This window comes from Methylobacterium sp. DB0501 (assembly GCF_011043735.1).
GTDB classification, from domain to species: domain Bacteria; phylum Pseudomonadota; class Alphaproteobacteria; order Rhizobiales; family Beijerinckiaceae; genus Methylobacterium; species Methylobacterium alsaeris.
In genome coordinates this window covers 218,855-272,918 of the sequence record NZ_JAAKGV010000007.1, presented here as the reverse complement: position 1 = coordinate 272,918, position 54,064 = coordinate 218,855, and the positions used below count along the sequence as shown (strand labels likewise).

Annotated in this window: 55 protein-coding genes, 3 tRNA genes and 3 pseudogenes (2 of these 61 cut by a window edge); 30 read left to right on the top strand and 31 right to left on the bottom strand. The window is 69.9% G+C overall.

Going from position 1 to position 54,064, the window contains the following annotated elements; translation table 11 throughout:
* On the bottom strand, window positions 1–1,738 hold the 5' portion of the coding sequence (locus tag G4G93_RS12915) for a glycosyltransferase (RefSeq protein WP_395413538.1). The gene continues 521 nt to the left of window position 1, outside the view; 1,738 of the gene's 2,259 nt are visible here — the first part of the coding sequence; it begins with the start codon at window positions 1,736–1,738; its stop codon lies beyond the left edge, outside the window.
* A 336-nt stretch (window positions 1,739–2,074) separates the two neighbouring features.
* On the opposite strand from G4G93_RS12915, the gene G4G93_RS12910 reads away from it, so the two are divergent.
* From G4G93_RS12910 to G4G93_RS12900, 3 genes are all read left to right on the top strand, one after another.
* A tRNA-Val gene (locus tag G4G93_RS12910) sits at window positions 2,075–2,149 on the top strand.
* 135 nt (window positions 2,150–2,284) lie between these two features.
* Window positions 2,285–2,359 (top strand) — tRNA-Val (locus tag G4G93_RS12905).
* Between the two features lie 94 nt (window positions 2,360–2,453).
* Window positions 2,454–2,660: a hypothetical protein gene (locus G4G93_RS12900; protein ID WP_165084775.1), complete on the top strand. Its 207-nt coding sequence runs from the start codon at window positions 2,454–2,456 to the stop codon at window positions 2,658–2,660.
* 68 nt (window positions 2,661–2,728) lie between these two features.
* On the opposite strand, the gene G4G93_RS12895 is transcribed toward G4G93_RS12900, so the two are convergent.
* Window positions 2,729–3,013 carry a hypothetical protein gene (locus tag G4G93_RS12895; protein ID WP_165084773.1) on the bottom strand — a complete coding sequence of 95 codons (285 nt, stop codon included), beginning with the start codon at window positions 3,011–3,013 and terminating at the stop codon, window positions 2,729–2,731.
* 949 nt (window positions 3,014–3,962) lie between these two features.
* Here G4G93_RS12895 and G4G93_RS12890 point away from each other — a divergent pair.
* Complete coding sequence (locus tag G4G93_RS12890; protein ID WP_165084771.1) at window positions 3,963–4,646, top strand: sulfotransferase; 684 nt, start codon at window positions 3,963–3,965, stop codon at window positions 4,644–4,646.
* Window positions 4,647–4,817: 171 nt separating this feature from the next.
* Here the strand turns inward: G4G93_RS12890 and G4G93_RS12885 are convergent, their stop codons facing one another.
* Complete coding sequence (locus tag G4G93_RS12885) at window positions 4,818–5,132, bottom strand: phage portal protein (protein WP_165084769.1); 315 nt, start codon at window positions 5,130–5,132, stop codon at window positions 4,818–4,820.
* Window positions 5,133–5,618: 486 nt separating this feature from the next.
* Here G4G93_RS12885 and G4G93_RS12880 point away from each other — a divergent pair, with 486 nt between their 5' ends.
* Window positions 5,619–6,608, top strand: coding sequence for a helix-turn-helix domain-containing protein (locus G4G93_RS12880; protein ID WP_165084767.1), 990 nt, complete (start codon window positions 5,619–5,621; stop codon window positions 6,606–6,608).
* Between the two features lie 155 nt (window positions 6,609–6,763).
* On the opposite strand, the gene G4G93_RS35920 is transcribed toward G4G93_RS12880, so the two are convergent.
* On the bottom strand, window positions 6,764–6,973 hold the full coding sequence (locus G4G93_RS35920; RefSeq protein ID WP_246736742.1) for a hypothetical protein: 210 nt from the start codon (window positions 6,971–6,973) through the stop codon (window positions 6,764–6,766).
* On the opposite strand from G4G93_RS35920, the pseudogene G4G93_RS36580 reads away from it, so the two are divergent.
* The 3 genes and pseudogenes from G4G93_RS36580 to G4G93_RS12870 all read left to right on the top strand — a co-directional run.
* Window positions 6,875–7,129 (top strand): annotated as a pseudogene (locus G4G93_RS36580) (PAS domain S-box protein); the annotation flags it as partial. The gene G4G93_RS35920 and the pseudogene G4G93_RS36580 sit on opposite strands and share 99 nt — an antisense overlap.
* A gap of 84 nt (window positions 7,130–7,213) precedes the next feature.
* Window positions 7,214–8,290: a PAS domain-containing methyl-accepting chemotaxis protein gene (locus G4G93_RS12875; RefSeq protein ID WP_312891948.1), complete on the top strand. Its 1,077-nt coding sequence runs from the start codon at window positions 7,214–7,216 to the stop codon at window positions 8,288–8,290.
* A gap of 124 nt (window positions 8,291–8,414) precedes the next feature.
* On the top strand, window positions 8,415–8,816 hold the full coding sequence (locus G4G93_RS12870; RefSeq protein ID WP_165084763.1) for a tyrosine-type recombinase/integrase: 402 nt from the start codon (window positions 8,415–8,417) through the stop codon (window positions 8,814–8,816).
* A gap of 73 nt (window positions 8,817–8,889) precedes the next feature.
* On the opposite strand, the gene G4G93_RS12865 is transcribed toward G4G93_RS12870, so the two are convergent.
* A tRNA-Gln gene (locus tag G4G93_RS12865) sits at window positions 8,890–8,963 on the bottom strand.
* Between the two features lie 489 nt (window positions 8,964–9,452).
* On the opposite strand from G4G93_RS12865, the gene G4G93_RS12860 reads away from it, so the two are divergent.
* From G4G93_RS12860 to G4G93_RS12845, 4 genes are all read left to right on the top strand, one after another.
* On the top strand, window positions 9,453–10,019 hold the full coding sequence (locus G4G93_RS12860) for a MucR family transcriptional regulator (RefSeq protein WP_312891934.1): 567 nt from the start codon (window positions 9,453–9,455) through the stop codon (window positions 10,017–10,019).
* Between the two features lie 15 nt (window positions 10,020–10,034).
* Window positions 10,035–10,196, top strand: coding sequence for a hypothetical protein (locus G4G93_RS12855; RefSeq protein WP_165084759.1), 162 nt, complete (start codon window positions 10,035–10,037; stop codon window positions 10,194–10,196).
* 31 nt (window positions 10,197–10,227) lie between these two features.
* On the top strand, window positions 10,228–10,665 hold the full coding sequence (locus G4G93_RS12850) for a lysozyme inhibitor LprI family protein (protein ID WP_246736726.1): 438 nt from the start codon (window positions 10,228–10,230) through the stop codon (window positions 10,663–10,665).
* 132 nt (window positions 10,666–10,797) lie between these two features.
* Window positions 10,798–11,025, top strand: a complete 228-nt coding sequence (locus G4G93_RS12845) for a hypothetical protein (RefSeq protein ID WP_165084755.1) — start codon at window positions 10,798–10,800, stop codon at window positions 11,023–11,025.
* 300 nt (window positions 11,026–11,325) lie between these two features.
* Here the strand turns inward: G4G93_RS12845 and G4G93_RS12840 are convergent, their stop codons facing one another.
* The 5 genes from G4G93_RS12840 to G4G93_RS12820 all read right to left on the bottom strand — a co-directional run bounded on the left by G4G93_RS12840 (window position 11,326) and on the right by G4G93_RS12820 (window position 16,932).
* Entirely contained in the window at window positions 11,326–11,835 is a 510-nt protein-coding gene (locus tag G4G93_RS12840; RefSeq protein WP_165084753.1) for a hypothetical protein, read from the bottom strand.
* Window positions 11,836–12,011: 176 nt separating this feature from the next.
* Window positions 12,012–13,427, bottom strand: a complete 1,416-nt coding sequence (locus G4G93_RS12835) for an amidase (RefSeq protein WP_165084751.1) — start codon at window positions 13,425–13,427, stop codon at window positions 12,012–12,014.
* An 18-nt stretch (window positions 13,428–13,445) separates the two neighbouring features.
* Window positions 13,446–14,579 (bottom strand): glycosyltransferase, encoded by a 1,134-nt coding sequence (locus G4G93_RS12830; RefSeq protein ID WP_165084749.1) that lies wholly within the window; start codon window positions 14,577–14,579, stop codon window positions 13,446–13,448.
* Window positions 14,576–15,322 carry a lysophospholipid acyltransferase family protein gene (locus G4G93_RS12825; protein ID WP_165084839.1) on the bottom strand — a complete coding sequence of 249 codons (747 nt, stop codon included), beginning with the start codon at window positions 15,320–15,322 and terminating at the stop codon, window positions 14,576–14,578. The genes G4G93_RS12830 and G4G93_RS12825 overlap by 4 nt, the downstream gene beginning before the upstream one ends.
* Before the next feature lie 77 nt (window positions 15,323–15,399).
* Entirely contained in the window at window positions 15,400–16,932 is a 1,533-nt protein-coding gene (locus tag G4G93_RS12820) for a phytoene desaturase family protein (RefSeq protein WP_206289720.1), read from the bottom strand.
* Between the two features lie 184 nt (window positions 16,933–17,116).
* Here G4G93_RS12820 and G4G93_RS12815 point away from each other — a divergent pair, with 184 nt between their 5' ends.
* The 4 genes from G4G93_RS12815 to G4G93_RS12800 all read left to right on the top strand — a co-directional run bounded on the left by G4G93_RS12815 (window position 17,117) and on the right by G4G93_RS12800 (window position 19,514).
* Entirely contained in the window at window positions 17,117–17,422 is a 306-nt protein-coding gene (locus G4G93_RS12815; RefSeq protein WP_165084745.1) for a hypothetical protein, read from the top strand.
* Between the two features lie 197 nt (window positions 17,423–17,619).
* Window positions 17,620–17,745, top strand: coding sequence for a type B 50S ribosomal protein L36 (gene ykgO, locus G4G93_RS12810; RefSeq protein WP_012334921.1), 126 nt, complete (start codon window positions 17,620–17,622; stop codon window positions 17,743–17,745).
* Window positions 17,746–17,825: 80 nt separating this feature from the next.
* Window positions 17,826–18,446: a hypothetical protein gene (locus G4G93_RS12805; RefSeq protein WP_246736725.1), complete on the top strand. Its 621-nt coding sequence runs from the start codon at window positions 17,826–17,828 to the stop codon at window positions 18,444–18,446.
* A gap of 45 nt (window positions 18,447–18,491) precedes the next feature.
* Complete coding sequence (locus G4G93_RS12800; RefSeq protein ID WP_165084837.1) at window positions 18,492–19,514, top strand: alpha/beta hydrolase; 1,023 nt, start codon at window positions 18,492–18,494, stop codon at window positions 19,512–19,514.
* A gap of 7 nt (window positions 19,515–19,521) precedes the next feature.
* On the opposite strand, the gene G4G93_RS12795 is transcribed toward G4G93_RS12800, so the two are convergent.
* Both G4G93_RS12795 and pyk read right to left on the bottom strand, forming a co-directional pair.
* Window positions 19,522–19,911 (bottom strand): hypothetical protein, encoded by a 390-nt coding sequence (locus G4G93_RS12795; RefSeq protein ID WP_165084743.1) that lies wholly within the window; start codon window positions 19,909–19,911, stop codon window positions 19,522–19,524.
* A 58-nt stretch (window positions 19,912–19,969) separates the two neighbouring features.
* Entirely contained in the window at window positions 19,970–21,406 is a 1,437-nt protein-coding gene (gene pyk / locus G4G93_RS12790; protein WP_165084741.1) for a pyruvate kinase, read from the bottom strand.
* A 176-nt stretch (window positions 21,407–21,582) separates the two neighbouring features.
* On the opposite strand from pyk, the gene G4G93_RS12785 reads away from it, so the two are divergent.
* Both G4G93_RS12785 and G4G93_RS12780 read left to right on the top strand, forming a co-directional pair.
* Entirely contained in the window at window positions 21,583–21,867 is a 285-nt protein-coding gene (locus tag G4G93_RS12785) for a BrnT family toxin (protein WP_165084739.1), read from the top strand.
* Window positions 21,845–22,156 (top strand): BrnA antitoxin family protein, encoded by a 312-nt coding sequence (locus G4G93_RS12780; protein WP_165084737.1) that lies wholly within the window; start codon window positions 21,845–21,847, stop codon window positions 22,154–22,156. Before G4G93_RS12785 ends, G4G93_RS12780 begins: the two co-directional genes overlap by 23 nt.
* Before the next feature lie 267 nt (window positions 22,157–22,423).
* Here G4G93_RS12780 and G4G93_RS12775 read toward each other — a convergent pair whose 3' ends face one another.
* The 3 genes from G4G93_RS12775 to G4G93_RS12765 all read right to left on the bottom strand — a co-directional run bounded on the left by G4G93_RS12775 (window position 22,424) and on the right by G4G93_RS12765 (window position 25,193).
* Window positions 22,424–22,882 carry a DUF1036 domain-containing protein gene (locus G4G93_RS12775; protein WP_246736724.1) on the bottom strand — a complete coding sequence of 153 codons (459 nt, stop codon included), beginning with the start codon at window positions 22,880–22,882 and terminating at the stop codon, window positions 22,424–22,426.
* Window positions 22,854–24,164 (bottom strand): glycerate kinase, encoded by a 1,311-nt coding sequence (locus G4G93_RS12770; RefSeq protein ID WP_165084735.1) that lies wholly within the window; start codon window positions 24,162–24,164, stop codon window positions 22,854–22,856. The genes G4G93_RS12775 and G4G93_RS12770 overlap by 29 nt, the downstream gene beginning before the upstream one ends.
* A 72-nt stretch (window positions 24,165–24,236) precedes the next feature.
* Window positions 24,237–25,193 (bottom strand): DMT family transporter, encoded by a 957-nt coding sequence (locus G4G93_RS12765; RefSeq protein WP_165084733.1) that lies wholly within the window; start codon window positions 25,191–25,193, stop codon window positions 24,237–24,239.
* A 192-nt stretch (window positions 25,194–25,385) separates the two neighbouring features.
* Here G4G93_RS12765 and G4G93_RS12760 point away from each other — a divergent pair, with 192 nt between their 5' ends.
* From G4G93_RS12760 to G4G93_RS12740, 5 genes are all read left to right on the top strand, one after another.
* On the top strand, window positions 25,386–26,147 hold the full coding sequence (locus G4G93_RS12760; RefSeq protein WP_165084731.1) for an N-formylglutamate amidohydrolase: 762 nt from the start codon (window positions 25,386–25,388) through the stop codon (window positions 26,145–26,147).
* A gap of 55 nt (window positions 26,148–26,202) precedes the next feature.
* The gene (locus G4G93_RS12755) at window positions 26,203–26,508 is read left to right on the top strand and encodes a DUF1244 domain-containing protein (protein WP_165084729.1); all 306 of its coding nucleotides are present in this window, start codon (window positions 26,203–26,205) and stop codon (window positions 26,506–26,508) included.
* Window positions 26,509–26,759: 251 nt separating this feature from the next.
* On the top strand, window positions 26,760–27,017 hold the full coding sequence (locus G4G93_RS12750) for a DUF2312 domain-containing protein (RefSeq protein ID WP_236012505.1): 258 nt from the start codon (window positions 26,760–26,762) through the stop codon (window positions 27,015–27,017).
* Between the two features lie 234 nt (window positions 27,018–27,251).
* The gene (locus G4G93_RS12745) at window positions 27,252–28,472 is read left to right on the top strand and encodes a DUF3095 domain-containing protein (RefSeq protein WP_165084727.1); all 1,221 of its coding nucleotides are present in this window, start codon (window positions 27,252–27,254) and stop codon (window positions 28,470–28,472) included.
* A gap of 138 nt (window positions 28,473–28,610) precedes the next feature.
* Window positions 28,611–29,774, top strand: a complete 1,164-nt coding sequence (locus tag G4G93_RS12740) for a hypothetical protein (RefSeq protein ID WP_165084725.1) — start codon at window positions 28,611–28,613, stop codon at window positions 29,772–29,774.
* 55 nt (window positions 29,775–29,829) lie between these two features.
* On the opposite strand, the gene G4G93_RS12735 is transcribed toward G4G93_RS12740, so the two are convergent.
* Window positions 29,830–30,867, bottom strand: a complete 1,038-nt coding sequence (locus G4G93_RS12735) for a YncE family protein (protein ID WP_165084723.1) — start codon at window positions 30,865–30,867, stop codon at window positions 29,830–29,832.
* Between the two features lie 174 nt (window positions 30,868–31,041).
* Here G4G93_RS12735 and G4G93_RS12730 point away from each other — a divergent pair, with 174 nt between their 5' ends.
* The gene (locus G4G93_RS12730) at window positions 31,042–32,310 is read left to right on the top strand and encodes an OprO/OprP family phosphate-selective porin (protein WP_165084721.1); all 1,269 of its coding nucleotides are present in this window, start codon (window positions 31,042–31,044) and stop codon (window positions 32,308–32,310) included.
* A 76-nt stretch (window positions 32,311–32,386) separates the two neighbouring features.
* On the opposite strand, the gene G4G93_RS12725 is transcribed toward G4G93_RS12730, so the two are convergent.
* The gene (locus tag G4G93_RS12725; RefSeq protein ID WP_246736723.1) at window positions 32,387–33,607 is read right to left on the bottom strand and encodes a murein L,D-transpeptidase family protein; all 1,221 of its coding nucleotides are present in this window, start codon (window positions 33,605–33,607) and stop codon (window positions 32,387–32,389) included.
* A 222-nt stretch (window positions 33,608–33,829) separates the two neighbouring features.
* Here G4G93_RS12725 and G4G93_RS12720 point away from each other — a divergent pair, with 222 nt between their 5' ends.
* From G4G93_RS12720 to G4G93_RS12710, 3 genes are all read left to right on the top strand, one after another.
* On the top strand, window positions 33,830–34,144 hold the full coding sequence (locus tag G4G93_RS12720; protein ID WP_165084719.1) for a hypothetical protein: 315 nt from the start codon (window positions 33,830–33,832) through the stop codon (window positions 34,142–34,144).
* 34 nt (window positions 34,145–34,178) lie between these two features.
* On the top strand, window positions 34,179–34,733 hold the full coding sequence (gene speG / locus G4G93_RS12715; RefSeq protein ID WP_165084717.1) for a spermidine N1-acetyltransferase: 555 nt from the start codon (window positions 34,179–34,181) through the stop codon (window positions 34,731–34,733).
* A gap of 150 nt (window positions 34,734–34,883) precedes the next feature.
* Window positions 34,884–35,129 (top strand): hypothetical protein, encoded by a 246-nt coding sequence (locus tag G4G93_RS12710; protein WP_048445919.1) that lies wholly within the window; start codon window positions 34,884–34,886, stop codon window positions 35,127–35,129.
* 3 nt (window positions 35,130–35,132) lie between these two features.
* Here G4G93_RS12710 and G4G93_RS12705 read toward each other — a convergent pair whose 3' ends face one another.
* From G4G93_RS12705 to G4G93_RS12695, 3 genes are all read right to left on the bottom strand, one after another.
* Complete coding sequence (locus G4G93_RS12705) at window positions 35,133–37,505, bottom strand: PAS domain-containing hybrid sensor histidine kinase/response regulator (RefSeq protein WP_165084715.1); 2,373 nt, start codon at window positions 37,503–37,505, stop codon at window positions 35,133–35,135.
* Between the two features lie 145 nt (window positions 37,506–37,650).
* Window positions 37,651–38,421 (bottom strand): NAD kinase, encoded by a 771-nt coding sequence (locus tag G4G93_RS12700; RefSeq protein ID WP_165084713.1) that lies wholly within the window; start codon window positions 38,419–38,421, stop codon window positions 37,651–37,653.
* Between the two features lie 244 nt (window positions 38,422–38,665).
* A complete protein-coding gene (locus tag G4G93_RS12695; RefSeq protein ID WP_165084711.1) occupies window positions 38,666–39,643 on the bottom strand; it encodes an MBL fold metallo-hydrolase in 978 nt (325 codons plus the stop codon).
* A 209-nt stretch (window positions 39,644–39,852) separates the two neighbouring features.
* On the opposite strand from G4G93_RS12695, the gene ggt reads away from it, so the two are divergent.
* On the top strand, window positions 39,853–41,589 hold the full coding sequence (gene ggt / locus G4G93_RS12690) for a gamma-glutamyltransferase (RefSeq protein ID WP_165084709.1): 1,737 nt from the start codon (window positions 39,853–39,855) through the stop codon (window positions 41,587–41,589).
* 273 nt (window positions 41,590–41,862) lie between these two features.
* Here the strand turns inward: ggt and G4G93_RS12685 are convergent, their stop codons facing one another.
* On the bottom strand, window positions 41,863–42,069 hold the full coding sequence (locus tag G4G93_RS12685; RefSeq protein WP_165084707.1) for a hypothetical protein: 207 nt from the start codon (window positions 42,067–42,069) through the stop codon (window positions 41,863–41,865).
* 62 nt (window positions 42,070–42,131) lie between these two features.
* On the opposite strand from G4G93_RS12685, the gene G4G93_RS12680 reads away from it, so the two are divergent.
* Both G4G93_RS12680 and G4G93_RS12675 read left to right on the top strand, forming a co-directional pair.
* Window positions 42,132–42,407 carry a BrnT family toxin gene (locus G4G93_RS12680; protein WP_165084705.1) on the top strand — a complete coding sequence of 92 codons (276 nt, stop codon included), beginning with the start codon at window positions 42,132–42,134 and terminating at the stop codon, window positions 42,405–42,407.
* Entirely contained in the window at window positions 42,394–42,714 is a 321-nt protein-coding gene (locus tag G4G93_RS12675; RefSeq protein WP_281409697.1) for a BrnA antitoxin family protein, read from the top strand. Before G4G93_RS12680 ends, G4G93_RS12675 begins: the two co-directional genes overlap by 14 nt.
* A 212-nt stretch (window positions 42,715–42,926) precedes the next feature.
* Here the strand turns inward: G4G93_RS12675 and G4G93_RS36750 are convergent.
* The 10 genes and pseudogenes from G4G93_RS36750 to kdpA form a co-directional block, all read right to left on the bottom strand.
* Window positions 42,927–43,022, bottom strand: a pseudogene (locus G4G93_RS36750) (addiction module antidote protein, HigA family); the annotation flags it as partial.
* A gap of 791 nt (window positions 43,023–43,813) precedes the next feature.
* Window positions 43,814–44,518: a PA1136 family autoinducer-binding transcriptional regulator gene (locus G4G93_RS12665; protein ID WP_206289719.1), complete on the bottom strand. Its 705-nt coding sequence runs from the start codon at window positions 44,516–44,518 to the stop codon at window positions 43,814–43,816.
* Between the two features lie 112 nt (window positions 44,519–44,630).
* On the bottom strand, window positions 44,631–45,452 hold the full coding sequence (gene hchA / locus G4G93_RS12660) for a glyoxalase III HchA (protein ID WP_246736722.1): 822 nt from the start codon (window positions 45,450–45,452) through the stop codon (window positions 44,631–44,633).
* A gap of 651 nt (window positions 45,453–46,103) precedes the next feature.
* Window positions 46,104–46,388, bottom strand: a pseudogene (locus G4G93_RS36415) (undecaprenyl diphosphate synthase family protein); the annotation flags it as partial.
* A gap of 290 nt (window positions 46,389–46,678) precedes the next feature.
* Window positions 46,679–47,917, bottom strand: coding sequence for a Zn-dependent hydrolase (locus tag G4G93_RS12650; RefSeq protein ID WP_165084699.1), 1,239 nt, complete (start codon window positions 47,915–47,917; stop codon window positions 46,679–46,681).
* 277 nt (window positions 47,918–48,194) lie between these two features.
* On the bottom strand, window positions 48,195–50,960 hold the full coding sequence (locus G4G93_RS12645) for a sensor histidine kinase KdpD (RefSeq protein ID WP_165084697.1): 2,766 nt from the start codon (window positions 50,958–50,960) through the stop codon (window positions 48,195–48,197).
* Entirely contained in the window at window positions 50,957–51,565 is a 609-nt protein-coding gene (locus G4G93_RS12640) for a K(+)-transporting ATPase subunit C (protein WP_165084695.1), read from the bottom strand. The genes G4G93_RS12645 and G4G93_RS12640 overlap by 4 nt, the downstream gene beginning before the upstream one ends.
* Before the next feature lie 11 nt (window positions 51,566–51,576).
* On the bottom strand, window positions 51,577–53,706 hold the full coding sequence (gene kdpB / locus G4G93_RS12635; RefSeq protein WP_165084693.1) for a potassium-transporting ATPase subunit KdpB: 2,130 nt from the start codon (window positions 53,704–53,706) through the stop codon (window positions 51,577–51,579).
* 83 nt (window positions 53,707–53,789) lie between these two features.
* Window positions 53,790–53,978, bottom strand: a complete 189-nt coding sequence (locus G4G93_RS12630; RefSeq protein WP_165084691.1) for a hypothetical protein — start codon at window positions 53,976–53,978, stop codon at window positions 53,790–53,792.
* 4 nt (window positions 53,979–53,982) lie between these two features.
* Window positions 53,983–54,064 carry the 3' portion of a potassium-transporting ATPase subunit KdpA gene (kdpA, locus tag G4G93_RS12625; RefSeq protein ID WP_165084689.1) on the bottom strand. 1,637 nt of this gene lie beyond the right edge of the window, so only the last 82 of its 1,719 coding nucleotides appear in the window; its start codon lies beyond the right edge, outside the window; its stop codon occupies window positions 53,983–53,985.

Below are 54,064 nucleotides of genomic sequence, written 5' to 3'. Positions count from 1 at the left end.
GCCAGCCCGGCTCGACGATCTCGATGTCGTTGTTGAGGAACAGGAGCAGCGGCCCGGTCGCGGCCGCGGCGCCGTCATTCGACAACCCCGAGAAGTTGAACGGGCCGGGACGCGCCAGCACCCGCACGCGCTCGTCGGCGGCGGCCTCCTTCAGGAGCGCCAGGGCCGAGGGCTCGGTGCTGCCGTTGTCGACCACCACGACCTCGATGTCGGGATAGTCGGTGCGGTCGAGGAGGCCGTCGAGGGCAACGCGCAGGAGTTCGGCCCGATCCCTGGTCGGGATGACGACGGAGACGCGCGGGGCCGGATCGGGCAGGGCGCGCACCAGCCGGTTGAAGCCCAGCGGCCCCCGCTCGACCCGGTGCGGCCAGCCGCGCCGCGCCACCAGTTCCTCGAGCGCCCGCAGGCGCGCCGCCTCGGCCCTGGCCAGGAAGGCGTCCGAGAAGGTGCCGGAGCCGATCGCGGTGCGCCAATGGTAGAGGATCACCGGCAGGTGGCGGACACGGGCCGGATCGAGCCGGTCGCTCAGGCGCAGCAGCAGGTCGTGGTCCTGGCTGCCCTCGAAGCCGGGACGCAAACGCCCCACTGCCTCGACCAGGCTGCGGCGCACCACCGTCAGGTGGTTGAGATAGTTCTGACCGTAGAGGAGCTCGGGGTTCCAGTCGCCCTTAAAATGGGGCTCGAAGCGCCGGCCCTCGGCGTCGATCTTGTCCTCGTCGCTGTAGATCAGGTCGAGGTCCGGCTCGCGCCGGATCGCCTTCGCCACTTCATACAGGGCGTGGGCCGGCAGCACGTCGTCGTGGTCCATGAACGCGACGTAGGTGCCCTGGGCAAGGGCGAGCGCGGTGTTGGTGGCGGCGGCGATATGGCCGTTCTCGGGCCGGCGCTCGACCCGGATCCGGGAATCCTCCGCGCACGCCCGGGCGAGCAGGCGCGGCACCGCCGGATCGGTCGAGGCGTCGTCGGCGATGCACAGCTCCCAATGCGGGTAGAGCTGGTCGCGGACCGAGCGCAGGGCCTCCTCGAGTACCCTCCCGCCGGGATTGTAGACCGGCATCACCACCGAGATCAGGGGCGGGTCGCGCCACAGCGCCACCTCGGCGGCGATGCGGGTGCGGTCGGCCTCGCTCAACGTGTCGAAGTGGCGGACCCAGGTGTCGTAGGCGGTCAGCCCCGGCGGCACGAGGGCGCGGGCGAGGCGGTGCTGCGAGCGCACCCTCTTGCCGACCGCGCGCCAGAACAGGGCCTGGGCGGTGAGCACCGGCCGGCGCAGGGCCGCCCGGCCGACGAGGGCGAGGCGGCGCCTCACCGTCACGGTGAACTCGGCGATGCTCAAGGCCGGCTCGCCCAGCATCGGCGCCAGTCGCAAGGAGGTGGTGCCGGCGGGCAGCCGCCCGAGCCAGGTGAAGCGCCCGTGACCGAAGGCGCGCTCCGACAGGCTGGTGCCCTGCGGCCCCTCCGGCCCGTCCACGATCGCCGTCAGCTCCACCCGGCTGAAGGCGCCGTGATTCTCGTCCTTGAAGGCGATGGAGACCCAGCGCCCCCCGAGCCCGAGATCCGCCACATCGAGGTTCAGGGCCTCGACCCCGAATTCGAGCCGGACCCGGGCGAAGTCCCGCGCGACCGTGCGCCCGCCCGCGAGGCGGAGCGAGGCGCGCAAGGGGCTGCAGGGGGAGGGGCTGCCGGGGGCGGAACCACCGGGACGGGACGCGGCGTGGGATGGGGTCTGGGCTGTCACCGGTCCTCGCGCCTCACGATGCCGCCTGGCCGGCGACCGGCACCGACCAGGCGCCGCATCTTCAATGAAATCAATGATTTATAACGCATATCGTGGGCGGACGTGTAGCAGGGGGGCGGAGCGGCTGGCAAGGGTCGGCTGATCGGTCGGCTGATCGGTCGGCTCATCGGCCGGTCCGGTCCGTCGCCCGCAGGGCCGACGGGTGCCGGGCAGCGGGAAGGGTACCGTTCGCGGCGTGCCGCCGGCAAAACCGAGTTGGCGCAGGAACCGGCTTGTCACTCGCGGCAACTGCCTCTATACGCCCTCTCACACCGGCGCCGCGCCACGCGGCACCGAGGGCGCGTAGCTCAGCGGGAGAGCACTACGTTGACATCGTAGGGGTCACAGGTTCGATCCCTGTCGCGCCCACCATCTCCTCTCCGGATGTCAGGGGGTTTCCCCAGCGGAGCGGAACCGGATCGAAGGATCCGGAGACCATGAAGACCAGGACACCCTCCGTTTCGAGGGTTATTGACCGATATCCGCCGGCGATGCATGCGGATCGAGGGGCGCGTAGCTCAGCGGGAGAGCACTACGTTGACATCGTAGGGGTCACAGGTTCGATCCCTGTCGCGCCCACCATCGCTGCTTCCGGGTGTCAGGATGACCGGGCGGTGCCGGACCGGCTCCGGGCGACCCGTCGAGCGTCCGGCCCTCGACGACGAGGATCTCTCTCATGACCGAGCAGGATGTGGGTGTCGCCTTCGCCACCCTGGCGACCGCGCTCGCGGTGGCGCTGCACAAGCAGGGCGTCGCCGACGGCGAGGCCCTCCTGGCCGAGACCGTCGGCGCCCTCGAAGCCGTGCTGCAGGACGATTATCCGGCGGAAGCCCGGGCAATTCTCGGCGCCTGCGCCCACTCGCTGAGGGCGGCGGAAGGCTGAGCGGGAGGGGAGCGGCTGCCCATTCCACCGGTCGTCCTTTCAGACAACCTTGGCCGGCTCCTTGCCGACTACCGCGTGGCCTGGGTTGCGGCCGGGGCAGCGATGAATCCCACGCTGTCCTTCTCGGCCTCGCCCGTCGGTGCTCCCACCCGCGCCGAGGGCCGGGTGCCGCCCGTGGGCGCGGCCGGCAGGTCCGGTTCGGGCTGGGCGCAGAACAGGCCGATTGTGTCCTTCTCGGGATTTCCGGTGGTCGGGCCGATCCGCATCGGCAGATAGAGCGGACAGCGCGCGAAGGCCTGTCCCGCAGAGACAAGCATCGCCAGTGCTGCCAGCGGCACGATGAGCGGGTGCATCTTCGTCCTCCGCAATCTTCTTCTTCGATCGAGACAGGCCTGTCTTCGCGTCGATCGCCTGACTCACGCCCTGTATCGTCTCGCGCCGCTGGAAAGGCGTCGTCAGAGTGAAGGACGGCCTCTACCGGCGACGGAGAAACCGGACGCCGTGCCCAATCACGTCGCCTTCGGAAGTCGGCGGGGGTCCCCTACGCTCCAAGTTCCTGCCAGCTCGGAGCGCTCCGGCTTAGACCATCCGGACGAGAGCTGAAGCGCGATGCGCGGCCCCGTCGAAACCCGGATCCCGGTCACGTGCATCCGTCGCGCGCTGCACGGAGAGGGAACAGTCGGCGCACGACCGAATCGATGCGCGTTCCCAGTGGGGCAGGCATGCGTCAGGAGCATTCGTGCTACCGATCGGCTTATGCCGAAAGCATCGTCGTTACAAAGCAGACAAGAAAAGCGTACAGCCCTGCGTTGCGCCAGCTATCGAACTATCGGCTGACCCCCGACTGCTTCTCACTGGCAAGTGCAGAATTCCGTCGGCACCGGCGAGGCGCACGCGCCTCGGCTGAATGCAGAATCATTACACGCACAGTGCGCATCAAGGGTCTTCCGCCGGAAACTCCTCTCCACCGGATCCCCGTTGCTGCGCTCGCGTAGCGTCCTGCCGCCTCGGCTCGTCGCCGGATCCGCGACAAGGCCATTCTTTTCTCCGCTTCATCATAACTACCGGGCCTCGCCTACATCGATAATCCCGACAAATCCCGATAATATCGAACGCAAAATTTCGGTTTTGCGTCTCTTATAATTGTCAATCCAAACAATTCCGAGGTTATTCCTGCATGAAGCCCGCCCGCAAGCTTGCATCGATACGCTTTTTATCCCATAAATTTCAGGCTATGTCGCTTCATATACTGCACGCACAGCTCATCATGAGGATACAGAAGCCCATCAGGCTGGAGGAATTATGAAGTACATCATAGTTTGTACATTAGGGCGCTCTGGATCTACGCTGCTTCAGGGATTGCTCAACGGCGCCAGCGGCTGCTGCATTCGGGGCGAGAACGGCAACTTCCTGTTGGGCCTTTATCAGTCCTACCGCGCCATATGCCACGCGAAGTCCAACAGCGATGAAGCTGTGCTACCGACGCATCCCTGGTACGGCGGCTACTCTTTCAGCCCGGACCGCTTCATTGCCGACGCTCGGAAAACATTCGAGGACCAACTCGCGTTTCCCAAAGGCACGACGGTCGCCGGCTTCAAGGAAATTCGCTGGACGCCTGCAGATTTGGGAGATGTCTCCCTCGATGAGTACATGCATTTTCTGATCTTGCTACTAGGCGACGTAAAATTTGTTTTCCTCACTAGAGATATTCAGGATATTTATGAGTCGCAGAAGCGGGCATGGCTCAATGCGGACGACATGGATTTCGATACTTTTTCGGAATCTGCATCACATTTCTATAAGACCGTCAGGTCTATAGATCTGCCGATATACGAGATAGACTATAGTGAAATCACGCATATTTCAGACAAAATGATCAACATGTTCGAATTTCTAAACATCGATTTCGACGAGGAGCGCATTGCGTCAATCCTCGCGACCGAGCACAGCTATGCGAATGCCAGGCATTATGCCGCGAATCACTGAACGTTCGACTGCGATGCAGGCCAGCATGACGGGAGTGTCGTGAGACGCCGCTTCCCGCCCGCTTCGGCTCAGGAGCGGCCGGCTCGTCACAGGGCACACGCACCGCTGAGACATGAAACCCCGATTGCATCAACATCGCCGTCTGGATCGGCTGGCCCACGCCGTACCCGGTCACGGTGGTGCCGCGCAGGAGCATCTGGGCGAGCGTGGTGCGCAGCCAGAGATGCGGCTTAAGCGTGGATTGGAGCGGATGCGCAGCGGGTCGGCGGCGGGGTGGTCGAGGCTCGGCTCGCGGTCGCCGTCGTCCAGCTCGCGGTCGGTCTTGAGCGGCAGCATGGCGGCCGCGAAGGCGATGATCGAGACGCAGCGATAGACCGCAGCGTGGCGCATGGCGGGGGCGGGCGAGACCGTGCCGGCCAGCCCGCCGGGGAGAATGGCGTTCCAAGCCTCCGCGCCGGAGGAGAGGAGGGCGGTCGCGGCTGACATGGTGGGCTCCAGGCACATCCGGGCGGCCGCGCGGGATGAGGCCAAAAGGGCATGGGGGCTCCGGTCAGGAATGAGAAAAGCACCCTGTCGATTTTCCCAGAATTCGGCAAATAATTCTGCCAATATGAATACTGCTATAGCAATATAAAATTTATTTCTAATATAACATATTTTCAATTATATCTATTTTTTGCATTATATTTCTCCAGATATAATTATAACAGGCATGACGTATTAAGTTTTTACTTATACATAACGTGGTGCAATAATATTGATGTAACGGTTATATATTTATGATAGCCAAATCACACTAAATTTTATATATCAATAAATGACATTTTAGCAGAATATAGAATTATGAAAAATTCTGCGTCTCAGTAAATCAAGCTATTTCAGCAAGTTACGCTGTAATACCTTGACTCATTTCTTCACATCGTGTTAATCCCGACACCAGACGATAGCATTTCTTGTGGATGATCGATCCAGATGTCGGAAAGAACGGGCAGGTCCATCCCCTGGCGGCCCCAGTCGTTTTTTTCCCATCAAGTGCATACCGCGCGTGCTTTTGAAATACTCAATGAGCATGGCGGCATCGCGGTTGATTTCCAAGCTGTTCGCAAGACGAAGCCGCATCTCACGGTGGAGGGTGGCCAAAGTCGATCGATGAGCCTGTGGCTCACGCAATCAACGACAGGCTTTATCACCGTGCCGAAGCTGGAAGCTGATCTGTTTACGATCCGCTTTGTGACCAGCGGCAGCATGACACGCCGGAGCCAAAGCGGAGAGCATCTTGGATATCCTGGCTATGCCATGTTCGTTGCCTTCGAGGATATGCGCAACGAAGAGGCATCAGCCAATTTTGCCGCGATGAGCGGAACGATCACGCGATCCGCTCTCCTGGCCAGCCATCAGGCGCTCGACGATACGGAGGGCGGCAGCTTTCCTCAACTGGATCCCGTCGCCCCTATCGACAATCTCCCGATGCAATCATTCTTGATGTGCTTTCGTCAGATTCATAAGCGATTGCGACAGGTGGATCCGGCAAGTGATCTATTTTTTAATTTGCTAGACGAGATTGTCAGCTATCAGCTTCTATCGTGCTGGCCTCGCCGGCGATCTGCGCCGACGACTTATCGTCATGGCGCGTCGTCAGAACAGCTGCGCAGGGCCATGGAATACATCGACGCCCAAATCGCACAACCCATGCGGCTGGCCGATATTGCGGCGGCGGCAGGCGTCAGCGTGCGCGCACTCCAGAATTCCTTCAAGCGCGAACTGGGAACGACGCCTCTGAGCTTCATCGTCGAGAGACGTCTGCAGCGCGTCCATGGGGATCTGCAGTCTCAAGACAGCATGGACCTGTCGATCGCCGAGGTGGCCCGCCGCTGGGGCTTCGTGCATGTCAGCGATTTCACCCAACGGTACCGCAAGCGCTTCAACCGCACGCCGTCGGAAACGCGACGACAATGTGTCTGATCCCAGATTAAAAATCATGGGGTGAGTGCCAGAATCTCTACAGCGAGGATAGATCCTTATAATAATTGCGCAGCCCGATATCATATTTAGGTCGATAAATCTTAAATTATTTTATTACCATTAAATATGTATTATGCCATTCGATTGCAGCGAGCTCAGGCGCCGATCTCTGCTGCAACAAACACCGGGATAGAGGCGGCACGATGTTTAGATTTGGCAATTTTGCTGCGCCTGCGGCGCTCCGTGCAATCGAGATTTCTCAGGCGATCATCGAGTGTGCGATCGATGGAACGATCCTGTCCGGGAACAAAGTTTTCTTGGACATGGCAGGATATCAGTTGACGGATGTGGTGGGCATGAACCATCACATATTCGTGCCGATTGGCATGAGAGATAGTGCCGAATACCAGTCGTTATGGGATCACTTGCGAATGGGGGTCCCGCAGAGGGTGGAATTTCCACTCGCCGTCAGGGACGGTCGCGAAGTATGGCTCCAGGCGAGTTACAATCCTGTCCGAGGGCGGGGCGGGCGCATTGTCAAAATTATCGGTCTCTGGACCGATATTTCCGCCTTGAGGCAGCGCGCGCTCGATGCGGAAAGACGGTTGGACGCCCTCGATCGCTCCCAGGCCGTGATTACGTTCACGCCTGATGGTACGATCGAGCATGCGAACCGGAACTTCCTCGATGCCCTCGGCTACCAACTTGAGGACGTTCGTAGACAACATCATCGGGTATTTGTCGATCCCAGCGAGTGGGAAACAGCCGCTTATCGGGCATTTTGGGCAGCCCTGAGAGCGGGCGAGTTCCAAGCGGCCGAATATCGGCGACTCGGCAAGGATCGGCGCGAGGTCTGGATACAGGCGACCTACAACCCCATCTTCGATGAACAGGGACGGGTCGTCCGTGTCGTGAAGTTCGCCACCGACGTCACCGCCCAGGTTAGTGAGCGGCAGCGCCGCGCCGAGGCGGGCCGCGCGATTGCCGGCGACCTCACCATCATAGGCGACGCGGTGAGCGGCGTCACCGAACAGAGCGGCCAAGCCGCCAGCGCCGTCGCGCGTGTCTCAGGCGACATTCAGGCCGTGGCGGCTGGAGCCGAGGAACTAGCCGCTTCGGTCGCCGAGATCAGCCATCAAGTCACTCATGCCGCGACGATATCGCAAGCGGCCGTGACACAAGCGCAAAACACCAGCGCGATCGTCGCCGGCCTGAGTCGCCAGGCCAACGCGATTGGAGAGGTCGTCAGCTTGATCCAGACCATCGCCGAACAGACGAACCTGCTGGCGCTCAACGCGACCATCGAGGCAGCCCGGGCCGGCTCGGCGGGAAAGGGCTTCTCCGTCGTCGCCGCCGAGGTGAAGGCCCTGGCCGGCCAGACGGCACGAGCAACCGACGAGATCCGGGCCCAGATCAACAACACCCGCGCGGCAACGGGCGAAGCGGTCTCTGCGATCGGTACGATCCAGGAGACGATCAGACAGTTGAACGATGTCTCCGCGGCGATCGCGGCCGCCGTCGAGGAACAGGCTGTCGTCACGCGGGAGATGTCAGGCTCGATGCAGACGGCGTCCCGTGGGACCGAACAGATTGCCGCAGGCGTGAGCACGATTGCTGGGGCCGTTGCGCAGGTTGATCAGGCAACACGGCAATTGCGCACGGTTTCCCAGGCTATTGCATGAATATCAATGCCTGATTTCTCCAGATGGAGAAGCGCATATCCGCGAGGTTGGGCGATCAAAATTCGACGAGACCTCGTCCAATCCCGGTCTCCTCGCCCGCCATGAACCGGGAAAGGGCCATCATATGCGCCGCCAGCCCATCGATCTTGTTCTCCGGCCGCGGCTTCGTCGAATAGGCGCTGTCTGGGATTGGGATTGCCCCGGTTCTGACCTTGCCGATCGACAGCCGCGGGCAGCCCGGCCCTGGGCCGAAACCGGCCTTCGCGGCTCGTTCTTCCGGCTGAGCCGATCGCTGGAGGCCGTGGGCCGGGTGGCGGACGGGCTCACCTTCCACGGCTTGCGCCACACCGCGGCGACGCAGATGCGTCGGCTCGGCTTCGACACGTGCACGATCGCCGACATGCTCGGCCAGGAGACCGAGGTCATGGTGGAGCATGACTCGCGGGAGGCCGATCTGGAGCCGAAGCTGCGCGGCGTGGTGACCACGCTGGATAAGGAGAACGGGAAGCGCGAGGGAATTGTCTAACCGCGCGGGCAGGTTTGTGAAACCGCTCACCACGCCGATTGAAGATCTTGCGCTAAGTGCCCGAAGATTAAGGTGGCTGGGGGACGTGGATTCGAACCACGACTAACGGAGTCAGAGTCCGCTGTTCTACCGTTAAACTATCCCCCAACGAAGCGTTGCATGCGATGGAGCAGAGGAGCGATCCGTCCGCCCGGTGTGTCGCGTCACCGCCTCGGGTGCGGTGGAGATAGGCGGGTTCGCCGATCCGGTCAAGGCCTTCTTGCGAGGCCGTGTCACGCAAGCATCACGCGTCGCTGCCGCGGCGGGTCGGGCACGGGACGCCGTGGAGTCGCTCCGGCCACGGGCCGATCGCCGGAAAGATTTCGCCGGGCCGGCGGTCGGGCGAGCGCGTTTCGCCGCCCGATTGCGAAGGCTGAAGCAGGAGCCGCTGCGGTGCAGCAGGCGGAGGGCGCGGCGCGTGACCAGCGGCGCGACCGTCCGCGTGCCGGGGAAGACCGGCCGGGAAGAACCAGAGGCCGCCCGCGATACACAAGTTTTCCTTGGAGACGAGCCTGTTTCACTTGATGGAAGCGCGATCCACCCGATATGTCGGGACGACTCGGATCGTGCCGGGTTGTTCAATCGGGATGGAACCTCGTGTCGGACGTCAACCTGGAGCAGCCATCTGAGTTCGTCGGCCTCGCGGCCGACATCGTCTCGTCCTATGTCGCGAACAACAATGTTCAGGTCGCGGAGCTGCCGGCCCTGATCGCGTCGGTCCACGCCTCCCTGGCGGCGCTCGGCCAACCGGCGGCGCAGGCGGTCGAGGAGACCCGGGCGACCCCGGCGCAGATTCGAAAGTCGGTCACGTCCGACCATCTGATCAGCTTCATCGACGGCAAGCCCTATCGCTCGCTGAAGCGCCACCTGACCTCGCAGGGCCTCACGCCCGCCGAGTACCGTCAGAAGTTCGGCTTGCCGCACGATTACCCGATGGTTGCGGCGAGCTACGCCGCCCAGCGCTCGGCCTTGGCCAAGAGCCTGGGGCTCGGCCAGCGGCGGCGCGACACGGCCGCGGCCGCAGCGCAGATCGAGGAGGTCCAGGCCGCGGCGGCGGAGCCGGTGGAAGACGAGTCCTTCCAAGACAAGTCCCGGCAAGACGAGCCCGCGGCGCAGGACAAGCCGGCACCCCGTCGGCGTGCGCGCAAAGCCGCGGCCGAGTAGGCCGGGGCGCGGAGGATGGGGCTTGCCAATCCCTGGCGGCGGACGCGCGGACGGCGCCTGCCGTCGCGCGAGCAGGTGCTGCTGCTCCTGACCGGAGCAGCCATCGCGGCGGTCGGCGTGGCGCTGGCCGGCGGCGACCTGCTGGGGAACTGGCTCGCGGGGAGTTGGCTCGGATGACGCGGACCCGATGAAGCGGACCTCTTGTGCGATGGCGCTCCTCCTCGCGGCGGCGATGTCTGCAGCAGCCGGGACGCCGGACGGCAAGCCCGTCTCCGCCGCGGCGGCGATCCGCCCGTGCAGCGGCAGGGGGCTGCCGGAGTATCGAAAGGGGGCGTGCCTCGACGAGGCCGCCAAGGCGCTGCGTGCGCGGCTCGACGGGGCAGTGGAGCGCAAGCTCGCCGCCATCGCGGCGGTCGCCACCCGTGCGCCGAGTCCCGGCAGCTTGGCCGGTCGCGAGGATGCCGAGAACTGGCGCAAGGCCTTCCTCGCCGCGCAAGGAGCCTGGGAGGAGTATTTCCGGCACCACTGCGACAGCCTCTACGACTTCGACTACCATGGCGGCTCGGCGGCGGGACAGCTCGCCTCGGCGTGCAAGATTCGCCTCCTCGCAGCGCGGATCGACGAGTTGCGGGACCACCCGCGATGATCCGACATCCGGACGATTTCCTCCGGATGTCGGATCGCAAGCCCGCGCGTCGCCTGAGCGAAGCCGAAATCCGCATTGCGAGGCAATCGGTCGGGTTTCGCATGAGATGAGAGATCGGGAGGAGGACTGCCGATGAGCGCGCCGCTGACCTTCGAGGACGATGTCGAGGCGCGCCTGGGCGCCCTCGAACTGATCGTGACCGCCCTGCTGCGTGACCGAATGCAGCGGGATCCCAATGCCCGCGAGGCGGTGCTGGAGGCCGTGCGGCGCGAGGCGGCGATCCCGGCTCCGCCGACGCCCAAGACCGAGGCGGCCCTCGCCAAGGCCCTCGCGCTGGCGGAGATCATCCTGGCGCCCTGACGGGCGCAAACCCTGACGGGCGGGAGCGGGTCAGACGCCGCCAGCCGGCTCGGTCACCCTGCGGGTGCCGGCGCAATCCGGGCACGGCTCGCCTGCAAGCCGGCCGGAGCCCGCGCAACGCGGGCAGAGTTTTCGCCGGTTCCGGGCGCCCCGGGATCGGCCCCGTCGCCGAGCTTCGACGGGTCCCCGGGCGCTCCCACAGGCGAACCGGCCATGGTGTCGCTCCCCCGGTCACGAGGCGGGCCGGGCGCCGCATGCGCCCGGCCTCATCGTCACGCCGCGGACGCGCCGCGGCCTGGCTCAGTAGCCGTAGCCGTAGGAGACGCAGGTTCCGTAGACCTCGTCGTAGGTCGCATAGGGGCCGCAACCTCCATAATACCCACTGTCATAGCCGCCATAGTAGCCGACATTGGACAGGCCGTAGCCGAGCCCGAGACCGAGGCCGACCCCGGCGAGGCCGTAGCCGAGGCCGCGTCCGTAGCCGCCGCGATACCCGTAGCCGCGATAGCCACCATAGCCACCGCGATAGCCACCGAAACCGGCGCCGCGATACCCGCCGAAGCCGCCCCGATACCCGCCGCCGAACCCGACGCCGCGATAGCCGCCGCCGAGGGCACCGCCGCGGAAGCCGGCTCCGCCGACGCCGCCCCGGAAGCCGCCGCCACCGAAACCACCGCCATGGAACCCGCCGCCATGGAACCCGCCGCCGCCGAACCCGCCGCCCCGGAAGCCGCCGCGGGCATCGGCCCCGGCGGTGGACAGGGCGAGGGCGCCGGCGGCGAGCGCGGATGCGAATACGAGATGCCTCATGGCACCATCTCCTGTTCGTGAAGGAAGGTGTTCCTCTCAGGGCCGAACAACGTCGGGGGAGTAGGGCGGTTCGAAGCCCTTTCGTCGCGCCCCTCCGGCTCGCGGGTTCGTGACCGGGCAGGGCCGCCGCTCCCGCCCGTGCCCCTCGATCGTCCGCGCCCTCGATCGCCTTCGACCTACCCCCGATGCGTGACCCGCGGCTCGCTCAAGGTCGGCCAGGGCCGGGCCGCCTCGACGGCGCGCGACGCCGCGAGCACCCGAGCATCCGCCCCCGTCGGGCCGACGATCTGCAGCCCGACAGGCAGCCCCGCTTGCGTCAGCCCGCAGGGCACGCTCGCCGCCGGCTGGCCGGTGAGGTTGAAGGGATAGGAGAACGGGGTCCAGTTCAGCCAGTCCTCGCCGTAGCGCCCGTCCGGCGGCGTGAGGTTTCCGACCGCGAAGGCCGGGACGGCGAGGGAGGGAGTCAGGAGCAGGTCGTAGCGGCGGTGGAAGCGCGCCATGGCGGTGAACAGGGCGCCCCGCGCATTGAGGGCGGCGACGAAGTCCGGCGCCGCGATCTCGCGCCCGCGCCCGGCCGCGGCCCGCAAGGCCGGCTCGACGAGGGGACGCGTCTCCTCCGGGATTCCCCGCAGCACGCACCAGGCGCCGACGAGCCAGATCCCGTTCAGGGTGTCGACCGGGTCGGAGAAGCCCGGATCGGCCTCCTCGACGATCGCGCCGAGATCCGCGAAGGCGTGCGCCGCCGCCTCGGTCAGGCGCGCCACCTCGGGATCGACCTGACCGGCGAAGCCGAGGCGCGGGCTCCAGGCGACGCGCAGGCCTCGCACCCCGTCCTCGAGGCCGGCGAGATAGTCCGGCGGCTCGGTCGGCGAGGCCGCCATGTCGCGGGGATCGGGCCGGGCGATCGCCTGCATCATCAGGGCGGAATCGCGCACGGTCCGGGTGAGGGGGCCGAGATGGGCGACGGGCCCGAACGGCGAGGGCGGGAAGGCCGGCACCCGGCCGAAGCTGGGCTTCAGCCCGTAGACGCCGCAGAACGCGGCCGGGATGCGGATCGAGCCTGCCCCGTCGGTGCCGATATGCAGGAGCCCGAGATTGAGCGCCGCCGCCGCCGCGGCCCCGGCCGAGGAGCCGCCGGTGGTCTTTTGCGTGTCCCAGGGATTGCGGGTCGATCCGGTATGGGTCGAATCGCCGAGGCCCTTCCAGCCGAATTCCGGCATCGTGGTCTTGGCGAGCGGGATGGCCCCGGCCTCGACGAGGCGGTCGACGATCGGGGCGTTCTCGGCGGCGGGCGTGTCGGACGTGGTGAGCGAGCCGCGACGCATCGGGTGGCCGGCCCAGGCGATGTTGTCCTTGACCGTGAAGGTCACGCCGTCGAGGGGCCCGATGGGCTCACCGCGCGCCCAGCGCGCCTCGGAGGCGGCCGCCGCTTCCATCGCCCCGTCGCGGTCGACCAGAACGAAGGCGTCGAGGTCCGGGCCGAACCGGTCGATTCGCGCAAGGGCATCCGACACCGCCTCGCGCGGCGAGAGCGTGCGGTCGCGGTAGGCGAGGTGCGTGGCGGTGCCGTCGAGGTCGCGGATCTCGGTCATGCTGTCTCCCTCGTGAACTCAACCCGCCGGATAGGTCCGCCCCTTCCAGGTGGCGACCCCGGCTTGGACCGGGCGCAGGAGCGCGTTCCATTGCAAGGCCAGCGCCAACGCGACGGTGAGCGGATGGAGCGGGATCGTCCAGGGATCCTCGCGGGTGAACAGCGTGATCGCGGCACGGGTGGCGAGGGAGACGGCGAAGGCGGCGAGCGCGACCGGCAGGCTGCCGGCTCCGAGCAGGGCGGCGATCACGAGGAGCAGGGGCAGGACGTGGCCGCCGCCGAGCAGCAGGGTCCAGACCGGCAGGGCGCGGGGCGTCGCCAGGCCCTCGTGGGCGTTCTTCGAGAAGCCGGCCCAGGACTGGCGGAAGTCGGTGTACATCCGGCAGGTCGCGAGATCGGCGGCCGCCACGAGGTCGGTGTGCAGGCCGGCACGGCGGAACACCCGGGGCAGACGCACGCCGTCATGCAGGCTCTCGCGGATCGCCCCGTGGCCGCCGACCCGGCGATAGGCCTCCGCCTCGACCAGCACCAGCTGGCCGCAGGCCGCCCCGAGGGCGGGATCCGCGAGGCGGCGCATCAGCGGGATCGGCAGGTAGCCGAGGAGCAGGAAGTTGATCATCGGCACGGTCAGGCGCTCGCCCCAGGTGCCGGTGACCTGCCGCGGCACGCCGCTGACCAGGGCCGCGCCGGCCGCTTCGGCCGCCCCCGCCAGCGCCGCGGCGGCGTGGGGCGCGAGGCGCACATCGGCGTCGATGAACAGCAGATGCCGCCCGGTCGCGGCTTGCCCGAGGACGTGGCAGGCGTGGTTCTTGCCGGTCCAGCCCGGCGGCAGGGGCGGCACCGGGATCAGGCGGAGGTGCGCATCGCGGGCAGCGATCTCGGCGACGACCGCCGCCGTCCCGTCGGTCGAGTGGTCGTCGGCGACGATCACCTCGATCGGGATTCCGGTACCGGCCAGGGCCGCCGCCAGAGTGGGGCCGATATTGGCCGCCTCGTTGCGGGCCGGGATCAGGATCGAGACCAATCCGTCCGGCGCCGGCACACCGGGGCGGGGCCTTCGCAAGGCCAACAGGTTGGCGAGCGCGAGGAGGGCCGGGAGCAGCGCCAGGGCGAGGGCGAGGGCCGCCAGGATCGCGAGAGCCGAGTCGGTCACGGCGCCCGCCCCTCGCGGTGGCCCGCCACGAAGCGGCGCCCGGTGAGCGTCGCGCTCACGCGGTGCCAGGCATCGTAGACGCCGCCGACGCCGCGCTGCCCGTCGAGCAGGGAGGTGAAGCGCGCGGGCTCGCGGCTCCGCACGTCGATGGCGAGGCGGTCGAGGGTGGCAGTCAAGTCGACCTCCAGGCGGGTGAGACGGTCCGGGCGGGGCAGGGCGAGGAGGTCGCGGGCCGGAATTCCCGGCCCGAAGGCGAGGCAGGCCTCCGCCCCGCGCTCCTCCCAGAAGGCGTAATCGAGGGCGAGCGGCACGAACAGGGCCTCTGGCGCCAGCTCCGCCAGCCGCGCGACGCCGGGGCGCAATCCCAAGGGCCGCTCGCGCACGTCGCTGAAGCGGCCCTGTGCGGTGATCCACATCACGCGCCCCGGCCGGTCCAGGATGGTTCGCGATGCGGCCATGAACGAGGCCGCGCCCCGGGCCGAGTCGAGATCGACCCCGAAAGCGCCCATGCGGGCAAAGATGCGGTAGCGGGCGAGCATCGCGGCGTCGAACGGCGCGTAGCTCTCGGCCTCGGGGAAGAAGCGCTGGGCAAGCAGGATGATGATCGCCGCGTCCCACCAGGCGGGGTGGTTGGCGTAGACCACCACCGGGCCGGACTCGGGCGAGGCCGGGGGCTGGCCCCATTGCACCAGCCGCACGGCGTTGAGGTGGCGCCTGACGTAGCGGGCGAAATACGCGCCCATGAAGCGCCAGATCAGGGGAGAGCGGGCCGCGACCGGATCGGACGGCAAGGCCCGACCGCCGGGTGAGGCCCGCCCGCTCACGAGGCCGCCTTCAGATCCTCGGCGGTGCCGCGGGCGTCCTGGTCGAGGGCGTCGGCGGCGATCCAGCCCGACATCATCACCATCGGCATCCCGGGCCCCGGATGGGCGGCGCCGCCGGCGAGGTAGAGGCCGCGCACCTCCCGCGAGCGGTTGCCGGGCTTGAACGCCCCCATGATCCGGCCGTGGGAGGCCAGCCCGTAGATCGCACCGTTGAGCACCTTGTAGCGCGAATGGATGTCGGCCGGGGTCAGGTGGCGCTCGACGACGATGCGCTCCTCGATGTCCGGCATGCCGGCGGTGCGCTTCAGCTTGTCGAGGATCGTCTGCCGGTAGGCCGGCAGCATCTTGGACCAGTCGTGGTGTGGGCGAAGGTAGGGCGTGTGGACCAGCACGTAGAGCGCTTCGCCGCCCTCCGGGGCCACCGACGGATCGGTGCTGCTCGGCGCCGCGAGATAGGCGGTCGGGTCCGGCGCCGGCTCGCCCTTGCGGTAGATCGCGTCGAACTCCTCCTCGGGGTCGCGCGAGAACACGAAGTCGTGGTGGGCGAGGTGGTCGTAGCGCTTGTTGAGGCCGAGATACAGCACCACGCCCGAGCAGGCCGGCTCGAAGCTGCGCTTCTCGTAAGTCCGGCCGACCTCGCCGCCGACCAGCTCGCGGTAGGTGCGCACCGCATCCATGTTCGAGATCACCTTGTCGTAGGGCACGACCGCCCCCCCGACCCGCACGCCCTTCACGGCGCCGTTCTCGATGGCGACGCCCTCGACCTCGCTGTCGGCCTTGAGGGTGGCGCCGAGGTCGCCGGCGAGCTTCATCAGCCCCTCGGCCACCGCCCTTGTGCCGCCCATCGGGTACCAGACCCCGTCGGCGGTCTGCATGTGGGCGATGGCGCAGAGCACCGCCGGCGCGCCGTAGGGCGAGGAGCCGACATATTGCACGAAGTGATCGAGCATCTGGGCGAGGCGGGCATCCCGCACCTTGCCCCGGATGGTGCCGGCGACCGAGGCGTGCATGCGCAGCGAGAGCACATCGCGCAGGGTGCCGGGATTGAGGTTGGCGCGGATGTCGATCGTGTCGAACAGGTCCTGCACCGGCTTCCAGAAGAAGAACTTTTCGGAGACGCCGTGCAGGTGCTCGGAGAGCGCCAGGAAGCGCTTGTAACCCTCGCCGGCCTTCTGGCCGGGGGCGAAGCGGTCCATCTCGGCCGCCATCGTGGAGACGTTCTCCATCAGGTCGATGCGGCTGCCGTCGTCGAAGAAGCAGCGCCACTGCGGATCGAGCCGGCGCAGGTCCATGTAGTCGTGCACCGAGCGGCCCGACTCGGCGAAGATCCGTTCGAGCACGCGGGGCACCGTCAGGATGGTCGGCCCCATGTCGAAGCGAAAGCCGCCCTCGTGCAGCACCGCCGCCTTGCCGCCGATCCAAGGGTTCTTGTCGTAGAGGGTGACGTCGTGCCCGCGCGAGGCGGCCACGCAGGCCGCCGCCAGACCGCCCAACCCGCCGCCGACCACCGCGACCGAGGACCCCGCCATCACGCCCCTCCCGAGCGGGCGTAAGCGCCCGTTCCGGACAAGCTAGGCTCGGGGCGGGGTGGGTCAACGCGCCCGGAGCAGCACATGTTGCCGCGCCGGAGGCATGCCTCAGGGTCAGGAACCCGGTGGCGCCTCCGGAGCGTTGTCCATGCAGACCGTCACCGTCATCACGGAGACAACCGCCATGAAGACGACCCTCGCCCTCGTCGGCCTCGTCAGCCTCGCTCTCGCCGGTCCGGCCGTCGCGCAGGAAGCCCTCGACATCACCGTCAGCCCGCGCGCGACGCAGGCCGACCCGCTCGTCGACCCGCTCGCCACCGGCAGCGTCCGCCCCTTGCGGCCGAACCCGAACATCACGCCGAGCAACCCGATGGGCGTCGTCGGCTTCGACGGACCGCCCGGCGGTACCACCAGCGTGATCGGCGACGACGCGCCGCTCGCCCCCGGCTCGCCCGCCGCGACCCCGGACGCGCCCTTCTCGCGGCCTTAAGCGCCGCGACGTTTTCGCCCCGATCCGGTTGACTTTTCGGCCCCCCGCCGGGTAAGTCACGCGCCTCCGCACGGGCGGTGCTCCGCATCGCCCGGCGTCGGCGTTCGTCCAGGATCTCTTCGTCCTGGCCGTGCGCCGCGAGCCCGTTTTCCCATCCGCGCCCGGGCGTTCCGGCGCACCGACGTGAGACCAGACCGATGAAGATCCGCAACTCGCTGAAGTCGCTCCGCGGCCGGCACCGTGACAACCAGCTCGTGCGCCGCAAGGGCCGGGTCTACGTCATCAACAAGACCCAGAAGCGCTACAAGGCCCGCCAGGGCTGAGGGCGCGGGCTCGGCCGGGGCGCACAGCCGCGGCAAGCCATCGCGTTGACGGGACAGCGCCGGCGCCGGACAGTGCCGGCATGCGCCGTCTCTCTCTTCCGATCTGCATGATGGCCGGCCTCCTCGGAGCGCCGGCTTTCGTCGTTTCGGCGATCGTACCGATCGCGGTCGCGGCCCCGGAGGCGTCCCGTAAGGACGCACCCAAGGAGGCGCCGCGCGCGCCCGTCACCCTGGACGACCTCTACGCCCGGCTGAAGGCGGCCAAGGACGATGCCGAGGCCCGCGGCGTCGCCCAGCTGATCGAGCGCCGCCTCGACCGCTCGGGCAGCGACACCGTCGACCTGCTGGCGAGCCGCGCCGCGGAGGCGATGCAGGCCAAGGACTACCCCCTCGCCGTCGAGCTCCTCGACCGGGTGACCGTGCTGGAGCCGGGCTGGGCCGAGGGCTGGAGCCGGCGCGCCACCGCCTTCTACCTGCTCGAGGACCAGGCGAGCGCACTCGCCGACCTGCACAAGACCCTGACCCTGGAGCCGCGCCACTTCGAGGCCTGGGCGGCGCTCGCCCATATCTACATGGCGAGCGACGACAAGGCCCGGGCGCTCGCCGCCTTCCGCCGCGCCGAGGCGATCTATCCCCGCATGAGCAAGGTCCACGACGCGATCGAGCGCCTCGCTCCCGACGTCGACGGCCGCGAGCTGTGATCGCCCCCTCGCGGCGCGGTGTCGCCTCGCCTGCCGCCCGGCTCGATGCGCCGGCTTAAGGAACGGATCCTCCGCGTGCTCACCCTGATCGCCGGCCTCGTCGGCGGCGCCGTCGCGGCGCTCGTCGTCGCCTGCCTGCTGGCGACCTGGATCATCACCCTGGTGGTCGAGGCGCGCTATCCTCCCGCCGGTCGGCGGGTGGCGGTCGAGGGCGGCCACCTCGCGGTGATCGAGGCCGGCCCGGGCGAGGGGGCGCCCAGCCGCGGAACGGTGGTGCTGCTGCACGGGGCGTCGGCCAACGCCATGGACCCGATGCTGGCGATCGGCCGGCGGCTCGCCGGCGACGGCTTCCGGGTGCTTTCCTTCGACCGGCCCGGCTTCGGCTACAGCGACCGCATCGCCCCGGACGCCGCCTCGCCGGCGGTACAGGCGCGTCTGATCAGCGAGGCTCTGGCGAGCCTCAAGGTCGGCCCGGCCCTGATCGTCGGCCATTCCTGGTCCGGGGCGCTCGCCACCGCGATCGCCCTCGACCACCCGGAGCGGGTGGCCGGCCTGGCGCTGCTCGCCCCCGTCAGCCATCCCTGGCCGGGCGGCTCGGTCGGCGGCTATGCCGCCTGGTACCGTTCGCTGCCCGGGCGGATGCTCCTCACGCTCGCCACCTACACGGTCGCCGCCCCCCTCGGCTTCGCCGCTCTCGACCGCTTCGCCGAGGCGGTGTTCCGCCCGCAGGGGCTGCCCGAGGGCTATCTCGACGGCGCCCGGGTGCCGCTGGTGCTGCGCCCCGCGACCTTCGCCGCCAACCTGCGCGACCTCGACGGGCTCTACGGCTTCCTGGAGCGCCAGAGCCCGCGCTACCCCGCGATCACCGCCCCGACGGTGATCATCGCCGGCGACAGCGATCCGGTGGTGAAGACCGACGTGCATGCGCGCGCGCTCGCCCGCGAGGTGCCGGGGGCCAAGCTCGTGGTGCTGCCGGGCGTCGGCCATATGCTCCAGTACGTCGCCGCCGACACGGTGGTGGCGGAGATCGAGGGGCTGGTGGCGCGGGAGCGGGTGGGGGTGGAGTAGGCGCCCCTCAAGGCCGCGGCCTGAGCCGGCGCGTGAAGTCTGTCGGCTCGTCGACGTCCCACTCGGTGCCGGTGTTCCAGAAATCCGGCAGCTCCGCAGGGTCGAGGCGCACCCGGGCTCGGGCCAGGTCGGCGGCCTGGCGGGACTGGACGGTGCCGATGACGTCGTCACCCACCACCGGCTCCGGCCCGAACGAGACGATGACGCAAGGGGCGGTGCTCTTCGGCTCGTCGGCGTACCACGTCACCTTCGGGCCGTGAGCGCCGGGGCGGGACGAGACGACGATCACAGCTGAAATGCTGGTGTGTTTCCGGCCGAGCTGGGTCATCTCGACGTCCACGTCCTCGGCGAAGTCGTCCGGCAGCGTCCGGGTCGCGTGCAGCAGGGTGGCCGACATCTCGGCCGCCGTGGTCGCAGCCGGTTCGGGAGAGCAGCAGAGGCCGCCCAGGCGGCCTTCACGCCTTCGCCGCATGCTCCGGCGTCACGGTCGCGATGCGCAGGAGGTTCGTCGCGCCCGGGGTGCCGAAGGGCAGGCCCGCCACCACGATCACCCGGTCGCCGATGCCGGCGAAATTCTCGCGCACCGCGAACTTGCAGGCGCGGAACGACATGTCGTCGATGTCGCTGGCGTCGTTGGTGACGATCGGGTGGGTGCCCCAGGCGAGCGCGAGGCGCCGTGCGGTCTCGCGCTTCGGGGTCAGCGCGATCACCGTGGCATCGGGCCGGGCCCGGGCCAGCCGCAAAGCCGTCGAGCCGGAGGCGGTCCAGGCCATCACGGCCTTGAGCCCGAGCGTGTCGGCGATCTGGTGGGCGGCGGCCGCGATGGCGTCGGAGGCGGTCGATTCCGGCTGGTTGCGCTGGGCCGCGATGATCGACCAGTAGATCCCGTCCTGCTCGACCTGCTCGGCGATGCGGTTCATGGTCGAGACCGCCTCGACCGGGAAGGCGCCCGACGCGCTCTCGGCCGAGAGCATCACCGCGTCCGCCCCCTCGTAGACCGCGGTCGCGACGTCCGAGACCTCGGCCCGGGTCGGCACGGGGGCGGAGATCATCGATTCGAGCATTTGCGTCGCCACCACCACCGGCTTGCCGAGGCGGCGCGCCCCGCGGGTGATGCGCTTCTGCACGCCGGGCACCTGCTCCAGCGGCATCTCGACCCCGAGATCGCCGCGGGCGACCATCAGCCCGTCGGCCACCGTCATGATCGCGTCGAGGGCCGCCACCGCCTGCGGCTTCTCGATCTTGGCCATCACCAGGGCACGCCCCTGCGCCACCGCCTTGACCTCGGCGACGTCCTCCGGGCGCTGCACGAACGACACCGCGATCCAGTCGGCCCCGGCGGCGAGGCCGGCTTCCAGGTCGAGGCGGTCCTTCTCGGTCATCGCCGCGACGGGAATGGTGGTGTCGGGCAGCGACACGCCCTTGCGGTTCGAGATCCTGCCGCCGGTCACCACCCGGGTCACCGCCCGGCCGGGCCCGACCTCGGTGACGACGAGGCGCAGCTTGCCGTCGTCGACGATGACCGCGTGCCCGGGCTCCAGGGCCGAGAGGATCTCGGGGTGGGGCAGGTGGACCCGGGTGGCGTCGCCCGGGGTCGGGTCGTCGTCGAGGACGAAGCTCTGGCCGTTCTCGATCGTCGCCGCGTCGCCGGCGAAGCGGCCGACCCGGAGCTTCGGACCCTGGAGATCGACCAGCACGGCGATCGGCCGCCTCAGCTTCTGCTCGATGCCCCGGATCGTCGCCACCCGCTCGCTCAACCGCTCGCGGGGGAGGTGGCTCATGTTGATGCGGAACACGTCGGCACCGGCCTTGAACAGCGCTTCGATCACCGCCGGATCCTCGGAGGCCGGGCCGAGGGTCGCGACGATCTTGGTGCGGCGGGCGCGCTTCATGAGGGTGTCGTCCGGGGATGAGCGATGGGCGGAGGATGGAGCGTACGGAAAGCCGGTCGGCGGGCCCGGGTCAATTGGCGTTTTGGGGCCGGGCGCAGGTCGTGAGTGACGGAATAGGGTGGTCCGGGCAGCCGCGCGCCTTCTTGTCTGACCCGATTTTTGTAGATACGAAAACCATGAAGATCGTGCATGATGAGTCGAAGCGTCAGGCGAACCTCGCGAAGCACGGCTACGACTTTGCCGATTTCGGGCGCTGCTTCGACCGCGAGAGCGCGATGGAGGCCCGGATGCGGCCGAGTGAAACGGGAAGGCCCCGCTTCAACCTCATCGGCCGCTGGAACGACGAGATCGTCGTCCTCGCCGTGGTGTCACCGCTCGGCAGCGAGGCTTTGTCCCTCGTGAGCCTGCGCGCTGCGAGCCCCAAGGAAAGGAACGCCTATGCCCGCCATCTCGAAGGCTGATGCGACAACTCCCGCTTACACGCAAGAGGACTGGGATGCCGTCGATTCTCCCGAACTGACGGACGAGGAACTGGCCCAGCTGCGTCCTGCCCGCGAAGTCCTTTCCCCGGAGGTCTACGCGGCCCTCCCGAGCCGCGGCGGCCGGCCGAGGGCCGAGCGGCCCAAGCAGCTCGTGAGCCTGCGCCTCGACCCGGACGTGGTCGAGACCTTCAAGGCCACGGGACCGGGGTGGCAAACCCGGATGAACGAGGTGCTGGCGGAAGCGGCGCGGAAGCTGCGGGCTGCGTGACTCAGGGCTGTCCCCTTGTGTACCGCCGGCAACACTGCGCTGAAAGAAGAGACCCTGATTTCCCTTCCATGACAGGGACTTAGAATATAAAGCGAACAGCGGCAATCTGGCAACGCATTGGGTATTACATAGATCGTTGATTCAATTACATTTTAGACATGGATAGCACCTGCAATCTCAACGGCGGCTTCAAGCCCACCATCACACTCCGGGACTGAACACCTGGAACGTTCCACACCCGTTACCGGAGGCCTCACCCGCCCCGCCTCACGGCCCCGCCCGTCCCGGATCCGTCAGCTGGATCGTCCAGCTCTTCTGCTCCCCCGTATCGACCTCGAAGAAGCCGTTGCGGTCGTAGCCGCGGGCGAGGCAATCCTCGACGCCCCGGATGGTGAACTCGCGGTCGCGGGTGCACATCAGCGAGCGCCCGCTCCACTCGCCGCCGCGGTCGTAGTCGACCGCGAAGACGTAGTAGAAGCGGGCGGCGAGCGCGCCCTTGAGCAGGGTCTCGCAGCCTTTGGCGGAGAGGTTCCACCAGCCCTCCGTGACCCAGCCGCCGGAATCCCGGTAGCCCAGCGCGATGCCGATGCGGCTGCCGGTCATGTTGCACATGCGCAGGTCCGCCCGCGCCGGCCCGGCCCCGAGCAGGGCCAGGAGCGGGACCGAGAGCAGGACGGCGCGGCGGGGGGAGAGGAAGTCAGCCAACCAGGATGATGCGGAGGTCATTGACGTTGGTGCGGGTGGGCCCGGGCCGGACGAGGTCGCCGATCCGGTCGAAGAACGGGGTCGAGTCGTTCTCTCCCAAGCTTGCCCGCGCGTCGAGCCCCGCCGCCGCCGCACGGGCCAGCGTCGTGGGGTCGATCATCGCGCCGGCCGGGTCGGTGGCCTCGCCGCGGCCGCCATCGGTGCCGTCGGTATCGGCCGAGAGGGCCGAGATCCCGGGGGCGCTGTCGAGGGCGAGAGCGAGGGCCAGCGCATATTCCTGGTTCGGGCCGCCCTGGCCCTCGCCGCGGATCGTCACGGTCAATTCGCCGCCGGAGATCAGCGCGACCTTCCGTCCGGCGGCGGCCATCTCGCGGGCCAGCGCCGCGTGGGCCGCCGCGACCTCGCGGGCCTCGCCCTCGAGGTCGGCCCCGAGCAGCACCGGCTCGTAGCCGGCCTCCTGCGCCGCCGCTGCGGCGGCATCGATGGCGTCGACCGGCCGGGCGATGATGCGGAACTCGGTGCGGGCGAAGGCCGGGTCGCCGGGCTTCGGGCTCTCGTTGGCGGGGTCGTTCAGCAGCGCCTCGGCGGAGGCGGGCAGGGGGATGGCGCGGCGGGCGCAGATCGCCCGGGCGTCGGACAGCGTCGTCGGGTCCGGCACGGTCGGGCCCGAGGCGATCACCGCCGGGTCGTCCCGGGGCACGTCGGAGATGGCGAGGGTCAGGAGCCGGCCGGCATTGCGGGCGGCCTGGGCCAGGCGCCCGCCCTTGATGCGCGACAGGTGCTTGCGCACGCAGTTGATCTCGTCGATCGCCGCGCCGGAGCGCAGCAGCGCCCGGGTGATGCCCTGCTTCTCCGCGAGCGTCAGGGCGCCGGCCGGGGCGATCCAGTTCGCCGAGCCGCCGCCGGAGAGGAGCACCAGCACGAGGTCGTCCGGGCCGGCGGAGGCCGCGAGGTCGAGCGCCCGTTGCGTCGCCGCGATGCCGGCCTGGTCGGGCACCGGATGGCCGGCCTCCACCACCTCGATCACCCCGGCCGGCTCGCCGTAGCCGTGGCGGGCGACCGCGAGGCCGGCGATGCGGGACGGGTCGACCCCTTGCGCCCGGTAATGCCGCTCGGCGAGCGCCGCCATGCTGGCCCCGGCCTTGCCGGCGCCGAGGATCACCAGCCGCCCGGCCGGCACCGGCGGCAGGTGCGGCGCCAGGCAGCCGCGGGGATGGGCGGCCGTGACGCCCGCATCGAGCAGGCGCAGCAGCAGGGCGCGGCTCTCCGGGGTGGAGGGATCTCGGCGGGGGGCATCGGTCACGGAACGGCTCCTCTCTCGTTATGGTCACGCTTCTGGCCGGCTTCGTGCCCGCCTCGTTCTGATCTGTTAGAGCTAAGCCGATCGGGCGGAACGCCGCGGCCGGGCGATCGCGATGCCGGCCAGGATCAGGCCGCCGCCGAGTGCCTGCAGGGGCCCGAGGGCCTCGCCCAGCAGCAACCAGGCCAGGATCGCCGCGGCCACCGCCTCCAGGAAGATCACCAGGGAGGAGAAGCCGGCCGGCAGGCGCCCGAGCGCCACCGAGAGCAGGCCCTGGCCGCCGGCATGGCTGATGAGCGCCAGCGCCAGCAGGCCGAGAGCGGCCCCGAAGGATTGCGGCAGCACCGGCCGGGTCTCCAGCAGGGCCACGGCGCCGAGCAGCACCAGGGCGGTGACGCAGGAGGCCACGAAGGTGACGCGGGCGGCCCCCAGGCCCCGGGCCCGGGCGCGCTCCACGGTCAGGAAGTAGAGGGCGAAGAACAACGCGGTGAACACCCCGTCCCGGTCGCCGGCGAGGCGGGCGGGATCGACCTGCACCGATTGCCCGACCAGCGCGCCGCCGCCGAGGAGGCTGACGAGGAGGCCGAGCAGCGTGCGCCCGGCGGGCCGGCGGCGCAGGCCGGCCCAGGCGAACAGCACCACGAAGACCGGAGCGGTGGTGGCGAAGAAGGTGGCGTTGGCCACCGTGGTGCCCAGGATGGCGAGGTGCCAGAACAGGAGGTCGCCCGAGAAGGCGAGGCCGGCGAGCACGGCCGAGGGGGTGAGGCCGCGGCGCAGGTGCGGCGCCCGCGCCTCCTCCCACCGCATCCAGGCCCACAGCACCGGCAGCGCCAGGGCGACGCGCCAGAACGCGCTGGCGAAGGGCCCGACCTCAGGACTGACGACCCTGACCAGGACCGGCGACAGACCCATCGCCACCGCGCCGGCGACGAGGGCGGCGAGCGCGGGACCGACACCGGCTTGACCAAGACCGGCGGCGGGACCGGCCGAGGCGCCGGAGGCGGCGAGATCGGGCAGGGGCGTGCGGGACATCGGCAAAGCCTTCGGGGGCCGAGACCAGAAGGGGTCGAGACCTTCGCGGAACGGGCGCCCGGCGCGGGGATCCGACGACGGTCCTATGGCAAGACGCGGCCGGCGTCACCGTGCGGAGGCGATGGAGGCGGCCCCGCCATTTGGGTATGAGGGGCGGACCGACACCCGAGCAGCCCCCCGAAGCAGCCCCCGATGACAGCCGCGACCTCTCCCCATCCGCCCCATCCCGTCGAGACGATTTCCGGCGATCCGGCCTGCGGCCTGCTCCTGCTGTGTGACCACGCCTCGAACGCGGTGCCGCCGGACCTGGACAACCTCGGCGTCGCCGCGCCCCACTTCGAGCGGCACATCGCCTACGACATCGGGGCGGCGGCGGTGACGCGCTCGCTCGCCCGCCGGCTCGGGGCGCCGGCGCTTCTCACCACCTTCTCGCGGCTGATCATCGATCCCAATCGCGGCCGCACCGACCCGACCCTGGTGATGCGCCTCTCGGACGGGGCGATCGTGCCGGGCAACGCGAAGATCGGATCCGAGGGCGTCGCCGAACGGCTGGCGCGTTTCTACGACCCCTACGACCGGGCGATCGACGCCGCGGTGGCGGCCGCTCTTGCCGCCGGCGCGCCGCCGGCCATCGTGACCGTGCACAGCTTCACCCCGGCCTGGCGCGGGGTGGCGCGGCCCTGGCATGTCGGCATCCTGTGGGACCGGGACGACCGCATCGCCGGACCGCTGATCGCAGGACTCCGGGCCGATCCGGCCGGGTTCACGGTCGGCGACAACCAGCCCTATGGCGGCGGCCTGCCGGGCGACACGATCGACCGCCACGCCATGGCGCGCGGCCTGCCGAACGCCCTGATCGAGATCCGCCAGGACCTGATCGGCGACGAGGCCGGGGCCGAGGACTGGGCGGCACGCTTCGCCGCGCTGCTGGGGCCGTTGGTCGCCCGCGCTTGACCGGGCGGGCGACGGCTCCGACCTCTCGCCTCACGATTGTTCGAAGGAGATCCCGATGGACGGCATCGACGAAACCACCCGCACCGAGCTCGAGGCCGCGGTCTTCCGCCGGCTGGTGTCGCACCTGCAGGGGCGCACCGACGTGCAGAACATCGACCTGATGAACCTCGCCGGGTTCTGCCGCAACTGCCTGTCGAACTGGCTCAAGGACGCGGCGGATGCCCGCGGCTTAGCCCTCACCAAGGACCAGAGCCGCGAGCACGTCTACGGCATGCCCTACGACGAGTGGAAGGCCCGCCACCAGAACGAGGCGACCCCCGAGCAGGCGGCGGCCTTCGCGGCGCGGGCGGAGAAGCATTGAAGCGTCCGCCCGCGCGATGGCAGGCGGAGAAGCACTGAACGGTCCGCCCGCGCGACGGTGGACCGCGAAGCGCTGACGGGATCGGGCCGGGAGGCGCAAGAACTCGGTAAGGTTGCGCATCTATCAAGATCCGGGAGGGCGAGCCGCGAAGGCCGCCATCCGTCAGTGGGTTGGGGTGCCTGATGGCCGCGTCCGCCCGCGGCGGCAGGACAGACCCATCGGCCAGGAGACCGTGAATGAACGCGCACAGCATGCCGGACGCCGACGTCGCCTCGTCGGGCGTCGCCGCCGAGGAGCTCAAGCAGTTCATCGAGCGCATCGAGCGCCTGGAGGAGGAGAAGGCCGGCCTCCAGGGCGACATCAAGGACGTGATGCTGGAGCTCAAGGGCCGCGGCTTCGACGTCAAGGCGGTCCGCACGATCCTGCGCCTGCGCAAGAAGGACCATTCGGAGCGCCAGGAGGAAGAGGCGATCCTGGAGCTGTACATGCAGGCGCTGGGCATGGCGTAGGCCACGCCCCTCTCCAACACGTTCATCGGATGAGATGCGGGTCTTCTCCTTTCCCCCCGGATCCCGGGCTCGCCCGGGATCCGGGGGGAGGGGGAACGCGCGCCTTTCCGTGCTCGTACGGCGTCATCGACCGCGAGGAGGACGGTGCGCCCGGCTTTCGTCGGCTAACCCCGAACGCCCGCCCGTGCGAGGAACCGGCGCCACGGCCCTGGACGTTTGGAACGGATGGAGACGATGACGCCCCCGAAGCCCGCCGACGGCTTCCGCTACGCCGACCTGCCCCCGGCGACCGACTTCCTCAGCGTCCTCGACGACGCGCAGTACCGCCCGGTGCCGGACGGCTGGTGGGTGGCGGTCACCGACGTGGTCGATTCGACCGGCGCCATCGCGGCGGGGCGCTACCGGGCGGTGAACTTCGTCGGGGCTGCGGTGATCGCGGCCCTGCGCAACGCGCTCGGGCGGCGCGACCTGCCCTTCGTGTTCGGCGGCGACGGGGCGAGCGTGCTGGTCGCGCCCGACGGGGCGGAGGCGGCGAGGGCGGCCCTCGCCGCCACGGTGACCTGGGCCCGGGACGCGATGGGGCTGACCCTTCGGGCCGCCCTGGTGCCGGTCGCCGGGATCCGCGCCGCCGGCCATACGGTGGAGGTGGCGCGCTACGCGCCCTCGCCGGACATCGCCTACGCCATGTTCATGGGCGGCGGCCTCGCCTTCGCGGAGCGCGCCCTGAAGCAGGGGCTCCACGCCGTCGCGGCGGCGCCGTCCGGCGCCCAGCCGGACCTGACCGGGCTGACCTGCCGGTTCGAGCCGGCGCGGGCGCGGAACGGCCTGATCCTGTCGATTCTGGTGGTCGCGGCCGACGGCGCCGATCGGGCGGCGGCACGGAACGCGATCGCCGACGTGGTACGGCTCGCCGCCGAGGCGCCGTCCAAGGGCCATCCCCTGCCGCCCGGCGCGCCGCCCCTGCGCTGGCCGCCGGCCGGGTTCGCCCACGAGGTGCGGGCCCGCGGCCCCCTGCGGGGCTCCCTCGCGCTGCGGCGCCTCTACGTCCTCGGCGCGACGCTGCTGGCCACCGCGATCTTCCGCCTGGGGCTGCGGCTCGGGGACTTCTCGGCGCCGCGCTACCTCGACGAGCTGGTGGCGAACGCCGATTTCCGGAAATACGACGACGGCCTGCGCATGACCGTCGATTGCGGACCCGACCTCGCGGCGCGGATCGAGGCGCGGCTGGACGCGGCCGAGGCGGCGGGCCTGGTGCGGTTCGGCCTCCACCGCCAGGCGGCGGCGCTCACCACCTGCATCACCCCGGTCGCGGCCCAGCGCGACCACGTCCATTTCGTCGACGGCGAGGACGGGGGCTATGCCCGGGCGGCGCAGGCGATGAAGGCGAAAGTCCGGGGCGGGTCCGTCGCACCGGCCTCGACGGGACGCAACGAATCGGCGGGCACGCCGATTTGAGGCAGGACCATGGCTGCGGCCGGCGCGGGGCAGGCGATCGGTCGCAGCCCACCCCTGCGTCAAGAGAAGGGACTTGGTGAGGAGACTCGCCGTATATCCCGCCTTTCCGATTCGAACTGGAACAGAGCCCCTTTGGAAATGAACGACGCGGTGTGGACGGCGGAGGCGACCGAGAAGGCGGTCGCGCTGTGGATCGAGGGACGTGACCCGGCGGAGATCGCCGGCGTGGTCGGCACGACGGTCGCCGACGTGATCGGCCGGGTGGCACAGGCCGCCCTGGCGCGTCAGCAGGCCGCCGCGGCGGCCAAGGTCGCCGAGCCTGCTGCTTCCAAGCCTGCCGCTTCGGTGATCAAGCCGGTGGCTCCCGTGACGAGGCCCCTCGCCCCGGCGGAGACGGTCGCGAAGGTCATCCCCGCCAAGGTCGCTCCGGCCCAGGGCATCCCCGCCAAGCCGGCGGCCGCCAGGCCTGCGGCGCAGGCCGAGCCCGAGAAGGCGCCGGCGCCCCGGATCCTGCCGTCCCGGATCCTCACCGCCGAGACCGCGGCCGACAAGCCCGCGTCCCCCAAGGTGCTGCCGTCCCGGCTGTCGGCCGAGGCGGCTCCGGTCGCCAAGGCCGAAGCGGCCAAGCCCGCGCCCGCGAAATCCGCCGTGAAGCCCGCGCCTGTGAAGCCCGCCGCCCCGGCGTCCGCGCCGCAGCCCCGCGCCGCGGCCCCGCAGGCCGAGAAGCCGGCCCCCCGGGTCGAGCCCCGCGCGGAAGCGCCGGTGATGAGCGCCCGTGCCCTCGAAGAGGCGACCCGGGCCTTCCTCGCGGCCAACAAGGCGCCGGCTCCCGTCCGCAAGCCCGCCGCTCCCGTCGCGAAGGCGGCCCCCGCGGTGAAGCCGCCGGGCGCGCCCCAGCCCATGGCTCCGCGGGTCCAAGCCCAGCCCATCTCAGCCCAGCCCATCTCGGCCCAGTCGATCCCGGCTCAAGCCGCGATGCCCCGTCCCGTCGAGGCGCCCGCCCGTCCGCTCGCTCCCTTCGCCCAGGCGGAGCCGGCGGTCGAGGGGGCCGAGGCGGGCAGCATCGTCGCGCTGCCGATGTCGCGCCGGGTGCCGGCGGCGGCGGCCGATGGCGGCGAGGGCGTGCTGTTCCTCAAGGCCGGCCTCCTCGACTGCACCTTCCCGCTCTGGGCCGACGGCGACGGCACCGCGATCGAGACCAAGCGCGTCTGCGGCTGCCGCGTGCTCACCGGCAAGCGCTGGTGCCGCACCCACTACGCCACGGTGTTCGAGCCGCCGAAGCGGCCGATGCGGGCAGCGTAAGGCCGCCCGCCGAGCGTCCGTGCCGGGCCCGCAAGGGGCCCGGCCGGAAGCCCGGTCAGCCGGGCAGCACCACCATCACGTCGGGCTCGCGCCCGGTGGCCAGCGTGCCCTGGACGCGCCGCCCCTCGAGGTCGACGATCGCGATCCGGTCGTTCTCCAGGGCCGCGAAGGCGAGTGGGCTCGACGGATGGCGCGCGAGCGCCACCGGCGCCCCGTCGAGCGCGACCACCGCCACCTCCTTCAGGGCCGGATCGAGGAGCGACAGGCTCTTCTCGGCGTAGTTCGCCAGGATCAGGTCGCCCTCCGGCCCGCAATCGACCCGCACCACGTCCCCCCGGGTCGGCAGCGTCCGGGTGACCGTCATCGCCTCGGCGGCGAGTGCGGTCAGCGTTGCGCTGCGGCGGTTGGCGACGTAGAGGGTCGCCTCGTCGGGGGAGAGCGCATTGCCCTCCGGCCACAGCCCGGTCGCGGCCACGCGCGGTCCTTCCGCCGGAGCGAAGGGCCGGACCCGGCTCACGGTGTTCGACAGGATGTTGGCGATGTAGGCCGTCTCGCCGTCCCGCGACAGCGAGAACAGGTGGCCCTTGATGCCGCCGGTCGCCACCGCCCGGTCCGGCCGCTCGGCCTGCCCCGGCGCGTCGAAGCCGAGGAGCACGTCGCGGTCCTCGCTCAGCACGAAGAGCCGGTCCCTGGCATCGAGCCGGATCCCGTGCAGGCGCCGGAACGGCGCACAGGCGATGGTATGCGACAGGCTCCTCGCAGGCAGATCGACGACGTAGACAGCATCGCCCCCGGGGCCCGGAGTGGTCGAGGACTTGGCGCCGTAGAGGCCGACATAGGCGCGCGCGCCGGCCCGGTCGACGACGAATTCGTGCGGGTACTCCCCCGGCAGATCGACCCGTCCGGTGCGCCGTCCGCTGGCGAGCTCGTAGAAGCTCAAGGAGCGGTCGCCCTTCTCCATCACCAGGAGGGTGTCGGAGCGGCCGGCATTGCCCTGCTCACGGCCTTGCGCCCGGGCAGGGCCGGTCACCGGCGCGAGGGCGAGGGCGGCGAGGCCGGACAGGCAGGCGCGGCGGTCGATGGCAGGCGGCATGGAGGTTCCTCGATGGGTCCCGGACACAACCCGGGCCCGACCCGGCGGTTGCCCGCAATCGGGCGTGGCACAGAGGCCACATCGGCCGGCGATCGCCGCCGGACCCACTGAAGGTCGCATCGCCGTCATGCAATAGGGGGCAGCGTTGCGGCACCCGTCGCGTGGATCCCGGTCATGCCGAATTTCCGTTCCTGGCCGCTCGCCGTCCTCCTCGTCGCCTCCGCCGGCCTGCCGGCCGCCGCGGTCGAGGGAATGCCCGGCCCGTTCGGCGAGACATTGCGCATCGACGAGAAGGGCATCACCCTGAAATTCCCCGACGATGCCGCGACCCTGCGGATCGGCGGGCGCCTGCAGCTCGATTTCGGCACCGGGCGGGTGCAGCAGCGCGGCTTCGGCACGGTGTTCGACACGCCGATCGCCGTGCGCCGCTCCTGGATCGAGAGCTATCTGACCCTCGGCAAGGAGCTCGAACTCGCCTTCCAGTACGATTTCGCCGAGCCGAACCGGCCGATCAACGACGCGGTCGTGGCCTACAAGGGCTTCAAGGACGTTATCGTGGCGCTCGGCAACATGAAGGAGCCGTTCAGCCTCAACCAGCTGATCTCCGACAACAACACCCTGTTCACCGAGCGCTCGCTCGCCGACGCCTTCGCGCCGGCGCGCAATTTCGGCTTCGCCGTCGGCACCCACGGCGAGAGATGGACCGCCGTGACGAGCGTGTTCGGCGGCAACATCAACAATGCCGGCATCGGCACGCAGGGCGTCGCCTCGACCACCCGCGTCACCTACGCGCCGTATCTCAGCAAGGACGGGTACGACGTCCTGCATGTTGGGCTCGCCGGCAGCTACCGCTCGCTGCCGAACGACGGCAGCGCGCTCACCCTGTCGAGCCGCTCCGAGGCGTTCCTGTTCGCGCGGCAATTCGTGAATACCGGCAGCATCCGCGACGCGGCGAGCATCGGCCGCGTCGGGCTCGAGGCGGCCTGGCAGACCGGGCCGTTCCGGCTCCAGGCCGAGTACATCCTGACCGAGATCGGCCGCTTCGGCGGCGCGCCGTCCCTGAGCTTCCAGGGCGGCTACATCCAGGCCGGCCTGCTCCTCAACGGCAAGGGCCGGCGCTACGTGATCGCCCCCAACTACGCCACCGAATACGCGGTGTTCGGCGGCGTGCAGGTCGAGGAGGCGCAGCGCGTGAGCCGCGGCGGCACCGGGGTGTTCGAGCTGGGCCTGCGCTACAGCGCCATCGATCTTCAGGACCGCACCATCCGCGGCGGCATCGAGCAGGACTTCACCGCCGGCATCAACTGGTACCCGGACCGCAACATCCGCTTCGTGTTCGACTACGTCCGCTCCCACACCTCGCCCTCGCCGGCGAGCCTGAACTTCAACCGCCGGACGATCGACGCGGATGCGTTCATCGGGCGGGCGCAGTTGTATTGGTGAACAGGCGCCGATTGCGCGAGCCGATCGACGCCAATCGAACGCTCCGCGGATCGAGCAGACCTTTCCGGCCGCCGCCCTACGGCAACGCCGCGAATTTCGCTGTCAGGAACCGCGGCCGCGCCGGCTCCGCCGACGCCGCGAGGGTGAGGCGGGACGGCTCCTCGGCCAGGGGCAGGCGCGAGAACGGCGACGGCTCGGTCTCGATCACCGGCAGCGGCACGAAGGAAGCCGCGACCTGGATCGGGTGGATCGGCGGGGCCGGGCGGCGGCGGGCCGGGACCACCACCACCTCGCGCCCGGCGAGCGCCAGGGCCTCGGGCCGGCTGACGTCGCCGAGGCCGGCCGGCACGATGAAGGCCGGGGCGAGGCTCGCCGTCGCGATCCCGTCGGCGGCGTAGGCGGTCGCGGTGGTGACGGCGGCCGGGCCGGCCATGGAGGCGAAGGCCGAGGCACGCTTGATCAAGGCGGTGAAGCTCGGATGCTGGCCGCCATCGGCGTAGGTGGTGCGCACCGCCTCCACCCCGCCCTCGACGAGGGCCTGGATGCGGGCCTCCTCCTCCGTGCGCCGCGCCGCCGCCAGGGCCTCGACCGCCGGGTCGGGATAGGGCGAGAAGACGTAGCGCCCGCCCTCGACGCCGACCAGCGGCTCGCGGCCCGTCGCCTCGAACCGGTCCGAGCCCTCCTTGAGCTGGCGCCAGAAGGCGATGTGCCGGTCGGTGCGGTGGCGCGCCAGGGCGCGGGCGGTCATCCGGAACGGGAAGGCCTGGAACTGGAACGCCGCCTGGCCGCCGGCGAGCGCGTCGCGCACCAGGGCGTAGATCTCGCCGACCTGCCGGTCGGTCATGGCGAAGCAGCCGGCCGAGGAGCAGGTGCCGTGCACCATCAGGGCCGAGCCGGTGCCGCCATGGGCCCGGTCGTAGGCGTTGGGATAGCCGACGTCGAAGGAGAGGTAATAGGCCGAGTTCGGGTTCAGCTGCCGCGCCGCCACGGAGTAGAAGCCCTCCGGCGCCTGGCGGTCGCCGGCCCGGGTCTTGGGGCCGAGCTGGCCCGACCAGCGGCAGATCGGGAAGGTCTTGAGGTGGACGAAGCGACCATCCGCGGCCCGCTTCCACACCTCGATCTCGGCTTCCTGCTTGTAGGCCCGCAGCAGCACCGGCGCCGAGGGCGCCATATTGCGCGCCGCCATCAGGGCGACCGTGGCGGGCGGCACCGGAGCGAGATGCTTGGGGGCGGCGATCGCCGGCGCTGCCGCGAGCAGGGCCGCCAGGCACAGGATCGTCCTTCCCCGCACGCCCATTCCCCGCCGCTCCATCCTCGCCCGAACCACGCCTGCCACCGCAATGTGGCGGTTTTCGCGCCCGATCCTGCCCGGAAAACCTGTCAAGATTGCTGACGGCGAATGAATTTTCCGCACCCGCCCGGCCTCGTCTTCCCGCGGGCGGCATTCTCAAGGTTTCGTTAACGACTTGTTCGTGCCTGGCGCGCAGCATCGGCGGCTCACCGGAAGACGGAGGCTGCGATGCCCGAGACCGGATCCCGCTGGCTGCGGCTGGTGGACGAGGACGCCCCGGCGGACGCCGCGGACGGGCCGCTGCCCGGGGAGGCCGGGCGCCGGCGGCTGGCCGCCCTGCGGGGCCAGCTGCGCAACCGGCTGACGGCCCTGCGCGACACACCCCTCTCCGCCGAGGTGCGGGCGACGCCGGAGGGCGCCGAGGCCGCGGCGGCACTGGAGCGGCTCACCGTCGAGGTCACGCGCCTCGCCGAGGGCTGGGACCGCCTCGCGGAAGCCGTCGCCGCCCTGTCGGCGGGTGACGGGACGGTGCCGGAGGAGTAGGATCCGGGCCTTCCGCGGGCACGACCGGACGACCATGGCTCCGACCATCAAGCTGCGACCGCTGGAACGCGAGGACCTGCTCTTCGTGCACCAGCTCAACAACAACGACAGCATCATGCGCTACTGGTTCGAGGAGGCCTACGAATCCTTCGCCGAGCTGGCGCAGCTCTACGAGCGCAACATCCACAACCAGACCGAGCGCCGCTTCATCATCGCCACGCCGGAGAACGAGCGGGCCGGGCTGGTCGAGCTCGTGGAGATCAACCACCTTCACCGCTCCTGCGAGTTCCAGATCGCGATCCACCCGTCCTTCCAGGGCCGCGGCTACGCCAAGCGCTCGACCCAGATCGCGATGGACTACGCCTTCAAGGTGCTCAACATCCACAAGCTCTACCTGCACGTCGACAAGGACAACCGGCGGGCCATCGGCATCTACGAGGCCTGCGGCTTCGAGACCGAGGGCACCCTGCGCGACGAGTTCTTCGTCAACGGCAAGTACCGCGACGCGGTGCGGATGTGCATGTTCCAGCCGGCCTATCTCGCCCAGCGCGGCGGCGGCGACGTCAACGAGCCGGTGCTGACGACCTGACGCCCGCGGGCCGCCCGACGGGGCGGCGGCGTGCATGCGCTGGAGCCCCGCGCCGGCCGGGGCACGCTCACAGAATGCAGCATGCGGCCCCTGGCGCCCACCGGCCCGGCTCCCCTATTGAGGGAGCCGACCGGAGCCCCCAGAGCCTTGCTGCGCGAAACCTACCACATCGAGATCATCGGCCCCGAGGACGCGCCGGTCCAGCGCGCCTCGATCCGCACCGCGGGCCTCGACGCGGCCCGCGAGCGGGCGCTTCGCCTGTTCCGCCGCGCCCGGGTGCCCCAGCGCTCGGGGCCGGCCGCCGAGGCGGTGCGCATCGTGGACGGGGCCGGCACCGAGGTGTTTCGCTGGAGCGTGTGGGACGAGGGGACCGGGCCGGGGCGGGGTCGGGGCTGAGCCTCAGCCTCCCTCCGGCCCCGTCCGTGCCGTCAGCTCGTCGATCAGCCCCTGCAACGAAGCCGGCACCGCCTCGGGCGCCCGCTCGGCATACATCGTCCGCAACAGCCGCCCGATCTCGTTGAGGGACACGCTGCCCTTGACGATCACCCGCTCGGTGTCGCGGCCCAGCCGCTCCTTCTCGGCCGGGGTGATGTCCTTGGCGGTGAGCACCACCACCGGCACGTCGGCGCCGTCGGGTCGCGCCCGCAGGCGGGTGAGGAAGTCGAAGCCGTCCATCACCGGCATCATCAGGTCGAGGAGGATCAGGGACGGGCGGCCCGCGTCGAGGCGCTCGAGGCCGACGGCGCCGTTCTCGGCCTCCTGCACGGTCCAGCCGTCGCGGGCGAGGCTGCGGCGCAGGCGCTCGCGGGCGTCGGCATCGTCGTCGACCAGCAGCACCGTGCCGGGGGAATCGACCGGGCGGTAGCGCTCCATCAGGCCCTTGAGGTGGTCCCAGTCGATCGGCTTGACGAGGTAGTCTGTGGCCCCGAGCGCCCGGCCGAGGCCCTGCTCGTTGACCACCGAGGTCATGATCACCGGGGTGGCGGCCAGATCCGTGTCGCTGCGGATGGCGTGCAGCACCGACCAGCCGTCCATCCGGGGCATCTCGATGTCGAGGAGGATCGCCCGGGGCTTGAGCGCCCGGGCGAGCGCCAGCCCGGCCCGGCCGTCGCTGGCGGTGCGGACCCGGAAACCCTCGCGTTCGAGGAAACGGGAGAGGAGCTCCCGGGCCGCCGGGTCGTCGTCGATGAGGAGCACGACGTCGTGGCGCGCGGCTTCCGCCTTCGCCTCGGCGAGCGCCCGCATCTCCTCCGGGGTCGGCTCGTCGTCCTTCGCCGTCAGCACGGCCGGCAGGCGGATCGTGAACGTCGCTCCCTCGCCGTAGGTCGAGGTGACGGCGATCTCGCCGCCCATGCGGCGGCAGAACGCGCGGGTGATGGCGAGGCCGAGCCCGGTGCCGCCGAACTGCCGGGTGGTCGATTCGTCGGCCTGGGCGAAGCGCTCGAACAGCCGGCCGATCTGCTCCTGGGTGAGCCCGATGCCGGTATCGGTGACCGCGAAGGTCAGCCAGTCGGCACCGTCGACCGCCTCGCGCCGGGCCGAGAGGGTGATGGTGCCGGCTTCCGTGAACTTCGCCGCGTTGCCGAGGAGGTTGACCAGGCCCTGGCGCACCTTGCCCTGGTCCTGGCGCATCGCGCCGACATCGCCGGGGATGTCGAGGACGAGGCGGTTGCGCTTCTTGCCCACCAGCGACTCGGTCGCCGCCACCACGTCGCCGAGCATGTCGTGCACGGAAAAATCTTCCGCCGCCACGGTCATGCGGCCGGCCTCGATCTTCGAGATGTCGAGGACGTCGTTGATGAGGCCGAGCAGGTGGCGCGCCGAGGATTCGATCTTGCGCAGGTCCGGCAGCAATTCGGCCTGGCCCAGGTCCTCCAGCTCCTCGGCCAGCATCTCCGAGTAGCCGATCACCGCCGAGAGCGGCGTGCGCAGCTCGTGGCTCATGTTGGCGATGAACTGGCTTTTCGCGCGATTGGCCGCCTCGGCGGCGTGGCGGGCGCGCTCGATCTCGGCCTCGGCCTCCTTGCGGTCGGTGATGTCGACATGCATGCCGACCCATTCGCGCACGCTGCCGTCCTCGGCCGTGACGGGGGCGGCGCGCACCTCCATGTAGCGCCAGGCGCCGTCGCGCCGGCGCAGGCGGTACTCGATCTCGAAGGGGGAGCGCGTCTCGACGGCGCGGGACCAGGCATCGGCGGCCTTGGCCTGGTCGTCCGGGTGCACGGCCTCGACCCAGCCCCACCCTTGCGCCTCCTCGTCGCTCTGGCCGGTATAGGCGGTCCAGCGCCACTGCCCGATCGTCAGCTCGCCCGCGGCATCCGTCGACCAGATGATCGCCGCGGCGCTGTCGACGAGGGCGCGGAACCGGTCCTGGGCGTGGCGCAGGCGCTCCTCGGCGGCGCGCCGGCGGGTGATGTCGGTGTTGGTGCCGTACCAGCGCACGATCCGCCCGGAGGCATCGCGGAACGGGCGGGCCCGGGACAAGAACCAGCGATAGACCCCGTCGGCTCCCTTGAGCGGGAAGGTGTCCTCCCACGGTTCGCCGGTGGCGAAGGCGCGGCGGAAGCGCGCCTCGACCCGCTCGAGATGGTCAGGGTGGTGGACGGCGCGCCAGCCCCAGTCCCGCATCGCGTCGAAGGTGGTGCCGGTGTAGTCGTACCAGCGCTGATTGTACCAGACGATGGTGCCGTCGGCCTCAGCGATCCAGGCGAGCTGGGGCAGCGACTCGGCGAGGTTGCGGTAATCGTCCTCCCGCAGGACGGACTCGCTCATCGGATGCGAGCCTGGGACGGGGACGGGGGCAGGCGGTCGGGCATCCGGGCGGCTCCGTGGCGGGGCCCTGACAGCGAGCCCGGCGACGGATCTATGGGGGCGTAGGCCGGCTTCCAGTGGGCGCCGGTGCCCCAAGGTCGGGACGCTACCCGAACTGCTCGCGCAGGATGCGCTCGTCCATGCCCTGGCCGGGATCGTGCAGCATCACGAGGTCGGTGGAGCGATCGAGCTGGGTCTCGACCCGGGCGACGCGGCGGAACTCGGTGTGGTCGGCCACCGCCGCGACGGGGCGGTATTCCGGGTCCTTCACCTCGATGCGGATGCGGGCATGGCTGGGCAGGAGCACGCTGCCCTGGCGCCGCGGCCGGAAGGCCGAGATCGGGGTGAGCGCGATGAGCTGGGAGGAGATGGGCAGGATCGGCCCGCCGACCGAGAGGTTGTAGGCGGTGGAGCCCACGGGGGTCGCCGCCAGCACCCCGTCGGCGATCAGCTCGGGCAGGCGCACCTGGCCGTCGATCGAGATCTTCAGCTTGGCGGTCTGGTGGGTCTGGCGCAGCATGTAGACCTCGTTGACCGCCCGCGCCGTGTAGGTGAGGCCGAGCACGTCGGTCGCGACCATCAGGAGCGGGTGGACCACGCTGCGTTGCGCCACCTCCAGCCGCTCGATCAGGTCGTCGAGGTGGAACTCGTTCATCAGGAAGCCGACGGTGCCGCGGTTCATGCCGTAGATCGGCTTGGCCGTGCCCATGAAGCGGTGCAGCGCCTGCAGCATCAGCCCGTCGCCCCCCAAGCCCACCACCACGTCGGCCTCCTCGGGCGGCACGTGGTCGTAGCGCTGCATCAGGAGCTCGGCCGCCTCGCGGGCATCGGGCGTCGGGCTCGCGATGAAGGCGATCTGTTTGAAGCGCCGCGCCATGTGGTGTCCCGACTGCCGAGAATGAGATCCTGCCGCACCGGTCCCCGCGGCCGCCCCGCGACGATCCGGGGAACGGAACGCCGCCGGGCCGCCGCCGGCCGCGTCGGAGGAGGCATAGCATGGAGCGTCCGCGTCTCGTCTACACCACCTTCCGCGACGCCGGGGCGGCGACCCCGGCCCGGCTCGCCGCGGGGCGGGATGGGAGCGGCCCGGGCCTGGGCGCGGACCGCAGAGCCGGGCGGTCTCAGGCGAGCTCCACCCCCCATTGCAGCGGCACGAACTCGTAGCCTGCGCCGGCCCTGGCGATGTGCCCGGCGGCCGGGAAGGGGGCGTGGTAGAACGCCACCGGTGCCCGCCCGTCGGCCATCAGCGCCAGCATCCTGTGGCGGGTGGCGCGGGCCTGATCGGCATCCATGTCGAAGATCGCCGACCAGTCGGGATGGCGCACGAACAGCGCCGGGTGGTTGGTGATGTCGGAGGCGATCAGGAGCCGGCGCCCGCCGGATTCGAGCCGGAACGAGGTGTGGCCCGGGGTGTGGCCGGGCGTGCCGAGCGCCGTGAGGCCGGGCAGCACCTCCTTGTCCCAAGGATAGCGCTCGACCTTCAGGCCGCCACCGAACGTCTTCTGCACGATGCCGAGATTGGTCTTCAGGGCGTCCGGAGGGTTCGCCATCCGACCGTCATCCATCCAGAAGCGCCATTCGGCCTCCGGCACCAGGACCTGCGCGTTCGGGAAGGTCGGCGTGCCGTCCTTGCGCTTGAGGCCGAGGATGTGGTCGGGGTGGAAGTGACTGATCACCACCGCGTCGACCGCGCCCGGATCGATTCCGGCGAGGGCCAGCCCACGGAGCGCACCGCCGGTGCCGGGCGGGCCCTGGTCGGCAAAACCCGCATCGACCAGGACCCGCTTGCCCCCGAGGGTGAGGAGGAGCGGGGTGAAGGTGGTCGGGAAGGTCTTGGTCGGCAGGAAGGCCTGTTCGAGCGCCGCCTGCACCTCGGGCAGCGGGGCGTTGCGCACGAAGCTCGCATCGAGGGGGCGCATCACCCCGCCCTCGTGCAGGGCGGTGACCGAGGCCTCGCCGACGGCGTAGCGGTAGACTCCCGGCAGCCCGGCGGCGGGCGCAGCGAGCGCGGCGCCGCCGCCGGCGAGGCCCGGGGCGCTCGCGAGGACGGGGCCCGCGAGGACGCCTCCGGCCATGAGGGTGCGGCGGGTCATCGACATCGGGGCCTCCCTGTGCGTCTGCCCTGCGCAGCTAGAGCGCGCGGGGCGGAAGGGGATGCCCGGGCCGGTGCCCGCTCACGATCGTGATCCTCGATCCGCCGAAACGCCCCGCCGGGCAGCGACGCCGCGCCGGGACAAGCGTCGGCGCGATACAGCGGCGCGCGACCATCGTGTACCGTGGCGGCGAATCACCGAAGGGCAGGACTTTCATGCGCCACAGGATCGCCTCGGCCGGCATCTTCCTTCTGACCACCTTCCTCGTCGTCGCGGTCCCGCGGGACGCCGCGGTCGCGGCCTCGCGGGCGCCGGTCGCCGCCGAGCACGGCATGGTCGTCACGGCGCAGCACTACGCGACCCAGGTCGGCGTCGACGTGCTCAAGCAGGGCGGCAACGCCATCGATGCGGCGGTCGCGGTCGGCTACGCCCTGGCGGTGGTCTATCCGGCCGCCGGCAATCTCGGCGGCGGCGGCTTCATGACGATCCAGCGCGCCGACGGCAGCCGGACCTTCCTGGATTTCCGCGAGAAGGCGCCGCTCGCCGCCACCCGCGACATGTTCCTCGACAAGGCCGGCAACGTCGTCAAAGGCCTGAGCACGAAGAGCTTCCTGGCGGTCGGCGTGCCCGGCACGGTGGCCGGCCTCGAATACGCGCGGGAGAAGTACGGCACGCGGCCCCGCGCCGACCTGATGGCACCGGCGATCCGCCTTGCCGAGGAGGGCTTCGCCCTCGACCAGGGCGACGTCGACATGCTCGGGACCGGCACCGAGGATTTCGGCAAGGACCCGGCCTCGGCCAGGATCTTCCTGAACCAGGGCCGCCCTTACGCCGTCGGCGAGCGACTCGTCCAGAAGGACCTCGCCGGGACGCTGCGGGCGATCAGCCAGCAGGGCAAGGACGGGTTCTACAAGGGCCCGGTCGCCGAAGCCCTGACGGCGGCGAGCCGGACGCAGGGCGGCCTCATCGTCCAGGCCGACCTCGACCGCTACGCCACCCGCGAGCTGCCGCCGATCGAGTGCGACTATCGCGGCTACCGGGTGATCTCGGCCCCGCCGCCCAGCTCCGGCGGGGTGGTGATCTGCGAGATGCTGAACATCCTCGAAGGCTACGACCTCGCCAAGCTCGGCTGGGGCTCGGCGCAGGCCGTCCATTACGAGATCGAGGCGATGCGGCACAGCTATCTCGACCGCAACAGCTATCTCGGCGACCCGGACTTCGTGAAGAACCCGGTCGACCGGCTGACCGACAAGTCTTACGCGGCGAAGATCCGGGCGGCCATCGACCCGCAGAAGGCGGGGGTCTCGGCCGAGCTGAAGCCCGGGGTGCCGCCGCACGAGGGCAGCAACACCACCCATTACTCGATCGTCGATTCCGACGGCAACGCCGTCTCGGTGACCTACACCCTCAACGACTGGTTCGGCGCGCGGATCGTCCCGGAGGGGACGGGCGTGCTGCTCAACAACGAGATGGACGACTTCACCGCCAAGGTCGGCGTGCCGAACATCTACGGCCTGCTCCAGGGCGAGGCCAACGCCGTCGCCCCCGGCAAGACCCCGTTGAGCTCAATGAGCCCGACCATCGTCACCAAGGACGGCAAGCCGGTCTTCGTGACGGGGACGCCCGGCGGCAGCCGGATCATCACGGTGGTGCTGCACAGCATCCTCAACGTGATCGATTACGGGATGAACGTCCAGGAAGCCGCCGACGCGCCGCGCCTCCACAACCAGTGGATGCCGGACGTGACCAATGTCGAGCGCTTCGCCCTGTCGCCGGACACCCGCAGGATCCTGGAGGGCATGGGCCACAAGTTCGGCACGGCCCAGCCGGCGAACCATCTCGCGGCGATCCTGATCGGCGCGCCGACGCTGGGCGGGCAGCCGGTGGCGGCTTTTCGGTATTATGGCGCGAACGATCCGCGGCGGAATACCGGGAGTGCGCTGGGGTATTGAGGGGCGGGCGTCGCGGGGGCTGGGTGCTCCCGCGGCGTTCGGGAACGTTCGCGAGGGCGCGCGATCCGTCCGGATGGGTCCTTGGCTGTCGATCGGGCGTGCGTTCCAGTCCGGAATGCCGTCGATAAGGACCGGGTGCGCGTCGGCATGGATCGGTCCGGTAGGGCAGGCCTCACTGGAACGCCCAGCCGCACCGGTTCACTTGGTAGTTTACATGCTCCCGGTTCAGTTTGGATGGTTGGTTCGAAATTCCTGAATCGCTTTGGGGGCGGTTTACTGGAGGCATGCCCAACCTGAACCGTCGCGAGACGCCCGACGCAGGCGTTTGCGGACAAGCCGGCCGGGAAACCAATACGGGATCCCGTGCCCAGCGGTGGCGGCTGCGACCGCGGCCATGCGCGCGGCGATGATGATGCGCGCGGTCCCGCGATCCTCCTCCGCCTCGTCCTCACCCGGGGCGGGGATGACCTGCGCGGCCATGGCGGGACTCCTCATTCATCGGCGTCGCGATGTTGGTCCGCTGTTGTTGCATATACCAAAACATGTCGTTCACCTACGACGAGCCCAAGCGGCAGGCGAACCTCGCGAAGCACAGCTTCGATTTCGCCGAGTTCGAGGAGGCCTTCGACTTCGACCGCTACGCCATCCTGCCCATCAAGCCCAGCCGCACCGACCGGGTCCGGCGCAAGCTGGTCGGCACTTGGTACGGCGTCACGGTCGTCGTGGTGATCGTCGCCCCGCTTGGCTCGGAGGCGACAAGCCTCGTCAGCATCCGCCGGGCCAATCACGAGGAAAGGGCCGTCTATGACGAACTCTGAGCACGCCCCGGGTTACGTCCCGAACCCGAATTATACTCAAGAAGATTGGGATGAAGCATGCGATAATCCGCCCCTGACCCCCGAGGAGCTTTCACAGATGCAACTCGGCCCAGGTGACTTGCCCCCGGATCTGGCCGCCGCCCTCAAGAGCCGCGGCGGACGCCCGAAGGCGGAGGTGAAGCGCGTCCCGATCTCGCTGCGCGTCGCACCCGAGGTGCTGGCCGCGTTCAAGACGACCGGCCCGGGATGGCAGACGCGGATGAACGAGGCGCTGGCAGAGGCCGCGCGTCGGCTGACGTCCAGATAGCAAAACATCAAGAATTTTTGGCGTCTTGCCCTTGAAGCGCCAGGCCCTCGGATCGCGATCGGGCCCCTGCGCCATTCATCGCTGGAACCGCACCGCGGTCCTCTGCCGCCTCGGGGCACCTCGAGCGTCGGTATCCCCGACACGGCGACCGTCCGTTCGGCCGCCCAGAGGTCATAGTCGGCCTGCATCCGGACCCAGATGCCGTCGCCGCACAGCTTGCCGAGCTTGACCGCCGTGGCGGGCGTGATCGGCCGCTCCTCGTCGAGGATGCGGTAGAGGGTTTCGCGCGAGATGCCGAGGAGGCGCACGATCTCGGCCTTGGGTCGACCCAGGGACGGAAGCACGTCCTCGCGCAGGATTCTCGCCCAGGTGGGTCGGAGCCCAGTCAGGGTGTCTCTCAAGAGCCATGATAGTCTTCCAGGTCGACGTCGGACACGTGGCCGTCGCGAAACCGGAAGGTGATGCGCCAGTTGCGCGAGACCGTGACCGCGCAGGTTCCGGCCCGGTCGCCCTTGAGCGCGTGGAAGCCGTAGCCGCGATCATCATGTCGTGCGGGTCCTATGCCTGATGGATTAGGCCAAGGATGCGCTTCGCCTTGCAGATCCAGTCGGGTCTTATGCCCGAGGGGCCATTGTTCTGCCAGTAATTGGCGAGGTCTTCTCTAGTGATGTTGACAAGCCTCGTCGCTAATTTTTGATTAATCCACGCGGATCCATGATATTAAGCTTCCTAAGATAGTAAATAATTCCGTCGACCTAAGTTTAAGTCCCCGCATAACACCGTAAAAGCTTCGTGCATCATGATCTGAAGACGGGTGGCATGGACCTTCGACATGGGGCGGTGGAGGAGGAGTGTTAACTACGATGTGACACATGCCGCGGCGTATGCATCCCACGCGCCAAGCCGGGGGCCATGGCATCCTGAACGAGCTATGCGCAACCGGCCGTGTCCGCAAGGGTATGCCCCTATGGACGGCCGGAATAACGAACGGACCTAGGAGACGCGCTGCGGTCCGCTATGGATGGTAAGCCGAAGTTCGGCGGCCCCGCAGCGAACGTCCGCCAAGTCGCCCGAAGCGGACGGTGCTGGTCGCAATGTCCTACGGCGCGATGTCACCGGAACGGATCGCCGTCTGGATGGCCTGCGCGGTCGTCGTCACCCGCAGTCGTTGTCGGATGCGCCGCAGGTGGTTCTCGATCGTTCGCTCCGAAAGACCAAGCGTACTCGCGATGTCGGCCGTGCGACGCCCAGCCCCCACCCACCGCAGGATTTCCCGCTCGCGTGCTGAGAGTTTCTGCGCACGGGTCGGCGCATAGTTCTCAACCAAGCGACGGGCGGCCTGGAACGCCACCGTACCCAGAAGTGCAAGGGTCTGCCGGGTCCGAGCCGTCGCGTCGATCCGCTCGCCGCCGAAGCTGACCGCGCCTTCGAGACCCGCGTGCCCGAACACAGGAACCTGGAGCCCGTGGATGCCCAAGCCCTGAGGGACGCTGACAATGCGGTAGCTCGCGCCCTGTTCGGTGTGGGTCTTGGTCCAGAAGAACGGCTGATCGGTGTCGAGGACGTGCCGCGTGACCGGGCAGCGGCGGACGTAGGTGATGGCATCGACCGCCTCCCCCGTCTCGAACCAGTCGCCCTCGACCCAGTAGATGCGCTCCACCAACTCGTCCTGCCACGCCGTGATCGAGAACACCACGATCCGGTCGTAGCCGAGCGGCTGAGCGAGATCGCGGACCGCCTGCTGGATCGCGGCGAGATCACGACCCGCCTCAATGAGGCTGAGCGCATCCCAAGGCTCAGTCATCGCTAACATCAGCTCCGTGTATGAGGGCGGGAGCGTCCCCCCGCCATCGGGCGCGTGGGGCTACTTCGCCCCATACTCGGCCAGCAGCGCTTCGGCGGCCGCCTTGCCGAGATTATTTGGAGGCGAACGGGCTGTCGCCCGTGATGAGCTTGCGGTCCTGGTGGACAGTACCCTGGATGTCATTGTTGACGATCTCCAAGCCATCTGCGCGCAGGCGTTCGCCGATGAACCACGGCATAGCCCCCGGCATGTAGCCCATCTCTGGGGTCTTGGCATCGATGGCGTCGGGGAACGAGCAGATTTTGTAGCCCTTGAACGGGTTCTCTTCCTCGCCAATCTTGGCCGATAGCAGAGCAGCCGGGCCGTGACACAGTGAGATGATGTGCTTGTCCGCCCGCAATGCCCAGTCGAGCACCTTCTTTACGTCGGTGCTGAACGGCACGCCATTGAGCGCGCCGTGACCGCCGGGTATGAAGACGGCGACGTAGGCGCTGTCTGGTCCGAGGGCGTCCGCCACCACGTCGGCGAGCTTGAGCGGGCTTTTCAGTTGCGGCTTGTACTTCTCGTAGATGCTTGCCACAGCCGCGTCGTCCTTGGGGTAGGCCCAGAGTTCGAGCTTGGCAGGCTCGCCGGAGATCGTGGCAATATCGAAGGTGAACCCCGCCTTGTCGAGATGGTACATCGGCAACAACATCTCCACCGGGTGGTTGCCAGTAGGGAAGAAGGTGCCGTTCTGCATGAGCAGGTAGCGCTCATCCGTCGCGATCATCAGGATTTTGTAACGTCCACCCGTGTAGGCGTTCGGATAGCTCGCTCCGTCGAGGTCGGATTTGGCCGAGGTGAATTCGCCGAGCGAGTACGCAGACGGGAAGAACGCGTTGTCTTCTGCCACGTCCGGAGTGGGCTGCTTGCTCAGATTGTCGCTGCTGGCCATGTGCTCCTTCTTCGTTGGATGAAGCACCAACCTACGCGCGGAATGGCGCGGCAGGAATGAGGGAAATCCCCCAACCAGGGAGACAGGAAAGTGGTGGAGTTCCTGACTCTCGTGTCCGCTTTCACGCCACTCCGGCGATTGCACCATCCACGATTGATGGTTCGATTTGGGTCGGGAGCAGCCCGAAACGACGCTCAAAATCCGTTAGGGCATACCGCAGCGGACATCTAGGCAGCACGCTGAGGCGGCGGTCTACAAGGGCCGGTTCAGCCCAACGGACGCCTCACCCAGCGCACGACATCCGAACGGATAGCGCGGCGCTGTTGCGTGGTCGAGCGTTCCATTGAGGCCCGCCCTAATGGACCGTGGCCAGTGCGCTCGATGAATGATAGCCGCCGCTGAGGATCGGTCACGGCCCTTCGAGCCGGATCCGACTTTCCCTGTTCCACACGCCGAGTTATGCGAGCCGACCGGCGAGACGTACGAGCGTTGCGGGGAACCGAGGCTCCCGCGACACCCGATTCTCAACCCTGCCCATCCGCCGCCCCGGCCGCATCGCCTCCTCGGCATCCCGCGGCGCACCACAGAACGCCGCCACGCTCGGCCCGTCCGCACCCGCCGCTCGTCGAGCGGGACCTCACGCCGCGGCCGGAGCCCGCCGAACCGGTGCTGCCGGCCGCGGAAGGCCGTCATCGCCGCCGTCAGCTCCGCCTCGCCGAAATCCGGCCAGGGGCAGGGAGTGAAGTGCAGCTCGGCATAGGCGCTTTCCCAGAGCAGGAAGTCGGAGAGGCGCTGCTCGCCGCCGGTGCGGATCACCAGGTCGACCGGCGGGGCCCCGTCGCCGGTGACGAGGCGGTCGAACGCCTCGCGGGTGATGGCGGGATCCGCCGCGCGGGCGGCGGAGAGGATCGCGTCGCGCGCCGGGTCGTCGAGGGCGAAAGGCCTCGACGGCGTTGAGGATCATCGCATCGGCGAGGCCGGCCTGCGGGCCGGCGGTGGCGAGCGCCAGGGCGCCGGTGAGGGCGAGCGCGGTGGGGCCGTAGCCCTGGAACGCGGTTCCGGCGGCGACCTGGCTGCGGATCGCCACGATGTCGGCCAACACCTTGTCGAGATCCACCCTGTCGAGGTCGCGCATCGGGAACCCGCATCAACTTTCCGATGCAAAGCCCCCTGGTGCGCAAAGTCGCGCAAGCGGAATCCGGGCGGCGCTCACGCCGCCCGGATGTCTACCGGTTGGCCCGGGCGAGGGCGGCGTGAAGCAGCAGGTTCACGCCCGGCAGGGTCGGTTCGAGGGCGATGTCCTCGGCCTCGTTGTGGGTGATCCCGTCCCGGCAGGGGGTGAAGATCATGCAGGCCGGCGCGACACGGGCGACGTGGTAGGCGTCGTGGCCGGCCTGGGACCGCAGATCCATGGTCGGGATGCCGAGGCGCGCCGCCGTCTCGCGCAGGGTGCCGATCAGCCCGTCATCGAAGGAGAAGATTCCGAAGCCCCATTCCTCGGCGATCCTGATCTCGGTGAGCGAGCGGGCGGCGCAATCGGGCAGGGCGGCGCGCAAGCTCGCCTTCATGGTCTCCAGGGTCTCGAGCTTCGGTGCCCGCATGTCGATGAACAATTCGGCATATTCCGAGAGCGTGCCGGGGAGGTTCGGCACCAGGTCGAGGCGGGCGGCGGTGGCCTTGGCGTCGGTGTCGGCGTGCGCCCAGCCGATGTCGTTGACCGCCACCGCCACCATGGCGGCGCCGACGAGGGCGTTGTGGCGCTCGCTCATCGGGGTCGGGCCGGTATGGGCGGTGGCGCCCTCGACGGCGATGCGCATGCCGCAGCTCGGATAGCCGCCGGTGACGATGCCGACCGGCACGCCGGCCTTGTCGAGGGCCGGGCCCTGCTCGATGTGAAGCTCGAAATAAGCGTCGATGGCGCGGCCGCCGACCGGCTCGGGGCCGCGATAGCCGATGCCGTCGAGGGCGTCGCCGAAGCGGATGCCGTCGCGGTCGCGCCGGTTCTCGACCCAGTCCGGCGTCGCCTGGCCGGACCAGGCCAGCGAGCAGAGCATCGGCGGCGAGAACCGCGCGCCCTCCTCGTTGGTCCAGTTCACCACCTCGATGCTGCGGCGCGTACCGACCCCGAGATCGTCGAGGGTGCGCAGGACCTCCAGCCCCGCGAGAACGCCCAGGATGCCGTCGAAGCGCCCGCCGGCCCATTGCGTGTCGAGGTGGCTGCCGATCACCACCGGCGGCAGGTCGGGCTCGGTGCCCACCCGCCGCAGCACCATGTTGCCGAGCCCGTCGACGGTGAGGGGATAGCCGCCTTCCTCCGCCCAGGCCTTGAGCTGGTCGCGCATCACCCGGTCGGGCTCGGTCAGGGTCAGGCGCCGCAGGCCCCCCCGGGGCCCGGTGCCGATGCCGGCCGACACCATCAGGGTGTCCCAGAGCCGGGAGCTGTTCACGGAGAGGTTGGTGGTCATCGCTCGAGGCCTCGCGCACCATGTCGGGGAATCGCGCGCCAGGATGCGAGGGCCGTGCCGGACCGGCAAGCGCCGGGCGCGGGGGTGGGGTGCCGTCGCGACGCATTCCGGAGCGTAATGCCATTCCCGGACGATGACTTCCGGAAACGGGATCACCGGCCCGCGCGGCGTCCGAGCGAAACCGAAATCCGCATCGCGACCGCGATGGCGCAGCAATCGCCGAGCAATCCGTCGGATTTCGTATGACACCGAAGGTCGTTTTCAACGACCTTCGGTGTCATACGGCGTCCTCCAGGGCGGCGCGGGGCACCGGGAAGGTCAGGGTGAAGGCGGCGCCCGGACAAGCGGGATCGTGCCGGTCGCCCCGGTTGCGGGCGGTGATCCGCCCGCCCATCGCCTCGACGAAGCCGCGGGAGATGGCGAGGCCGAGGCCGGTCCCGGCCCGGACCCGGTCGCTCTTGCGCACCCGGTAGAAGGTGTCGAAGATCCGCTCCTCGTCGCCCTCCGGGAGGCCCTCGCCCTCGTCGAGGATCCGCAAGCACACCGCGTCGCCCTCGTGCCTGGATTCCTGCCGGGCTTCCTGCCAGCCCTCGATCCGCACCAGGCTGCCCTCGGGGGCGTATTTGGCGGCGTTGTCGAGGAGGTTGAACAGCACCTGCTCCATCAGCACCGCGTCGAGGTTCAGGGTCGGCAGGCCGGCGCCGAGCGCCAGTTCGACGCGGTGACGCGACAGGATCTTGGCGGCCCGCTCGAGCGCCGTGCCGACGATCTCGCCGAGGTCGTGGGGGGCGAGGTTCGGCGCCACCGCGCCGGATTCGAGCTTCGTCATGTCGAGCAGGTTGGCGATGAAGCGGTTCAGCCGCTCGGCCTCGTCGACGATGGTCGCCAGCAGCTCGCCCTGCGCCTCCCGGTCGAGGGCGTCCCTGAGGTCGCGCAAGGTGGTGGCCGAGCCGAGCACCGCGGCGAGCGGGGTCTTGAGGTCGTGCGAGAGCGACGACAGCAGGGCCTGGCGCAGGCGGTCGGTCTCGGCCGAGCGCCGGGCGCGGTCGAGATCCTCGACGAGGTGGACCCGCTCGATGGCGAGCGCCCCCTGGTCGGCCAGAGCGTCGAGGAGCCGGCGCTGGTCGGGGGTGAGGAGCGGCCCCGGCTTGTCGCCGTCGAGCCCCACCACCCCGACCATGCCGCGGCCGGTGCGCAAGGGCAGGAACAGGCGCTTGGCCCCCGGCAGGGTGTCGGCGCCGCGGCCCGCCGGGCGGCCGTGGTCGAAGGTCCATTTCGCCGCCGCGAGGTCGGCCTCGTCGAGGAAATCCTCCGGCGGGTAGCCGGCCATCACCGTGACGCCGCCGCTACGCGGCGCGGGCCCGTTCTCCGGCAGGAGCAGCACCACCCGCAGGCGCAGCATCAGGGCGATCTGGTAGGCGGTGGCCCAGAGCACGTCGTCGAGGGTGCCGCAGCCGGCGAGCTTGCGCGAGAAGCCGTAGAGCGCCTCGGTCGCCTTGCTGCGCGTGCGCGAGATCGTCGCCTCGGCGCGCACCCGTGCCGCCAGGTTCGAGACCACCACCGCCACCAGAGTGAAGAAGAACAGGGCGACGACGTTGGTCGGGTCGGCGATGGTGAAGGTGTAGAGCGGCGGCAGGAAGAAGAAGTTGTAGGCGAGCGACGAAGCCAGCACCGCGGCGAGCGACGGATACAGCCCGAAGCGCACCGCCACCGCCACCACGGCGGTGAGGAAGACGAGGTCGGTGCTCTCGTGCCCGAGCGAGGATTGCAGCACGAGGCCCAGCCCCAAGGCGCCCGCGACCGCCGCGAGCGCGGCGGCGTAGGGCAGGGCGCTCGGCCGCGGCGGGGCCGCGGTGCGCACGCCCCTGTGGGGGGCGGGCGCGCCTGCGATCTCCTCGCCCGCCACGACATGGACGCTGATTGGGCCGGAGCGGCGCAGGAGGTCGTGCACCACCGAACCGTTGACGAGCTCGAACCAGCGCGAGCGGGTCGACTTGCCGATCACCACGTGGGTGACGTTGTGCTCGCGGGCAAAGCCCACCACGTCGTCGGCGATGCGACCCTGGCTCGGCAGGGTCGCGGTCTCGGCGCCCAGCCGCTCGGCGAGCCGCAGGGTGTCGGCGATGCGGTCGCGCTCGGTGTCGCTCAAGCCGACGCTGCGCCGGCCCTCGATGGTGAGCGCGGTGAACGGCGCCCGCAGCCGGTCGGCGAGGCGCTTGGCGTAGCGCACGAGGCCGGCCGAGCGCGGATCCTCGCTGACGCAGACCAGGACCCGCTCCCCCGCCGCCCAGGGTCCGGGAATCGCGTGGGCCCGCATATGGGTGACGAGCTGGTCGTCGACCTGCTGGGCGGTGCGCCGCAGCGCCAGCTCGCGGAGCGCCGTCAGGTTGCCGGGGGAGAAGTAGTGCTCGAGCGCCCGCTCGGCCTGGCGCGGCAGGTAGACCTTGCCCTCGCGCAGGCGCTGGATCAGGTCGCCGGGGGAGAGGTCGATGACCTCGATGTCGTCGGCCCGGTCGAGGATCGAATCCGGCACCGTCTCGCGCACCCGGATCCGGGTGATCTGCGCCACCACGTCGTTCAGGCTCTCGACGTGCTGGATATTGAGGGTGGTGTGGACGTCGATGCCGGCCTGGAGCAGCTCCTCGACGTCGAGGTAGCGCTTGGGGTGGCGCGAGCCCGGGGCGTTGGTGTGGGCGAGTTCGTCGACGAGGGCCAGACGGGGTTTCCGGGCGAGAAGCCCGTCGAGGTCCATCTCGTCGAACGTGCCGCCGCCATAGGGGACGAGGCAGCGTGGCAGCACCTCGAGCCCGGCGACCAGGGCCTCGGTCTCGGGCCTGCCGTGGGTCTCGACCACGCCCACCACCACGTCGACGCCCTCGCGCCGGCGGGCATGGGCGCTCGTCAGCATCTCGTAGGTCTTGCCGACCCCCGGCGCCGCCCCGAGGAAGATCTTCAGGCGCCCGCGCCCGGGCGCCTCCCGGCGCGCCTGCGCCAGGAGGGCGTCGGGCGAGGGACGCACCTCCTCCCTCATCCCGTCCCTCATCGTGCCGCTTGCGCGTCGAGGGCGCGGTTGAGGGCGAGCACGTTGACGCGCCGCTCGCCGAGGAAGCCGAGGCTCGGCTCCCGGATCTGCCCGGCCACGAGGGCGCGCAGCGAATCCTCGGACAGGCCGCGGGCACGCGCCACCCGCGGCACCTGGAACAGGGCGGCCTCGGGCGAGACGTCGGGGTCGAGGCCCGACCCCGAGGTGGTGACGAGGTCCTGCGGCATCGGGTCGGAGGGGTTCTCGGCCTTGAGCGCGGCGAGGTCGGCCTTCACCCGGTCGATGAGCGCCGGGTTGGTGGGCCCGAGATTGGCGCCGCCGGAATTGGCGGCGTTGTAGGGCGCCGCCACGGTCTTCGAGGAATCGGCCGGATCGGGCGCCACGGTCGCCGAGGGGCGGCCGTGGAAGTAGCGCGGGCTGGTGAAGTTCTGGCCGATCAGGGCGGAGCCGACCAGGGTGCCGTCGGCGCTGCGGACCAGGCTGCCTTGCGCCTGGACCGGGAAGAGGCGTTCGGCGATCCCCGTCATGGCCAGCGGATAGGCGAGGCCGGTGACGAGGGTCAGGCCGGTGAGGAGCACGAGGGCGGGGCGGAGGTGCCGGAGCATGGCGGTCTCTCTCAAGCCAGATGGAGGGCGCTCACGGCGAGATCGATCAGCTTGATGCCGGCGAACGGCACCAGGATCCCGCCGAGACCATAGATCAGGAGATTGCGCCGCAGCAACGCGGCGGCGCCGACGGCGCGGTAGCCGACGCCGCGCAGAGCGAGCGGGATCAGCGCCACGATGATCAGCGCGTTGAAGATGATCGCCGACAGGATCGCGCTCTGGGGCGAGGCCAGCCCCATCACGTTGAGGGCCTGGAGCGGCGGATAGAGCCCGACGAACATCGCCGGGATGATGGCGAAGTACTTCGCCACGTCGTTGGCGATCGAGAAGGTGGTGAGCGCGCCGCGGGTCATCAGCAGCTGCTTGCCAATCTCGACGATCTCGATGAGCTTGGTCGGGTCGGAATCGAGGTCGACCATGTTGCCGGCCTCGCGGGCCGCCACCGTGCCGGTGTTCATCGCCACGCCGACATCGGCCTGGGCGAGGGCCGGGGCGTCGTTGGTGCCGTCGCCGCACATCGCCACCAGCTTGCCCTGCGCCTGCTCACGCCGGATCAGGGCCAGCTTGTCCTCGGGCGTGGCCTGGGCGAGGAAGTCGTCGACCCCGGCCTCCGCGGCGATGGCCGCGGCGGTCATCGGGTTGTCGCCGGTGATCATCACCGTGCGGATGCCCATCCGGCGGAGTTCCGCGAAGCGCTCGGCGATGCCGCCCTTGACGATGTCCTTGAGGTGGACGACGCCGAGGAGCTTGCCGTCGCGGGCGACCGCGAGCGGCGTGCCGCCGGCCTTGGCGATCTCCTCGGCGATGGCCCGGACCTCCTGGGCCGCCGCCGGATCGAGGCGGGGCTGCAGCACCCGGGCCGCGGCGCCCGCGCCGACGAGCGCCGGGGCGGCGTCGAGGCTCGCGATCACCGCCTCGACCGCCCCTTTGCGGATCGAGGAGCCGTCGAGGTCGATGCCCGACATCCGCGACTGCGCGGTGAACGGCACGAAGGTGGCGTTGAGGCTTCCCATGTCGCGGGCGCGCAGGCCGTGCGCCTCCTTGGCCAGCACCACGATCGAGCGGCCCTCCGGGGTCTCGTCGGCGAGGGAAGCGAGCTGGGCCGCATCCGCCAGCGTCCCGGGGGTGACGCCGCGCACCGGGCGAAACGCGGTCGCCTGGCGGTTGCCGAGCGTGATGGTGCCGGTCTTGTCGAGGAGCAGCGTGTCGACGTCGCCCGCCGCCTCGACGGCGCGGCCCGACATGGCGAGCACGTTGAAGCGCACCAGCCGGTCCATGCCGGCGATGCCGATCGCCGAGAGCAGCGCCCCGATCGTGGTCGGGATCAGGGTGACGAAGAGCGCCACCAGCACCGTGAGCGGGATCGCGCCGCCGGCGTAAGCGGCGAAGCTCGGGATCGATCCGACCGCGAACACGAACACGATGGTGAGGCCGGCGAGCAGGATGTTGAGGGCGATCTCGTTGGGGGTCTTCTGCCGGGCCGCGCCCTCGACCAGCGCGATCATCCGGTCGATGAAGGTCGAGCCGGCGGCGGCCGTGATCCGCACCCGGATCCAGTCGGAGAGGACCTGCGTGCCGCCGGTCACCGCCGAGCGGTCGCCGCCGGATTCGCGGATGACGGGGGCGGATTCGCCGGTGATCGCCGCCTCGTTGACCGAGGCGATGCCCTCGATCACCTCGCCGTCCGACGGGATCACGTCGCCGGCCTCGACCAGCACCACGTCGCCGACCTTGAGCCCGGCGCCCGGTACGGTCTCGTAAGGAGTCCGCGGGCCGCCGGGTGCCGCGGTGGCGCCGCCCAGCAGCTTCGCGGTCGTCTCGGTGCGGGTGCGGCGCAGGGAATCGGCCTGCGCCTTGCCGCGCCCTTCCGCCACCGCCTCGGCGAAATTGGCGAACAGCACGGTGAACCACAGCCAGAGGATGATCTGGCCAGTGAAGGCCAGATCCTGGCCGCCGGTGACGAGGTCGCGGAGGAACAGCAGGGTGGTGAAGGCCGCCACGACCTCGACCACGAACATCACGGGGTTCTTCACCATCTGGCGCGGGTCGAGCTTGGTGACCGCACCGAGGAGCGCGGGCCCGACCAGGCCGGCACTCAGCAGGGAGGATTTCGGGAGGGAGGATTTTTGCGAGTGGGCCATGATCGTCGGGATCCGGATGGGCCGGGGGGCGGCGGCGCTCGGGCGCCACCGGAATCGTCGGGACGTGTGGGGTGTGGGCGCCGTCAGGGCGCGAGCGCCGCGCTGCCGAGCATGATTGCCGCCCAGATCGCGCCGGAGCCCAGCAGGGCGAGGCCGGTGAGCGCCAGGACGATGTCGCAAGGTCGGAGAGCGGAGCGGTCGGCGAGCGGGGCGGGGCGAGGCCGGTGCCGGGACAGACCACTGCGCAGGCGGTCGGCGTGGGTGGTGCTCATGGCCCTAGCCTCCCGCCGCCGCGAAGGTCTGGCCGGCGGCGCCCGCCAAGTGCTCGACGATGGGTCCGAGCGCCAGCGACGGGAAG

Bases quoted from the DNA above. Each gene is read 5' to 3' on its own strand.
- G4G93_RS12900 (WP_165084775.1), top strand. From the start codon at position 2,454: ATGACCGAGCAGGATGTGGGTGTCGCCTTCGCCACCCTGGCGACCGCG.
- G4G93_RS12895 (WP_165084773.1), bottom strand. From the start codon at position 3,013: ATGCACCCGCTCATCGTGCCGCTGGCAGCACTGGCGATGCTTGTCTCT.
- G4G93_RS12890 (WP_165084771.1), top strand. From the start codon at position 3,963: ATGAAGTACATCATAGTTTGTACATTAGGGCGCTCTGGATCTACGCTG.
- G4G93_RS12885 (WP_165084769.1), bottom strand. From the start codon at position 5,132: ATGTCAGCCGCGACCGCCCTCCTCTCCTCCGGCGCGGAGGCTTGGAAC.
- G4G93_RS12880 (WP_165084767.1), top strand. From the start codon at position 5,619: ATGTCGGAAAGAACGGGCAGGTCCATCCCCTGGCGGCCCCAGTCGTTT.
- G4G93_RS35920 (WP_246736742.1), bottom strand. From the start codon at position 6,973: ATGGTTCATGCCCACCACATCCGTCAACTGATATCCTGCCATGTCCAA.
- G4G93_RS12870 (WP_165084763.1), top strand. From the start codon at position 8,415: ATGCGCCGCCAGCCCATCGATCTTGTTCTCCGGCCGCGGCTTCGTCGA.
- G4G93_RS12855 (WP_165084759.1), top strand. From the start codon at position 10,035: ATGGGGCTTGCCAATCCCTGGCGGCGGACGCGCGGACGGCGCCTGCCG.
- G4G93_RS12850 (WP_246736726.1), top strand. From the start codon at position 10,228: ATGGCGCTCCTCCTCGCGGCGGCGATGTCTGCAGCAGCCGGGACGCCG.
- G4G93_RS12845 (WP_165084755.1), top strand. From the start codon at position 10,798: ATGAGCGCGCCGCTGACCTTCGAGGACGATGTCGAGGCGCGCCTGGGC.
- G4G93_RS12840 (WP_165084753.1), bottom strand. From the start codon at position 11,835: ATGAGGCATCTCGTATTCGCATCCGCGCTCGCCGCCGGCGCCCTCGCC.
- G4G93_RS12835 (WP_165084751.1), bottom strand. From the start codon at position 13,427: ATGACCGAGATCCGCGACCTCGACGGCACCGCCACGCACCTCGCCTAC.
- G4G93_RS12825 (WP_165084839.1), bottom strand. From the start codon at position 15,322: ATGGGCGCGTATTTCGCCCGCTACGTCAGGCGCCACCTCAACGCCGTG.
- G4G93_RS12820 (WP_206289720.1), bottom strand. From the start codon at position 16,932: ATGGCGGGGTCCTCGGTCGCGGTGGTCGGCGGCGGGTTGGGCGGTCTG.
- G4G93_RS12815 (WP_165084745.1), top strand. From the start codon at position 17,117: ATGAAGACGACCCTCGCCCTCGTCGGCCTCGTCAGCCTCGCTCTCGCC.
- ykgO (WP_012334921.1), top strand. From the start codon at position 17,620: ATGAAGATCCGCAACTCGCTGAAGTCGCTCCGCGGCCGGCACCGTGAC.
- G4G93_RS12805 (WP_246736725.1), top strand. From the start codon at position 17,826: ATGCGCCGTCTCTCTCTTCCGATCTGCATGATGGCCGGCCTCCTCGGA.
- G4G93_RS12800 (WP_165084837.1), top strand. From the start codon at position 18,492: ATGCGCCGGCTTAAGGAACGGATCCTCCGCGTGCTCACCCTGATCGCC.
- G4G93_RS12795 (WP_165084743.1), bottom strand. From the start codon at position 19,911: ATGTCGGCCACCCTGCTGCACGCGACCCGGACGCTGCCGGACGACTTC.
- pyk (WP_165084741.1), bottom strand. From the start codon at position 21,406: ATGAAGCGCGCCCGCCGCACCAAGATCGTCGCGACCCTCGGCCCGGCC.
- G4G93_RS12785 (WP_165084739.1), top strand. From the start codon at position 21,583: ATGAAGATCGTGCATGATGAGTCGAAGCGTCAGGCGAACCTCGCGAAG.
- G4G93_RS12780 (WP_165084737.1), top strand. From the start codon at position 21,845: ATGCCCGCCATCTCGAAGGCTGATGCGACAACTCCCGCTTACACGCAA.
- G4G93_RS12775 (WP_246736724.1), bottom strand. From the start codon at position 22,882: ATGACCTCCGCATCATCCTGGTTGGCTGACTTCCTCTCCCCCCGCCGC.
- G4G93_RS12765 (WP_165084733.1), bottom strand. From the start codon at position 25,193: ATGTCCCGCACGCCCCTGCCCGATCTCGCCGCCTCCGGCGCCTCGGCC.
- G4G93_RS12760 (WP_165084731.1), top strand. From the start codon at position 25,386: ATGACAGCCGCGACCTCTCCCCATCCGCCCCATCCCGTCGAGACGATT.
- G4G93_RS12755 (WP_165084729.1), top strand. From the start codon at position 26,203: ATGGACGGCATCGACGAAACCACCCGCACCGAGCTCGAGGCCGCGGTC.
- G4G93_RS12750 (WP_236012505.1), top strand. From the start codon at position 26,760: ATGCCGGACGCCGACGTCGCCTCGTCGGGCGTCGCCGCCGAGGAGCTC.
- G4G93_RS12745 (WP_165084727.1), top strand. From the start codon at position 27,252: ATGACGCCCCCGAAGCCCGCCGACGGCTTCCGCTACGCCGACCTGCCC.
- G4G93_RS12740 (WP_165084725.1), top strand. From the start codon at position 28,611: ATGAACGACGCGGTGTGGACGGCGGAGGCGACCGAGAAGGCGGTCGCG.
- G4G93_RS12735 (WP_165084723.1), bottom strand. From the start codon at position 30,867: ATGCCGCCTGCCATCGACCGCCGCGCCTGCCTGTCCGGCCTCGCCGCC.
- G4G93_RS12730 (WP_165084721.1), top strand. From the start codon at position 31,042: ATGCCGAATTTCCGTTCCTGGCCGCTCGCCGTCCTCCTCGTCGCCTCC.
- G4G93_RS12725 (WP_246736723.1), bottom strand. From the start codon at position 33,607: ATGGGCGTGCGGGGAAGGACGATCCTGTGCCTGGCGGCCCTGCTCGCG.
- G4G93_RS12720 (WP_165084719.1), top strand. From the start codon at position 33,830: ATGCCCGAGACCGGATCCCGCTGGCTGCGGCTGGTGGACGAGGACGCC.
- speG (WP_165084717.1), top strand. From the start codon at position 34,179: ATGGCTCCGACCATCAAGCTGCGACCGCTGGAACGCGAGGACCTGCTC.
- G4G93_RS12705 (WP_165084715.1), bottom strand. From the start codon at position 37,505: ATGAGCGAGTCCGTCCTGCGGGAGGACGATTACCGCAACCTCGCCGAG.
- G4G93_RS12700 (WP_165084713.1), bottom strand. From the start codon at position 38,421: ATGGCGCGGCGCTTCAAACAGATCGCCTTCATCGCGAGCCCGACGCCC.
- G4G93_RS12695 (WP_165084711.1), bottom strand. From the start codon at position 39,643: ATGTCGATGACCCGCCGCACCCTCATGGCCGGAGGCGTCCTCGCGGGC.
- ggt (WP_165084709.1), top strand. From the start codon at position 39,853: ATGCGCCACAGGATCGCCTCGGCCGGCATCTTCCTTCTGACCACCTTC.
- G4G93_RS12685 (WP_165084707.1), bottom strand. From the start codon at position 42,069: ATGGCCGCGCAGGTCATCCCCGCCCCGGGTGAGGACGAGGCGGAGGAG.
- G4G93_RS12680 (WP_165084705.1), top strand. From the start codon at position 42,132: ATGTCGTTCACCTACGACGAGCCCAAGCGGCAGGCGAACCTCGCGAAG.
- G4G93_RS12675 (WP_281409697.1), top strand. From the start codon at position 42,394: ATGACGAACTCTGAGCACGCCCCGGGTTACGTCCCGAACCCGAATTAT.
- G4G93_RS12665 (WP_206289719.1), bottom strand. From the start codon at position 44,518: ATGACTGAGCCTTGGGATGCGCTCAGCCTCATTGAGGCGGGTCGTGAT.
- hchA (WP_246736722.1), bottom strand. From the start codon at position 45,452: ATGGCCAGCAGCGACAATCTGAGCAAGCAGCCCACTCCGGACGTGGCA.
- G4G93_RS12650 (WP_165084699.1), bottom strand. From the start codon at position 47,917: ATGACCACCAACCTCTCCGTGAACAGCTCCCGGCTCTGGGACACCCTG.
- G4G93_RS12645 (WP_165084697.1), bottom strand. From the start codon at position 50,960: ATGAGGGACGGGATGAGGGAGGAGGTGCGTCCCTCGCCCGACGCCCTC.
- G4G93_RS12640 (WP_165084695.1), bottom strand. From the start codon at position 51,565: ATGCTCCGGCACCTCCGCCCCGCCCTCGTGCTCCTCACCGGCCTGACC.
- kdpB (WP_165084693.1), bottom strand. From the start codon at position 53,706: ATGGCCCACTCGCAAAAATCCTCCCTCCCGAAATCCTCCCTGCTGAGT.
- G4G93_RS12630 (WP_165084691.1), bottom strand. From the start codon at position 53,978: ATGAGCACCACCCACGCCGACCGCCTGCGCAGTGGTCTGTCCCGGCAC.